The sequence below is a fragment of the Streptomyces sp. NPDC006610 genome (assembly GCF_040611575.1).
Classification (GTDB): domain Bacteria; phylum Actinomycetota; class Actinomycetes; order Streptomycetales; family Streptomycetaceae; genus Streptomyces.
In genome coordinates, this window is sequence record NZ_JBEXOP010000002.1 from 213,519 (window position 1) to 268,614 (window position 55,096).

General features: G+C 72.7%; 52 protein-coding genes, 7 tRNA genes and 1 pseudogene (1 of these 60 running past the window's edge). 42 read left to right on the forward strand and 18 right to left on the reverse strand.

All coding sequences use genetic code 11. The features are described from left to right. Positions 1-169: 169 nt before the first annotated feature. The gene (locus ABZY13_RS02715) at positions 170-778 is read right to left on the reverse strand and encodes a hypothetical protein (protein WP_356627039.1); all 609 of its coding nucleotides are present in this window, start codon (positions 776-778) and stop codon (positions 170-172) included. A gap of 151 nt (positions 779-929) precedes the next feature. Between ABZY13_RS02715 and argC the strand changes: the two genes are divergently transcribed. From argC to ABZY13_RS02740, 5 genes are read left to right on the forward strand one after another with little or no spacing between them, the layout of a single operon-like run. Next, positions 930-1,958, forward strand: a complete 1,029-nt coding sequence (argC, locus tag ABZY13_RS02720) for an N-acetyl-gamma-glutamyl-phosphate reductase (RefSeq protein ID WP_356627040.1) — start codon at positions 930-932, stop codon at positions 1,956-1,958. Then, the gene (gene argJ / locus ABZY13_RS02725; protein WP_356627041.1) at positions 1,955-3,106 is read left to right on the forward strand and encodes a bifunctional glutamate N-acetyltransferase/amino-acid acetyltransferase ArgJ; all 1,152 of its coding nucleotides are present in this window, start codon (positions 1,955-1,957) and stop codon (positions 3,104-3,106) included. Before argC ends, argJ begins: the two co-directional genes overlap by 4 nt. Then, the gene (gene argB, locus ABZY13_RS02730) at positions 3,103-4,011 is read left to right on the forward strand and encodes an acetylglutamate kinase (RefSeq protein ID WP_356627042.1); all 909 of its coding nucleotides are present in this window, start codon (positions 3,103-3,105) and stop codon (positions 4,009-4,011) included. The genes argJ and argB overlap by 4 nt, the downstream gene beginning before the upstream one ends. After that, on the forward strand, positions 4,008-5,207 hold the full coding sequence (locus tag ABZY13_RS02735) for an acetylornithine transaminase (protein ID WP_356627043.1): 1,200 nt from the start codon (positions 4,008-4,010) through the stop codon (positions 5,205-5,207). Before argB ends, ABZY13_RS02735 begins: the two co-directional genes overlap by 4 nt. Before the next feature lie 7 nt (positions 5,208-5,214). Further along, positions 5,215-5,760, forward strand: coding sequence for an arginine repressor (locus ABZY13_RS02740; RefSeq protein WP_356627044.1), 546 nt, complete (start codon positions 5,215-5,217; stop codon positions 5,758-5,760). On the opposite strand, the pseudogene ABZY13_RS02745 reads toward ABZY13_RS02740, so the two are convergent. Next, a pseudogene (locus tag ABZY13_RS02745) lies at positions 5,757-6,080 on the reverse strand (integrase core domain-containing protein); the annotation flags it as partial. The gene ABZY13_RS02740 and the pseudogene ABZY13_RS02745 overlap by 4 nt on opposite strands. Positions 6,081-6,240: 160 nt before the next feature. Further along, positions 6,241-6,864: a pyridoxamine 5'-phosphate oxidase family protein gene (locus ABZY13_RS02750; RefSeq protein WP_356627045.1), complete on the reverse strand. Its 624-nt coding sequence runs from the start codon at positions 6,862-6,864 to the stop codon at positions 6,241-6,243. Between the two features lie 127 nt (positions 6,865-6,991). Here ABZY13_RS02750 and ABZY13_RS02755 point away from each other — a divergent pair, with 127 nt between their 5' ends. The 5 genes from ABZY13_RS02755 to ABZY13_RS02775 all read left to right on the forward strand — a co-directional run bounded on the left by ABZY13_RS02755 (position 6,992) and on the right by ABZY13_RS02775 (position 13,196). Continuing rightward, entirely contained in the window at positions 6,992-8,185 is a 1,194-nt protein-coding gene (locus ABZY13_RS02755; RefSeq protein WP_356627046.1) for an argininosuccinate synthase, read from the forward strand. A 100-nt stretch (positions 8,186-8,285) separates the two neighbouring features. Continuing rightward, positions 8,286-9,713, forward strand: coding sequence for an argininosuccinate lyase (gene argH / locus ABZY13_RS02760; RefSeq protein WP_356627047.1), 1,428 nt, complete (start codon positions 8,286-8,288; stop codon positions 9,711-9,713). A gap of 326 nt (positions 9,714-10,039) precedes the next feature. After that, positions 10,040-11,011: an aldo/keto reductase gene (locus ABZY13_RS02765; protein ID WP_356627048.1), complete on the forward strand. Its 972-nt coding sequence runs from the start codon at positions 10,040-10,042 to the stop codon at positions 11,009-11,011. An 83-nt stretch (positions 11,012-11,094) separates the two neighbouring features. Then, positions 11,095-11,646, forward strand: coding sequence for a helix-turn-helix domain-containing protein (locus ABZY13_RS02770; RefSeq protein WP_356627049.1), 552 nt, complete (start codon positions 11,095-11,097; stop codon positions 11,644-11,646). Then, positions 11,643-13,196: an MFS transporter gene (locus ABZY13_RS02775; protein ID WP_356627051.1), complete on the forward strand. Its 1,554-nt coding sequence runs from the start codon at positions 11,643-11,645 to the stop codon at positions 13,194-13,196. The genes ABZY13_RS02770 and ABZY13_RS02775 overlap by 4 nt, the downstream gene beginning before the upstream one ends. A gap of 44 nt (positions 13,197-13,240) precedes the next feature. Here the strand turns inward: ABZY13_RS02775 and ABZY13_RS02780 are convergent, their stop codons facing one another. Continuing rightward, a complete protein-coding gene (locus tag ABZY13_RS02780; RefSeq protein ID WP_356627052.1) occupies positions 13,241-13,912 on the reverse strand; it encodes a lysophospholipid acyltransferase family protein in 672 nt (223 codons plus the stop codon). A 380-nt stretch (positions 13,913-14,292) separates the two neighbouring features. Between ABZY13_RS02780 and ABZY13_RS02785 the strand changes: the two genes are divergently transcribed. The 3 genes from ABZY13_RS02785 to ABZY13_RS02795 all read left to right on the forward strand — a co-directional run bounded on the left by ABZY13_RS02785 (position 14,293) and on the right by ABZY13_RS02795 (position 16,590). Further along, the gene (locus ABZY13_RS02785) at positions 14,293-15,468 is read left to right on the forward strand and encodes a glycerophosphodiester phosphodiesterase (RefSeq protein ID WP_356627053.1); all 1,176 of its coding nucleotides are present in this window, start codon (positions 14,293-14,295) and stop codon (positions 15,466-15,468) included. A 73-nt stretch (positions 15,469-15,541) separates the two neighbouring features. Further along, positions 15,542-16,048: a sigma-70 family RNA polymerase sigma factor gene (locus tag ABZY13_RS02790; RefSeq protein WP_356627054.1), complete on the forward strand. Its 507-nt coding sequence runs from the start codon at positions 15,542-15,544 to the stop codon at positions 16,046-16,048. Positions 16,049-16,092: 44 nt separating this feature from the next. Further along, on the forward strand, positions 16,093-16,590 hold the full coding sequence (locus ABZY13_RS02795; protein WP_356627055.1) for a GNAT family N-acetyltransferase: 498 nt from the start codon (positions 16,093-16,095) through the stop codon (positions 16,588-16,590). A gap of 30 nt (positions 16,591-16,620) precedes the next feature. On the opposite strand, the gene ABZY13_RS02800 is transcribed toward ABZY13_RS02795, so the two are convergent. Next, on the reverse strand, positions 16,621-17,037 hold the full coding sequence (locus ABZY13_RS02800) for a hypothetical protein (RefSeq protein WP_356627056.1): 417 nt from the start codon (positions 17,035-17,037) through the stop codon (positions 16,621-16,623). A 1-nt stretch (position 17,038) separates the two neighbouring features. Then, positions 17,039-17,398: a hypothetical protein gene (locus ABZY13_RS02805; RefSeq protein WP_356627057.1), complete on the reverse strand. Its 360-nt coding sequence runs from the start codon at positions 17,396-17,398 to the stop codon at positions 17,039-17,041. Between the two features lie 593 nt (positions 17,399-17,991). Here ABZY13_RS02805 and ABZY13_RS02810 point away from each other — a divergent pair. The 8 genes from ABZY13_RS02810 (at position 17,992) to ABZY13_RS02845 (ending at position 29,022) form a co-directional block, all read left to right on the forward strand. Next, positions 17,992-19,047, forward strand: a complete 1,056-nt coding sequence (locus tag ABZY13_RS02810) for an ATP-binding cassette domain-containing protein (RefSeq protein ID WP_356627058.1) — start codon at positions 17,992-17,994, stop codon at positions 19,045-19,047. Next, the gene (locus ABZY13_RS02815; protein WP_356627059.1) at positions 19,044-19,781 is read left to right on the forward strand and encodes a methionine ABC transporter permease; all 738 of its coding nucleotides are present in this window, start codon (positions 19,044-19,046) and stop codon (positions 19,779-19,781) included. Before ABZY13_RS02810 ends, ABZY13_RS02815 begins: the two co-directional genes overlap by 4 nt. A gap of 69 nt (positions 19,782-19,850) precedes the next feature. Continuing rightward, entirely contained in the window at positions 19,851-20,678 is an 828-nt protein-coding gene (locus tag ABZY13_RS02820) for a MetQ/NlpA family ABC transporter substrate-binding protein (protein ID WP_356627060.1), read from the forward strand. A gap of 160 nt (positions 20,679-20,838) precedes the next feature. Beyond that, complete coding sequence (locus ABZY13_RS02825; RefSeq protein WP_356627061.1) at positions 20,839-21,477, forward strand: GNAT family N-acetyltransferase; 639 nt, start codon at positions 20,839-20,841, stop codon at positions 21,475-21,477. 115 nt (positions 21,478-21,592) lie between these two features. Continuing rightward, complete coding sequence (gene cbiE / locus ABZY13_RS02830; RefSeq protein ID WP_356627062.1) at positions 21,593-22,801, forward strand: precorrin-6y C5,15-methyltransferase (decarboxylating) subunit CbiE; 1,209 nt, start codon at positions 21,593-21,595, stop codon at positions 22,799-22,801. 346 nt (positions 22,802-23,147) lie between these two features. Next, entirely contained in the window at positions 23,148-26,780 is a 3,633-nt protein-coding gene (gene cobT / locus ABZY13_RS02835) for a nicotinate-nucleotide--dimethylbenzimidazole phosphoribosyltransferase (RefSeq protein WP_356627063.1), read from the forward strand. Positions 26,781-26,927: 147 nt separating this feature from the next. Then, positions 26,928-28,157 carry a uroporphyrinogen-III C-methyltransferase gene (cobA, locus tag ABZY13_RS02840; protein WP_356627064.1) on the forward strand — a complete coding sequence of 410 codons (1,230 nt, stop codon included), beginning with the start codon at positions 26,928-26,930 and terminating at the stop codon, positions 28,155-28,157. 46 nt (positions 28,158-28,203) lie between these two features. Next, positions 28,204-29,022, forward strand: a complete 819-nt coding sequence (locus ABZY13_RS02845; RefSeq protein WP_356627065.1) for an RNA methyltransferase — start codon at positions 28,204-28,206, stop codon at positions 29,020-29,022. 138 nt (positions 29,023-29,160) lie between these two features. On the opposite strand, the gene ABZY13_RS02850 is transcribed toward ABZY13_RS02845, so the two are convergent. Further along, the gene (locus tag ABZY13_RS02850; protein WP_356627066.1) at positions 29,161-30,912 is read right to left on the reverse strand and encodes a protein kinase; all 1,752 of its coding nucleotides are present in this window, start codon (positions 30,910-30,912) and stop codon (positions 29,161-29,163) included. A gap of 202 nt (positions 30,913-31,114) precedes the next feature. On the opposite strand from ABZY13_RS02850, the gene ABZY13_RS02855 reads away from it, so the two are divergent. The 4 genes from ABZY13_RS02855 (at position 31,115) to ABZY13_RS02870 (ending at position 33,363) form a co-directional block, all read left to right on the forward strand. Then, entirely contained in the window at positions 31,115-31,390 is a 276-nt protein-coding gene (locus ABZY13_RS02855; RefSeq protein ID WP_356627067.1) for a hypothetical protein, read from the forward strand. Between the two features lie 198 nt (positions 31,391-31,588). After that, positions 31,589-31,795, forward strand: coding sequence for a hypothetical protein (locus ABZY13_RS02860; RefSeq protein WP_356627068.1), 207 nt, complete (start codon positions 31,589-31,591; stop codon positions 31,793-31,795). 239 nt (positions 31,796-32,034) lie between these two features. Beyond that, complete coding sequence (locus tag ABZY13_RS02865) at positions 32,035-32,970, forward strand: aminoglycoside phosphotransferase family protein (RefSeq protein ID WP_356627069.1); 936 nt, start codon at positions 32,035-32,037, stop codon at positions 32,968-32,970. An 81-nt stretch (positions 32,971-33,051) separates the two neighbouring features. Next, positions 33,052-33,363 (forward strand): zf-TFIIB domain-containing protein, encoded by a 312-nt coding sequence (locus tag ABZY13_RS02870; protein ID WP_356627070.1) that lies wholly within the window; start codon positions 33,052-33,054, stop codon positions 33,361-33,363. An 88-nt stretch (positions 33,364-33,451) separates the two neighbouring features. On the opposite strand, the gene ABZY13_RS02875 is transcribed toward ABZY13_RS02870, so the two are convergent. The 5 genes from ABZY13_RS02875 to ABZY13_RS02895 all read right to left on the reverse strand — a co-directional run bounded on the left by ABZY13_RS02875 (position 33,452) and on the right by ABZY13_RS02895 (position 33,910). After that, positions 33,452-33,523: transfer RNA gene (locus tag ABZY13_RS02875), tRNA-Val, on the reverse strand. A gap of 34 nt (positions 33,524-33,557) precedes the next feature. After that, positions 33,558-33,629: transfer RNA gene (locus tag ABZY13_RS02880), tRNA-Val, on the reverse strand. A gap of 25 nt (positions 33,630-33,654) precedes the next feature. After that, positions 33,655-33,726, reverse strand: a tRNA-Val gene (locus tag ABZY13_RS02885). 1 nt (position 33,727) lies between these two features. Continuing rightward, a tRNA-Cys gene (locus ABZY13_RS02890) sits at positions 33,728-33,801 on the reverse strand. 36 nt (positions 33,802-33,837) lie between these two features. Then, positions 33,838-33,910 (reverse strand) — tRNA-Gly (locus ABZY13_RS02895). 200 nt (positions 33,911-34,110) lie between these two features. Between ABZY13_RS02895 and ABZY13_RS02900 the strand changes: the two genes are divergently transcribed. The 3 genes from ABZY13_RS02900 to ABZY13_RS02910 all read left to right on the forward strand — a co-directional run bounded on the left by ABZY13_RS02900 (position 34,111) and on the right by ABZY13_RS02910 (position 37,108). Continuing rightward, the gene (locus ABZY13_RS02900; protein ID WP_356627071.1) at positions 34,111-35,163 is read left to right on the forward strand and encodes a chorismate-binding protein; all 1,053 of its coding nucleotides are present in this window, start codon (positions 34,111-34,113) and stop codon (positions 35,161-35,163) included. After that, positions 35,160-35,981, forward strand: a complete 822-nt coding sequence (locus ABZY13_RS02905) for an aminodeoxychorismate lyase (protein ID WP_356627072.1) — start codon at positions 35,160-35,162, stop codon at positions 35,979-35,981. The genes ABZY13_RS02900 and ABZY13_RS02905 overlap by 4 nt, the downstream gene beginning before the upstream one ends. Positions 35,982-36,283: 302 nt before the next feature. Then, positions 36,284-37,108 carry a GNAT family N-acetyltransferase gene (locus tag ABZY13_RS02910; RefSeq protein WP_356627073.1) on the forward strand — a complete coding sequence of 275 codons (825 nt, stop codon included), beginning with the start codon at positions 36,284-36,286 and terminating at the stop codon, positions 37,106-37,108. 127 nt (positions 37,109-37,235) lie between these two features. On the opposite strand, the gene ABZY13_RS02915 is transcribed toward ABZY13_RS02910, so the two are convergent. Further along, entirely contained in the window at positions 37,236-37,760 is a 525-nt protein-coding gene (locus ABZY13_RS02915) for a DsbA family protein (RefSeq protein WP_356627074.1), read from the reverse strand. Between the two features lie 225 nt (positions 37,761-37,985). Here ABZY13_RS02915 and ABZY13_RS02920 point away from each other — a divergent pair, with 225 nt between their 5' ends. Further along, a complete protein-coding gene (locus tag ABZY13_RS02920) occupies positions 37,986-38,435 on the forward strand; it encodes a hypothetical protein (RefSeq protein ID WP_356627075.1) in 450 nt (149 codons plus the stop codon). A gap of 299 nt (positions 38,436-38,734) precedes the next feature. On the opposite strand, the gene ABZY13_RS02925 is transcribed toward ABZY13_RS02920, so the two are convergent. Next, a complete protein-coding gene (locus ABZY13_RS02925; protein ID WP_356627076.1) occupies positions 38,735-39,142 on the reverse strand; it encodes an HGxxPAAW family protein in 408 nt (135 codons plus the stop codon). 155 nt (positions 39,143-39,297) lie between these two features. Here ABZY13_RS02925 and ABZY13_RS02930 point away from each other — a divergent pair, with 155 nt between their 5' ends. From ABZY13_RS02930 to ABZY13_RS02940, 3 genes are all read left to right on the forward strand, one after another. Continuing rightward, on the forward strand, positions 39,298-39,753 hold the full coding sequence (locus ABZY13_RS02930) for a MarR family transcriptional regulator (RefSeq protein ID WP_356627135.1): 456 nt from the start codon (positions 39,298-39,300) through the stop codon (positions 39,751-39,753). 238 nt (positions 39,754-39,991) lie between these two features. Continuing rightward, on the forward strand, positions 39,992-40,270 hold the full coding sequence (locus ABZY13_RS02935; RefSeq protein WP_356627077.1) for a GlsB/YeaQ/YmgE family stress response membrane protein: 279 nt from the start codon (positions 39,992-39,994) through the stop codon (positions 40,268-40,270). Positions 40,271-40,777: 507 nt separating this feature from the next. Continuing rightward, entirely contained in the window at positions 40,778-40,930 is a 153-nt protein-coding gene (locus ABZY13_RS02940) for a hypothetical protein (protein WP_356627078.1), read from the forward strand. A 47-nt stretch (positions 40,931-40,977) separates the two neighbouring features. Here the strand turns inward: ABZY13_RS02940 and ABZY13_RS02945 are convergent, their stop codons facing one another. Both ABZY13_RS02945 and ABZY13_RS02950 read right to left on the reverse strand, forming a co-directional pair. Beyond that, entirely contained in the window at positions 40,978-41,538 is a 561-nt protein-coding gene (locus tag ABZY13_RS02945; protein WP_356627079.1) for a CGNR zinc finger domain-containing protein, read from the reverse strand. Positions 41,539-41,851: 313 nt separating this feature from the next. Further along, positions 41,852-42,265, reverse strand: coding sequence for an SsgA family sporulation/cell division regulator (locus ABZY13_RS02950; protein ID WP_004002642.1), 414 nt, complete (start codon positions 42,263-42,265; stop codon positions 41,852-41,854). Positions 42,266-42,456: 191 nt separating this feature from the next. Here ABZY13_RS02950 and ABZY13_RS02955 point away from each other — a divergent pair, with 191 nt between their 5' ends. From ABZY13_RS02955 to ABZY13_RS02985, 7 genes are all read left to right on the forward strand, one after another. Continuing rightward, on the forward strand, positions 42,457-42,909 hold the full coding sequence (locus ABZY13_RS02955; RefSeq protein WP_356627080.1) for a TIGR02611 family protein: 453 nt from the start codon (positions 42,457-42,459) through the stop codon (positions 42,907-42,909). A 57-nt stretch (positions 42,910-42,966) separates the two neighbouring features. Next, positions 42,967-43,038 (forward strand) — tRNA-Val (locus ABZY13_RS02960). 883 nt (positions 43,039-43,921) lie between these two features. Further along, positions 43,922-45,211, forward strand: coding sequence for an extracellular solute-binding protein (locus ABZY13_RS02965; RefSeq protein WP_356627081.1), 1,290 nt, complete (start codon positions 43,922-43,924; stop codon positions 45,209-45,211). Next, positions 45,211-46,212 carry a sugar ABC transporter permease gene (locus ABZY13_RS02970; RefSeq protein ID WP_356627082.1) on the forward strand — a complete coding sequence of 334 codons (1,002 nt, stop codon included), beginning with the start codon at positions 45,211-45,213 and terminating at the stop codon, positions 46,210-46,212. The genes ABZY13_RS02965 and ABZY13_RS02970 overlap by 1 nt, the downstream gene beginning before the upstream one ends. Then, entirely contained in the window at positions 46,209-47,102 is an 894-nt protein-coding gene (locus ABZY13_RS02975; RefSeq protein ID WP_356627083.1) for a carbohydrate ABC transporter permease, read from the forward strand. The genes ABZY13_RS02970 and ABZY13_RS02975 overlap by 4 nt, the downstream gene beginning before the upstream one ends. Before the next feature lie 12 nt (positions 47,103-47,114). Further along, complete coding sequence (locus ABZY13_RS02980; protein WP_356627084.1) at positions 47,115-47,705, forward strand: hypothetical protein; 591 nt, start codon at positions 47,115-47,117, stop codon at positions 47,703-47,705. 121 nt (positions 47,706-47,826) lie between these two features. After that, positions 47,827-50,562 carry a Tat pathway signal sequence domain protein gene (locus tag ABZY13_RS02985; protein WP_356627085.1) on the forward strand — a complete coding sequence of 912 codons (2,736 nt, stop codon included), beginning with the start codon at positions 47,827-47,829 and terminating at the stop codon, positions 50,560-50,562. A 4-nt stretch (positions 50,563-50,566) separates the two neighbouring features. On the opposite strand, the gene ABZY13_RS02990 is transcribed toward ABZY13_RS02985, so the two are convergent. Further along, a complete protein-coding gene (locus ABZY13_RS02990) occupies positions 50,567-52,948 on the reverse strand; it encodes a hypothetical protein (RefSeq protein WP_356627086.1) in 2,382 nt (793 codons plus the stop codon). A 96-nt stretch (positions 52,949-53,044) separates the two neighbouring features. Between ABZY13_RS02990 and ABZY13_RS02995 the strand changes: the two genes are divergently transcribed. Both ABZY13_RS02995 and ABZY13_RS03000 read left to right on the forward strand, forming a co-directional pair. Then, entirely contained in the window at positions 53,045-53,491 is a 447-nt protein-coding gene (locus tag ABZY13_RS02995) for an SRPBCC family protein (RefSeq protein ID WP_356627087.1), read from the forward strand. 39 nt (positions 53,492-53,530) lie between these two features. Beyond that, positions 53,531-53,602 (forward strand) — tRNA-Val (locus tag ABZY13_RS03000). 85 nt (positions 53,603-53,687) lie between these two features. Here the strand turns inward: ABZY13_RS03000 and ABZY13_RS03005 are convergent. Next, entirely contained in the window at positions 53,688-54,413 is a 726-nt protein-coding gene (locus ABZY13_RS03005; RefSeq protein WP_356627088.1) for a 3'-5' exonuclease, read from the reverse strand. A 179-nt stretch (positions 54,414-54,592) separates the two neighbouring features. On the opposite strand from ABZY13_RS03005, the gene ABZY13_RS03010 reads away from it, so the two are divergent. Next, positions 54,593-55,096, forward strand: partial view of a DUF4365 domain-containing protein gene (locus ABZY13_RS03010; RefSeq protein WP_356627089.1) — the 5' portion only. The gene runs 63 nt beyond the window's last position; the window shows 504 of its 567 coding nt (coding positions 1-504); its start codon is at positions 54,593-54,595; its stop codon lies off the right edge, out of view.

Below are 55,096 nucleotides of genomic sequence, written 5' to 3' on the forward strand. Positions count from 1 at the left end.
CGCCCGGTATCACTACCCCCTCCCCGGCCACCTGTCTCCGTGCCGGGGGGTGGGGGGGGGGGGGGGGGGGGGGGGGGGGCGCCCCGCGGGGGGGGGGGGGCGCCCCCCCCACGACGATCCCGGTTCAGCCGCCGGCGCGCCCGGTCCGGCTGCCGGCCCGCCCGGCCGCCTACGCCGGGGCGGCCGGTCCGGCGAAGGGCGGCAGCTCCCTGAAGCGCGGGTCGAGCGCGACCGTCGGCGTGAGGCGGCGCAGGGCCGCACGCACGAGGGTGAGGGGATGGCGGGGGAACCGCGCGTCCCACTCCTCGTCGTCGGCGACGTGGCTCGGCAGCCCGCCGAGTTGCTCGCCGCCCGTGTACGGATGGGGCCGGAAGTACGCGTCCGGCCCGACCTGCGCCATCACCACGGCCTCACGTATCCCGGTGGTGGCGCCCTCGGCGGCCTGCACCTTCAGCACGGTGCTGCAGCCGGCCTTCGGCACGGTCCACGACCCGAGGAACGCCTGCCCGGGCCGGCTGCCCAGCGGCACCTTGATCAGCTGCCGGACGGCCGGCACGCCGTCCACGGTCCCGAACCCGGCCTCGACGAGCCCGCCCCCCGCCCGCGCGGCCCCGTGCGCCAGCCCGGCGCGCAGCCGCTCCGGCTCGTCCAGCGGCGCGGGCAGATCCGGCACCAGGGAGAAGTAGTGCACCGACAGCACGAGCCCCGTGTCGTCGGTCCACACACCGGGCTCCCGTTCGGTGAAGCCGGTCAGATCAAGGCTGTTGACGGGAGTCATGGCGATCATCATGCCGGGCCCGGACCCGCGCCGGAGCGGCGGTCGCAGGTCCGGGGACGGCGTCGTGCGAACCTGCCTGCATACCCATCCCCCCTCATTGCATAAACGTGCAGCTCCACGTATAGTCATGCCGTCCAGGAGGAGGGTTTCCATGACGGTACGTGCGGCGGTGGCCGGGGCGAGCGGGTATGCGGGCGGAGAGCTGCTCCGGCTGCTCCTGGCCCACCCCGGGATCGAGATCGGCGCCCTGACCGGCCACTCCAACGCCGGGCAGCGGCTCGGTGCGCTGCAGCCGCATCTGCTGCCGCTGGCCCACCGGGTCCTCCAGGAGACCACGGCCGAGGCGCTCGCCGGGCACGACGTGGTCTTCCTCGCCCTGCCCCACGGGCAGTCCGCCGCCGTCGCCGCGCAGCTCGGGCCCGACGTCCTCGTGGTCGACATGGGCGCCGACTTCCGGCTGAGGGACGCCGCCGACTGGGAGGCGTTCTACGGCTCCCCGCACGCCGGGACCTGGCCCTACGGCCTGCCCGAGCTGCCGGGCGCCCGTGCCGCGCTGGAGGGGTCCAAGCGCGTCGCGGTCCCCGGCTGCTACCCGACGGCCGTCTCCCTCGCCCTGTTCCCGGCCTACGCGGCGGGGCTGGCCGCGCCCGAGGCCGTGATCGTCGCCGCGTCCGGCACGTCCGGCGCGGGCAAGGCGCCCAAGCCGCACCTGCTCGGCAGCGAGGTCATGGGCTCCATGTCGCCGTACGGCGTCGGCGGCGGCCACCGGCACACCCCCGAGATGATCCAGAACCTCAGCGCGGCGGCCGGCGAGCGGGTCGCCGTCTCCTTCACCCCGACCCTCGCACCGATGCCCCGCGGCATCCTCGCCACCTGCAGCGCCCCGGCCCGGGACGGCGTCACCGCCGAGCAGGTGCGCGCCGCCTACGAGAAGGCCTTCGCCGACGAGCCCTTCGTCCATCTGCTCCCCGAGGGGCAGTGGCCCGCCACGGCGTCCGTCTGCGGTTCGAACGCCGTTCAGGTGCAGGTCGCGTACGACGCCGCCGTGCACCGCATCATCGCGATCAGCGCCATCGACAACCTGACCAAGGGCACCGCCGGCGGCGCCGTGCAGAGCATGAACATCGCCCTCGGGCTCCCCGAGGAACTGGGACTTTCCACGATCGGAGTCGCACCGTGAGCGTCACGGCAGCCAACGGATTCACGGCGGCGGGCATCGCCGCCGGGATCAAGGAGAACGGCAGTCCGGACCTGGCCCTCGTGGTCAACACCGGGCCGCGCCGCGCCGCCGCGGGAGTCTTCACCTCCAACCGCGTCAAGGCCGCGCCCGTTCTCTGGTCCGAGCAGGTGCTCAAGAGCGGCGAGCTGACCGCCGTCGTCCTCAACTCCGGCGGCGCCAACGCCTGCACCGGCCCCCAGGGCTTCCAGGACACCCACGCCACCGCCGAGAAGGCCGCCGACGTCCTCGGCATCGGCGCCGGCGAGGTCGCCGTCTGCTCCACCGGCCTCATCGGCGTGCTGCTCCCCATGGACAAGCTGCTGCCCGGCGTCGAGACGGCCGCGGCCCAGCTGTCCGAGCACGGCGGCGAGAAGGCCGCCATCGCCATCAAGACCACCGACACCGTCCACAAGACGTCCGTGGCGACCAGGGACGGCTGGACCGTCGGCGGCATGGCCAAGGGCGCCGGGATGCTCGCGCCGGGCCTCGCCACCATGCTGGTCGTCCTCACCACCGACGCCGACCTCGACAGCGCGACCCTGGACGAGGCCCTGCGCGCCGCCACCCGGGTCACCTTCGACCGCGTCGACTCCGACGGCTGCATGTCCACCAACGACACGGTGCTCCTGCTCGCCTCCGGCGCCTCCGGGATCAGCCCCGAGTTCGCCGAGTTCGCCGAGGCCGTGCGGACCGTCTGCGACGACCTCGGCCAGCAGCTGATCCGGGACGCCGAGGGCGCGAGCAAGGACATCAAGGTCGAGGTGATCAACGCCGCGACCGAGGACGACGCCGTCGAGGTGGGCCGCTCCATCGCCCGCAACAACCTCCTCAAGTGCGCCATCCACGGCGAGGACCCCAACTGGGGCCGGGTCCTGTCCGCCATCGGCACCACCCGCGCCGCCTTCGAGCCCGACCGGCTCAACGTCGCCATCAACGGCGTCTGGGTGTGCAAGAACGGCGGCGTCGGCGAGGACCGCGAGAACGTCGACATGCGCTACCGCGAGGTGCACATCGTCGCCGACCTCGCCGCCGGCGAGGAGACCGCCGTCATCTGGACCAACGACCTCACCGCCGACTACGTCCACGAGAACAGCGCGTACAGCTCATGAGCCGGACCAGGAAGCACACCGCCCTGCCCAAGGCCCGGATCCTCATCGAGGCCCTGCCCTGGCTGACCCGCCACCACGGCAAGACCGTCGTCATCAAGTTCGGCGGCAACGCCATGATCGACGACGAGCTGAAGGCCGCCTTCGCCCAGGACGTCGTCTTCCTGCGGCACGCCGGCCTCAAGCCCGTCGTCGTCCACGGCGGCGGCCCGCAGATCAGCGCCGCCCTCGACCGGCACGGCATCGTCAGCGAGTTCAAGGCCGGCCTGCGCGTCACCACCGAGGACGCCATGGACGTCGTACGGATGGTGCTCGCCGGGCAGGTGCAGCGCGAGCTGGTCGGGCTGCTCAACCAGCACGGGCCGCTCGCCGTCGGCCTCACCGGCGAGGACGCGCACACCATGACCGCCACCAAGCACCAGCCCCGGATCGACGGCGAACTCGTCGACATCGGCCGCGTCGGCGAGATCACCCGCATCGACACCGGCGCCGTCGAGGCGCTGCTCGCCGACGGCAGGATCCCCGTCGTGTCGTCCATCGCCCGCTCCGAGGACGACGGACACGTCTACAACGTCAACGCGGACACGGCGGCGGCGGCGCTGGCCGCGGCCCTCGGCGCCGAGACCCTCATGGTCCTCACGGACGTCGAGGGCCTCTACGAGGACTGGCCCCACAGCGACGAGGTGATCAGCCGCCTGACCGCCTCCCAGCTGGAGAAGCTCCTGCCGGAGCTGTCCTCCGGCATGGTCCCGAAGATGGAGGGCTGCCTGCACGCCGTGCGCAACGGCGTCGGCAACGCCCGCGTCATCGACGGCCGGGTGCAGCACTCGATCCTGCTGGAGATCTTCACCGACGAGGGCATCGGCACCATGGTCGTGCCCGACGAGCACGAGAGGGACGCCCCATGACGGGCAACCAGGAGCTGACCCTGCGGTGGCAGGGCGCGCTCATGAACAACTACGGCACCCCGCGGCTGCCCCTGGTGCGTGGCGAGGGCACGAAGGTCTGGGACGCCGAGGGCAAGGCGTACCTCGACTTCGTCGGCGGCATCGCCACCAACGCCCTCGGCCACGCCCACCCGGCCGTCGTCGAGGCGGTCACCTCCCAGATCTCGTCCCTCGGCCACATCTCCAACTTCTTCATGGCCGAGCCCACCGTCGCCCTCGCCGAGCGGCTGCTCCAGCTGTTCGGCCGCGAGGGCAGGGTGTTCTTCTGCAACTCCGGCGCCGAGGCCAACGAGGCCGCCTTCAAGATCGGCCGGCTGACCGGGCGCACCCACATGGTCGCCACCCACGGCGGCTTCCACGGCCGGACCATGGGCGCCCTCGCGCTCACCGGGCAGCCCGCCAAGCAGGACCCGTTCCTGCCCCTGCCCGGCGACGTCACGCACGTCCCCTACGGCGACGCGCAGGCCCTGGCCGCCGCGGTCACCGACGAGACCGCCCTGGTGATCATCGAGCCGGTGCAGGGCGAGAACGGCGTCGTCGTCCCGCCGCCCGGTTATCTCAAGGCGGCCCGCGCCATCACCGCGGCCACCGGCGCGCTGCTGGTGCTGGACGAGGTGCAGACCGGCATCGGCCGCACCGGCCACTGGTTCGAGTACCAGGCCCACGACGGCGTGCTCCCCGACGTCGTCACGCTCGCCAAGCAGCTCGGCGGCGGACTGCCGCTCGGCGCGACGGTCGCCTTCGGCCGCGCGGCCGACCTGCTCAAGCCCGGCCACCACGGCACCACCTTCGGCGGCAACCCCGTCGCCTGCGCCGCCGGCCTCGCCGTCGTCGACACCATCGCGAACGACGGGTTGCTGGAGAACGTCAAGCGGCAGAGCGGGACGTTGCGGGACGGAATCGAGTCCCTGGGACACCCGCTGGTCCGTCACGTCCGGGGCGCGGGGCTCCTCCTGGGTATCGTGCTCACCGAGCCGCTCGCGCCCCAGGTGCAACAGGCGGCTCAGGACGCCGGTTTCCTGGTGAACGCGCCCGCTCCCGATGTCGTACGGCTCATGCCGCCGCTGAACCTCGGCGACGACGAGGCGGAGTCGTTCCTCCGGGCGCTGCCCGGCGTCCTCGACGCGGTGCACGGGGACGGACGATCCGGAGAATGAGACGACGATGAGTCAGGCGCAGGGACACGAGCCCGCGGACGCGGCCGGGCCGGCGGTGCCGCAGACCCGCACCGCACGCCACCGCCGGATCGTGGACATCCTCAACCGGCAGCCGGTGCGCTCGCAGAGCCAGCTGGCGAAGCTGCTCGCCGACGACGGGCTGACCGTCACCCAGGCGACGCTCTCCCGGGACCTCGACGAGCTGAACGCGGTCAAGATCCGCAACACCGACGGCGACCTCATCTACGCGGTGCCGAGCGAGGGGGGCTTCCGCACGCCGCGGGCCCCGCTCGGGGAGTCCGCCAAGGAGGAGCGGATGCGGCGGCTCTCGCAGGAGCTGCTCATCTCGGCGGAGGCGTCCGCGAACCTGGTGGTCCTGCGGACCCCTCCGGGGGCGGCCCAGTTCCTGGCCTCGGCCATCGACCAGGCCGAACTGCACGACATCCTGGGCACGATCGCCGGGGACGACACGCTGCTGCTGATCAGCAGGCACCCGACGGGCGGTCAGGCGCTGGCGGACCATCTCCTGCGGCTGGCGCAGAACGGGCACTAGGTGTATTGACCCGAAGCGCTGTTCACACGGCCGATCGGTGGCTGGCCGCCGAGTGCGGTGTGGCAGCGGTGGTGGTTGTAGGTGTGCAGAAAGTCTGCCAGGGCCGCGGTCCGCTCGTCGTTGCTCATGTAGGGCTTAAGGTAGGCCCGTTCGTCGAGCAGGGTGCGGTTGAAGCGTTCGACTTCACCGTTGGTCTGCGGCCGGTAGGCGCGGGTGACCTTGCCGGCCGCGCCGAGGTCGGCAAGCGCCTGCTGCCAGGCGAAGCCTTTGCGGTAGGGCCAGGCGTTGTCGGTCAGGACCCGCTCGATACGGCCGATGCCGAGCCGGGGCGCGACGGCGGTGATCAGCTGCCGTCCGCCGCCGGTGTCGGCCATGCGGTGGGGCAGCGGGACGCCGTCGGCGGGGGTGAGGCCGACGGGGCAGGCGGACGCGAGGACGCATGCGGCGGGGCCCGCCGGGCGAGGGGGCCTGCCTCCGACGCTAGTGAGCGGGCTGCGTGCCGCCAGTGCCGGCGGTCCGTCCGGGGGTGGGCGGCAGCGGCAGGGGCAGGCCCGGGAGCCCGTCCAGACTCGTGGCGATGTGCTCCTTGCCGGCGAAGTACGCGTCCAGCGAGGCGTCGTCCTCGCGCTCGAACCGCTGCCGGTGCAGTGGGCGTTCCGCCTCGTACGACATGAGGGGCACCGCGAACCCGCAGGTGTCGCGGATCAGCTCGGCCCGCACGACGACGATCGCGCGCAGCCCGTGCGGGGTCGGATCGACGTCGGGGAAGTGGGCGAGCAGCTCCGTGAAGCGCGGGTCGTCGCGGAACACGGGCTCGCCCCGGCCGTGCACCCGGACGATGTCGGGCGGCCCCTGGAAGGCGCACCACATCAGGGTGATCCGCCCGTTCTCGCGCAGGTGGGCGACGGTCTCGGCGTTGGAGCCGGCGAAGTCGAGGTAGGCGACGGTCAGGTCGTCGAGCACCGCGAAGGAGCCCTTGACCCCCTTGGGGGAGAGGTTGACCGTGCCGTCGGCGGCGAGCGGGGCGGTGGCGGTGAAGAAGAGCGGCTGCTTCTCGATGAACGTACGGAGGCGGCCGTCGATGCGTTCATGTGTTTTTCCCATGGGCGTGATTATCCCGGAAGTTCGTTCGCCTAGCTAAGAAGTTTCCCGGTGTCCGCCGGAGATTGACGAACCATGCAGCCTCCTGCATACTCATGCATGTCAGCGAATGCACTGTGAGGAGAATCCCGTGACCGAGCGCGTCGTACTCGCCTACTCGGGCGGTCTGGACACCTCCGTCGCCATCGGCTGGATCGCCGAGGAGACGGGCGCCGAGGTCATCGCCGTTGCGGTCGACGTCGGCCAGGGCGGCGAGGACCTGGACGTCATCCGCAAGCGCGCGCTCGCCTGCGGTGCCGTCGAGGCCGAGGTCGCGGACGCCAAGGACGAGTTCGCCGAGGAGTACTGCCTCCCGGCGATCAAGGCCAACGCCCTCTACATGGACCGCTACCCGCTGGTCTCCGCCCTCTCGCGGCCCACGATCGTCAAGCACCTCGTCGCCGCCGCCAAGAAGCACGGCGCCGACACCGTCGCCCACGGCTGCACCGGCAAGGGCAACGACCAGGTCCGCTTCGAAGCCGGCATCGTCGCCCTCGCCCCCGACCTCAAGTGCATCGCCCCGGTCCGCGACTACGCGATGACCCGCGACAAGGCGATCGCGTTCTGCGAGGAGAAGCAGCTCCCGATCGCCACCACCAAGAAGTCCCCGTACTCCATCGACCAGAACGTCTTCGGACGCGCCGTCGAGACGGGCTTCCTGGAGGACATCTGGAACGCGCCGATCGAGGACATCTACGAGTACACCTCCAACCCGGCCGTCCCGCGCGAGGCCGACGAGGTGATCATCACCTTCAAGGAGGGCGTGCCGGTCGCCGTCGACGGCAAGCCCGTCACCGTCCTCCAGGCCATCCAGCAGCTCAACGAGCGCGCCGGCGCCCAGGGCATCGGCCGGATCGACATGGTCGAGGACCGTCTGGTCGGCATCAAGTCCCGCGAGGTCTACGAGGCGCCGGGCGCGATCGCCCTGATCACCGCCCACCAGGAGCTGGAGAACGTCACGGTCGAGCGCGAACTCGCCCGCTACAAGCGGCAGGTCGAGCAGCGCTGGGGCGAACTGGTCTACGACGGCCAGTGGTTCTCCCCGCTCAAGCGCGCCCTGGACGGCTTCATCAACGAGGCCAACCAGCACGTCTCCGGCGACGTCCGGATGACCCTGCACGGCGGCCGCGCGGTCGTCACCGGCCGGCGCTCGGAGTCGTCCCTGTACGACTTCAACCTCGCCACCTACGACACCGGCGACACCTTCGACCAGGCCGCGGCCAAGGGCTTCATCGACATCTACAGCCTGTCGTCGAAGATCGCCGCCCGGCGGGACCTGGCGTAACGACCGGAACCACCTCGCAACGCACTAACCTGACAGCCGCCTCTCCGCTCACCGTCAGCGGGGAGGCGGTCGCACATCGTCATCTTCGAGGAGCATCCAAGTGAGCAGCAGCAGCGGTGACGTACGGCTCTGGGGCGGCCGCTTCGCCGACGGTCCCGCCGAGGCCCTGGCGAAGCTGTCCGCGTCCGTCCACTTCGACTGGCGGCTCGCGCCCTACGACATCGCCGGCTCCCGCGCCCACGCGCGCGTGCTGCACCGGGCGGGACTGCTCACGCAGGACGAGCTGACCCGGATGATCGACGGGCTCGACCGGCTGGAGGCGGACGTCGCCGACGGCTCCTTCGTCGGCACCATCGCCGACGAGGACGTCCACACCGCCCTGGAGCGCGGGCTGCTGGAGCGGCTCGGCCCCGACCTCGGCGGCAAGCTCCGCGCCGGCCGGTCCCGCAACGACCAGGTCGCCACCCTCTTCCGGATGTACCTGCGCGACCACGCCCGCGTCATCGGCGGACTGATCGCCGACCTCCAGGACGCCCTGATCGGCCTCGCCGAGGCCCACCCCGACGTCGCGATGCCCGGCCGCACCCACCTCCAGCACGCCCAGCCGGTCCTGTTCGCCCACCATGTCCTCGCGCACGTCCAGGCGCTGTCGCGGGACGCCGAGCGGCTGCGCCAGTGGGACGAGCGCACCGCCGTCTCGCCGTACGGCTCCGGCGCACTGGCCGGGTCCTCCCTCGGCCTCGACCCGGAGGCGGTGGCGAAGGACCTCGGCTTCGAGCACGGCAGCTCCGCCAACTCCATCGACGGCACCGCCTCCCGCGACTTCGTCGCGGAGTTCGCCTTCATCACCGCGATGATCGGCGTCAACGTCTCGCGGATCGCCGAGGAGATCATCATCTGGAACACGAAGGAGTTCTCCTTCGTCACCCTGCACGACGCCTTCTCCACCGGCTCCTCGATCATGCCGCAGAAGAAGAACCCGGACATCGCGGAGCTGGCGCGCGGCAAGTCCGGCCGGCTGATCGGCAACCTCACCGGCCTGATGGCGACCCTCAAGGCCCTCCCGCTCGCGTACAACCGCGACCTCCAGGAGGACAAGGAGCCCGTCTTCGACTCCATCGACCAGCTGGAGGTCCTGCTGCCGGCCTTCACCGGCATGATGGCCACCCTCACCGTGCACCGCGAGCGCATGGAGGAGCTGGCCCCGGCCGGCTTCTCGCTCGCCACCGACATCGCCGAGTGGCTGGTCAGGCAGGGCGTGCCGTTCCGGGTCGCGCACGAGGTCGCCGGCGAGTGCGTCAAGACGGCGGAGGCCGAGGGCAAGGAGCTGGACGAGCTGACGGACGAGCAGTTCGCGAAGATCTCCGCCCACCTCACCCCCGAGGTGCGCGGCGTGCTCAACGTCCCGGGTGCCCTGGCCTCCCGCGACGGCCGCGGCGGCACGGCGCCCAGCGCGGTCGCCGTCCAGCTCGCCGAGGTCAAGGCGGACGTGGCGGCGCAGCACGCGTGGGCGGACGCCAAGAAGTAGGAGGACGTGGCCGGGCATGGCCGGGGCGGCACCGGTCATGGCCGGGAGGCTGCCGGGCATGACCGGGACGTGGCCGGTCGCGGGCGGGCTGTGACCGGTGGCGGGCCGCACGGGGCCGGTCGCGACCGGCATGTGACCGGTCCCCGGCGGGGTGGGTGGCCGCCCGCCGCCGGGACGGGGCACCGGCCCCGGGCCGGGTCGTGGCCGGCCACGACCCGCAGGCCCCGGGAAGTAGCCGCCGGCATCGCGGGTTAGGTTGGTCGCAGGCCCCACGGGAGCGGACCGAACGGAGCCGACCGAACGGAGCCGACCGAACGGAGCCCGCGATGCCCTTCGCCCGTCTCGCCGCCGCGACGACGCCGACCTGCCACATCGGCCTGGGCCTCGCCGCGGTCGGCCGCCCCGGCTACATCAACCTCGGCCGCGACGCCGACCTCGGAGCCGACCGCAGCGTCGAGGCCCTGCGCGTCCGCACGCACCAGCTCCTCGACGCCGCCTACGCGCAGGGCGTCCGCTACTTCGACGCGGCCCGCTCCTACGGCCGCTCCGAGGAGTTCCTCGCCGGCTGGTTGGAGGCCCGTCCGGACGTGGACGACGTCGTCATCGGCAGCAAATGGGGCTACACCTACACGGCCGACTGGTCCACGGACGCCGAGCGGCACGAGGTCAAGGACCACGGCCTCGCCACCTACGAGCGCCAGCGCGCCGAGACCGACGCCCTGCTCGGCGACCGGCTCGACCTCTACCAGATCCACTCGGTGACCCCGGACAGCCCGGCCCTGACCGACCGGGAACTCCACGCCAGGCTGGCCGACGCCGCCGCGCGGGGCGTCGGCGTCGGCTTCTCCACCAGCGGCCCCCGCCAGGCCGACGCCATCCGTGCCGCGCTCGCCGTGACGGTCGGCGGCGAGCCCCTCTTCCGTACCGTCCAGTCCACCTACAACGCCCTGGAGACCTCGGCCGCGCCCGCCCTCGCCGAGGCGCACGACGCGGGGCTGACGGTGATCGTCAAGGAGGGGATGGCCAACGGCCGCCTCGCCGGGCCGCACGCCCCGGGCGTCCTGCGGGCCGTGGCGCAGGAGACGGACCTGGGGTGCGACGCGGTCGCCCTGGCCCTGATCCTGCGGCAGCCGTGGGCCGGGGTCGTCCTCTCCGGAGCCGCGACCGTCGAACAGCTCGCCTCCAACCTCCACGCCGCGGTGGTGGACCTCGACGAGGACCGGCTGACCCGCCTGGCGCGGCTGGCCGAGGAGCCGGAGACGTACTGGGAACGGCGCGCCCGGCTGCGCTGGCACTGAACAACGCCTTCGCAACCCCCGGCGCACGAGACGTTCACGCCCGCGGTGAGACATGTATGTCTCACATGGGCTAGAGTCGTGTCATGGCTGTCGACCGTGACCATGTGCTGCGCAGTGCCGCGGCCCTGCTGACCCGCAAATCCACGGCGACCATGGACGAGGTCGCCAGGGCCGCCGGGATCAGCCGGGCCACGCTGCACCGCCAGTTCGCCGGGCGGGACGCCCTCGTACGGGCCCTGGAGTCGCTCGGCATCGCCGAGTGCGAGGCCGCCCTGGACGCGGCCCGCCTCGACGAGGGCCCCGCGGCCGACGCCGTACGGCGCCTGGTGGCCGCCGTCGAGCCCGCCGCCGGCCTGCTCGCCTTCCTCTACACGGAGAACCAGCTGTTCGAGGGCGAGGAGCAGCACCCGGGCTGGAGCCGGCTCGACGACCGGGTCTCCGCGCTGTTCCGGCGCGGACAGCTGAGCGGCGCGTTCCGAATCGACCTGACCCCCGCCTGGCTCACCGAGGCGCTGTTCGGCCTGCTGGCCTCCGGCGTCTGGATGGTGCAGAGCGGCAAGGGCGCCCCCAAGGACTTCCCGCACATGGTCGTCGAGTTGCTGCTCGGCGGCGCGATCAGGAGAGAGGAACCATGACCAGCACCCTGCGGCCGGCGGACCCGACGGAGGCGGTGGGGCGTCCGGGCCGCTGGCTCGCGCTGTCCGTGCTGGTGCTCGCCGTGCTGCTGGTGGCCGTGGACGCGACCGTCCTCGGCCTCGCGAGCCCGTACATCGGCGAGGATCTCGAACCGTCCGGCAGTCAGCTGCTGTGGATCGGCGACGTCTACTCCTTCGTGATCGCCGGTCTGCTCGTGTCCATGGGCAGTCTGGGCGACCGCGTCGGCCGCAAGCGGGTCCTGCTCGTCGGGGCGGCGGCGTTCGGCGCGGTCTCCGTGCTCAACGCGTACGCCGCCTCGCCGGAGATGCTGATCGTGGCCCGGGCCCTGCTCGGGGTCGCGGGCGCCACGCTGATGCCGGCCACGCTCGCGCTGATCCGCAACCTCTTCCACGACCCGCGCGAACGCAGCCTCGCCATCGGCGTCTGGGGCGCCACGGCGTCCGCGGGCACGGCGATCGGGCCCATCGTGGGGGGCTTCCTGCTGGAGCACTTCTGGTGGGGTTCGGTGTTCCTGATCAACCTGCCCGTGATGGCCGTCCTGGTCGTCGTCGGCGCCAGGCTGCTGCCCGAGTCGAAGAGCGACCGGCCGGGACCGTGGGACCTGCCGAGCGTGCTGCTGTCGCTGGCCGGGATGATCGCGGTGGTCTACGCGGTCAAGGAGACCGCAGCGCACGGCCCGGGCGCGGACGCGCTGGGAGTCGCCGCCCTGGGCGCAGCCGCGCTGTACGGCTTCGTCCGCCGGCAGCTGACCCTGCCGGCCCCGCTCCTGGACATACGGCTGTTCCGGCACCGGGGCTTCAGCGCGGCCGTGCTGGCCGACCTGCTGACGATCCTGGGCCTGTCGGGCCTGGTGTTCTTCCTCTCGCAGTACCTGCAACTCGTGCAGGGGCGGGGGCCGTTCGAGGCGGGGCTGGCCGAACTGCCCGCGGCGGTCGGCGCGGTGGCGGCCGGTCTGGTAGCGGGTGCGGCGGCCCGGCGGTTCTCGGTGCGGGCGGTGGTGGCCGGCGGACTCGCCGCGGTGGGTCTGGCGCTGGCCTCGCTGGCCTTCCTCGGCCAGTCCACGGGGTACCCGCTGCTCGGGGGCGCTCTGCTGGTGGTGGGGGTCGGCGCGGGGTTCTCGTTCACCGTGACCGCCGACGTGATCCTCGGGTCGGTGCCCAAGGAGCAGGCGGGCGCGGCGTCCGCGGTGTCCGAGACGGCGTACGAACTCGGCGCGGCCCTGGGCATCGCCGTCCTCGGCTCCATCGTGACGGGCGTCTACCGGGACTTCACCGGCCCGGCCGGCGTCCCGGACGCCGCCCGCGAGTCACTGGCCGGCGCGGTGGAGACGGCCGCGACCCTGCCCGCCCCCGCATCCGAGGCGCTGCTCGACGCGGCCCGCCGGTCCTTCGTCGACGGCCTCACCCTGGCGGCGACGACGGGGGCGGTGGTCCTGCTGACGGCGGCGGCGGTGGCGTGGGTCCTGCTGAAGGGGACGCGGCTGGAGAGCGGGGCCGCGCGGGGGGCGAAGCAGCATCCCCAGAGCTGAACGGGCCGGCGCCCCGGTCGGTCGCCGGCCCGCCCGTCCCTCGGCTAAGCCGCCTTCGCCTTCGTGGCGTACATGTCGACGTACTCCTGCCCCGACAGCCGCATGACCTCGGTCATCACCGAGTCGGTCACCGCGCGCAGCACATAGCGGTCACGGTCCATGCCCTCGTAGCGGGAGAACTCCAGCGGCTCGCCGAAGCGGACCGTGACCCGGCTCGGCCGGGGCATCCCCGCGCCGCCCGGCTGGATCTTGTCCGTGCCGATCATCGCGAACGGCACCACCGGCGCCCCCGTCATCAGGGTCAGCCGGGCGATGCCCGTGCGGCCGCGGTACAGGCGGCCGTCGGGGGAGCGGGTGCCCTCGGGGTAGATGCCGAAGACCCGGCCCTCCTCCAGGATGCGCCGGCCGGTCATCAGCGCCGCGACCCCGCCCTTGCCGCCGTCCCGGTCCACCGGGATCATGCCGACGCCCGTGAAGAACCACGCCATCAGCCGGCCCTTGAGGCCCTTGCCGGTCACGTACTCGTCCTTGCCGATGAAGAACACCTGGCGGTCGCAGACCAGCGGCAGGATCATCGAGTCGATGAAGGTGAGATGATTACCGGCCAGAATCACCGGCCCGTCGCCGGGAATGCGCTCCGCGCCCTCCACCCGGGGGCGGAACATCAGGCGCATGATCGGTCCGAGCACTGCCTTGATGAGCGCGAAGCGGGACAACGGGCCCTCCGGTGGGAAGCAGTATGAGTCTGTGCAGGTGAGGACGATACTCGCGGCCCTGGAGTTGCGCACATCGGGGACACCGGTTTCACCGAGGTCTTACGCGGTGTTGACGCACGCCGACCTGCGGTGCGGCTCCGGCGCCCGTCCGTGACCCGGCCGCCACGCCCTGCGGGAACTGTCGTGCACGCTCCGGTTACCCTGCCCGCCCGCCGCCATGCTCCCGCGCGGACCGCCGCGTCGCGCTTGGCTCGAATGCGCCCCTGACACGACATCCGTCGTCACCCACGCGTTCGAACCGAGGCCTCCCTGGCGTCACGTCCACCCCCCTACCATCGGCGCGCACCACACGGGACGACGTCACGGCAGGGAGGCCGCAGATGGGAACGCAGGAGTCCAACGAGCAGGCGCAGGAGAAGGCGCCCGGCACCGGGCGGCGGGCGCTCCTCGGGGCGGCCGTGCTCGGCGCGGGCGGAGCCGTTCTCGGCCTGTCCGGCACCGCCAGGGCCGACGGGCGCGACCCCGGCCGCGGTGTGAAGGGCCTGCCCGTGCCGACGATCATCGGCCACCGCGGCGCCAGCGGCTACCGCCCCGAGCACACCCTCGGCGCCTACCAGCTCGCCCTCGACATGGGCGCCGACATCGTCGAGGCCGGCGACCTGGTGCCCACCAAGGACGGCCACATCGTCTGCCGCCACGAACCGGAGATCGGCGGCACCACCGACGTCGCCGACCACCCCGAGTTCGCGAGCCGCAAGACCACCAAGGTCCTCGACGGCGTCCCCGTCACCGGCTGGTTCACCGAGGACTTCACCCTCGCCGAGCTGAAGACCCTGCGCGCCACCGAGCGCATCCCGGCCAACCGCCCGAACAACACCCTCTACAACGGCGTGTGGGAGATCCCCACCTTCGAAGAGGTCCTCCAGTGGCAGGAGGAGCAGACCCGCAAGCGCGGCAAGCAGGTCTGGATCTACCCCGAGCTGAAGCACCCCACCTACTTCCGCAAGCTCGGCCTCGGCCTGGAGGAGCGGGTCGCCAAGCTGCTGCGCAAGTACGGCCGCAACAGGTGGAACTCGCCGGTCATCCTGCAGTCCTTCGAGCCCACCAGCATCCAGCGCCTCAACAAGCTGGTCGACAACCCGCTCGTGGTGCTGCTCTCCGGCGCCTCCACCCGCCCCTGGGACTTCGTCGAGACCGGTGACCCGCGCACCGTCGCCGACCTGGTCAAGCCGGCCGGCCTGCGCGAGATCGCCTCCTACGCGCAGGGCATCGGCCCGACCCTCGACCTGGTCATCCCCAAGGACGCGAACGGCAGGCTGACCAGGCCCACCACCCTCGTCGCCGACGCGCACAAGGTCGGCCTGGTCCTGCACCCCTGGACCCTGCGCAACGAGAACCCCTTCCTGCCCGCCGACTTCCGCAAGGGCGCCGAGGCCGACGCCTACGGCGACGTGTTCGGCGCCTACAGGGCGTACTTCGCCACCGGCATCGACGGCGTCTTCACCGACCACCCCGACACCGGCCTGCTCGCCCGCGAGGCGTTCGTCAACGGCTGAGCCTGCGCGCCTCGTTCGACGTAACACCGGCCGCCCGGGCAACCCCTGCCCGGGCGGCCGCGTCGTGTCGCACATGACGCACGAGCTGCTCGCCGCCCTGCGGCCGCTCCTCGCCGCCGAGGCCTCGGCCGAGGCGCCCGCCGCCGGGGCCGAGCCGGCCGACCTGGAACAGGCGGTCTGGCTCCGCCTGCTGGAACTGCTCGCCGCCGGTGCGGCGCCGCGCGACCCGGCGCGCTGGCTGCGGCGCGCCGTCCGCGCGGAGGCCCGCCGCACCCGCCGTACCACGCGGATCGAACGGCCGTACGGTCGTGAGCCCTGCGGCAGCGGCGACCGCACCCCCGAACACCTCGCCCTCGCCGCCGCCCGCCGCCGCGCCCTGCGCGACGCGGTGCGCCGCCTGCCCGGCCGCTGCCCCGCCCTGCTGGAGGCCCTGCTCGCACCGGAGGACCCCACATACCGGGAGATCGCGGCGGAGTTGGGTATCTCACAGGGCAGTCTTGGGCCGGAACGCTCCCGATGTCTGGGATGTCTGCGTCGATTGCTCACGGCGGAGGTTGCGACGCGGAGAGCGCGGGGATAGGAGTGGGGGACAACAAGCAACAGGTGAGCGGGAGGCGTGCACACATGGGCATGAGCGTGGTCATCTCCGAGGCGGCCGAGCAGGACGCCGAGCAGATCTTCAAGCTGCAGTACCTGTGCTTCCAGAGCGAGGCCGCGCTGTACGGCAACTACCGCATCGACCCTCTGGTCCAGACCCTCGACTCCGTGCGCCGCCAGGTCGCCGAGGACTGCGTGTTCGTGGCCCGGCTCGGCGACGAGGTGGTCGGCTCGGTGCGCGGCGAGGTCGCCGAGGACGGCGCCGCCGACATCGGCCGCCTGTGCGTGCACCCCCGCCTCCAGGGCCACGGCATCGGCGCCCGCCTCCTGCAGGCCGCCGAGCTGGCCCTCGCCGAGCAGCGCGGCGTCACGCGGTTCCGGCTGCACACCGGCCACCGCAGCGAGGGCAACCTCCGTCTGTACCGCAAGGCGGGCTACCGGATGGTGGGCACCTCCCAGGGCACGGACGGCGTACCCATGATCGTCCTGGAGAAGGCCGCCGAGGCCTACGCCCGGACGGCCTGAGCGGCCCGAGCGCGGGCGCCCCCGGCCGTCTCAGCCGCGGGGCGCCTTCCGCAGCCAGTACAGGGCGGTCAGCGGCAGCAGCACCGGGATGAACAGGTAGCCCATCCCGAACTCGGACCACACGGTCGCGTCGGGAAAGGCCGAGGGGTCGGCCATCGTCCAGGCCCCGACGACCAGGACCCCCGCGAGCTCGGCGCCGCAGCACACCAGGGCCGCCTTGCGGGCGGTCTCCCCGCCGCGCACCAGCGAGTACGTGATGAAGCCGTAGACCAGCCCGGCCAGCGCCGAGAGCGTGTACGCGAGCGGCGCCCGGTCGAACTCGGTCGCGATCTGGTACGCGGACCGCGACACCGCGCCGACGACCATCACGCCGTACAGCCACACCAGCAGCACGCCCGGCCCCCGGACCAGCCGCGTCCGGCCCGGCCCGTCCTGCGTCGCGGCCACCTCAGCCTCCCCAGATGTCATAGAGCCGCACCTCCAGCACCGCGAGCACCACACCGCCGGCCGCGACCGTCACCGAGCCCCACTTCGTGCGCTCGGCCAGCGACATGAACCCCGCCGCCGGAACACAGGCGAACGCCCCCAGCAGATACGACACGAAGATCGTCGTGCCCTGCGCCGGCTCCTCGCCCCGCGCCACCAGCACGATGCCGGTCACCAGCTGCACCAGCGCCAGCACCGACACCACGGCCATCCCGATGAAGTGCCAGTCCTTCGTCGGCTGGTCCCGATGGGCGGCCCAGCCGCACCATGCGGCCAGCAGCAGCGCGGCGACACCGGTCACCAGCGTGAGGGCATCAAACATGCCGCGACCCTATTACGGGACGGGCGGTCCGACGTGGCCGACCCCCGTCCGCCGCCCGCTGCCCCGGTCGCCGTGGCGTTGGCCACAGCCCGCCCGGCCCGCGGTCCTCCGGCGGGGCCCCGAGGACCGGCCCGCGTGCCCTTTCGCGCTGGTCGGAGCCGGGGTCGTACGGATCGGCGGGTGGGGGCGGGACCCGTCCACGCGTGTCCGCTATTCGGACTATGGATGGCGGACCGGCACCGTTCGTCTGGTTTACTGATCGCATGACCACCACGAGCTGCCGCATCCCTGCGACCGAGGCGACCCCGACGCCCGGTGCTCGTTGTCTGTGTCGAATGTGCGCCTGCTAGAGGGCCCCCGCACCACCCCGCACCTCGCGCCCCGAAGCGAGACGCCGTGGCACGTCCACCGGCCCCCAGCCGTGTGCGAGCGAGCCGCCCCCACCACCAGGACGGCGTGACGGGAACCCGCAGCGCGCACCAGTTCTCACTCCGGCCCATCGCCACCGCGAGAGCCGTGCCGCGTTTCCGACCGAATGCACCCGTGCCCGGGCACACCCACGCCCGCGCACTCGACAGTGACGGAAATCCCCAGTGATCACCACATCGGGCTTGACGAAGATCTATCGGGCCGACGGCTCACGCGGCCGTGAGGTCGTCGCCCTCGACGGCGTCGACCTGCACGTCCGCGAAGGCGAGGTGTACGGCGTCATCGGACAGTCCGGCGCCGGCAAGTCCTCGCTCATCCGCTGCGTCAACCTCCTGGAGCGCCCCACCTCGGGCACGGTCACCGTCGACGGACAGGACCTCACCGCGCTCGCCGGACGCGGACCGCGCGCGGGCAAGGAACTGCGCCGGGCCCGCAGCCGCATCGGCATGGTCTTCCAGCACTTCAACCTGCTGTCCACCCGGACCGTCCAGGACAACGTCGAACTCCCGCTGGAAATCCTCGGGATGTCGGGCAAGGAGCGCTCCCGCAAGGCGTTCGAACTCCTCGACCTCGTCGGTCTCGCCGACAAGGCCAAGGCCTACCCCGCCCAGCTCTCCGGCGGTCAGAAGCAGCGCGTCGGCATCGCCCGCGCCCTCGCCGGCGACCCCAAGGTGCTGCTCTCCGACGAGGCCACCAGCGCGCTCGACCCCGAGACCACCCGCTCGATCCTGACGCTGCTGCGCGACCTCAACCGCCGGCTGGGCCTCACCGTCCTGCTCATCACGCACGAGATGGACGTCGTCAAGAGCGTCTGCGACTCCGCCGCCCTGATGGAGCGCGGCCGCATCGTCGAGTCCGGCACGGTCGGCGAACTGCTCGCCACCCCGGGCTCCCGGCTCGCCGCCGCCCTCTTCCCCGTCGGCGGCGAGGCATCCGCCGACGACCGCACCGTCCTGGACGTCACTTTCCACGGCGAGAGCGCCACCCAGCCGGTCGTCTCCCAGCTGGCCCGCACCTACAACATCGACATATCGATCCTGGGCGCCGCCATCGACACCGTCGGCGGCCTCCAGATCGGCCGGATGCGCATCGAACTGCCCGGCCGCTACGAGGACAACGTCGTGCCCATCGGCTTTCTGCGCGAGCAGGGCCTCCAGATCGACGTCGTGAACACCACGGACGGCACCCCGTCCGCACTGCTGAAGGAAGGCGCCCGGTGACCTGGTCACAGATGCAGCCCCTGCTGGCGCAGGCGTGTACCGAGACGCTGATCATGGTCGGCTGGTCCACCGCCATCGCCGTGGTCCTCGGACTGCCCATCGGCATCCTGCTGGTCCTCACGGACCGGGGCGGCCTGCTGCAGAACACCGTGCTGAACAAGGTCATCGGCCAGGTCGTGAACATCGGGCGGTCGATGCCGTTCATCATCCTGATGGTCGCGCTGATGAGCTTCACCCGCTGGATCACCGGCACCACCATCGGCAGCGAGGCGGCCGTCGTGCCGCTGGCCATCGGCGGCATCCCGTTCTTCGCCCGGCTGGTCGAGACGGCCGTGCGCGAGGTGGACCACGGGCTGGTCGAGGCCGTCCAGGCGATGGGCGGCAGCACCTGGACCATCGTCCGCAAGGTCCTGGTCCCCGAGGCGCTGCCCTCGCTGATCGCCTCCACCACGACCACGGTCATCGCCCTCATCGGCTACTCCGCCATGGCCGGCACCGTCGGCGGCGGCGGCCTCGGCGACCTCGCCGTCCGCTACGGCTACCAGCGCTTCGAGACCGGCCTGATGTGGATCACCGTGGCGCTGCTCGCCGTCGCCATCTCGGTGATCCAGTTCGCCGGCGACTACGCCGCCCGCTCCCTGCACCGCCGTGGCGCCCGCTCCGGACCCGCCCCGCGCCTGCGCCTGCTCAAGGCGGAGGAGCCGGCCGCGGCGGACGTCGCCAAGGTCTCCTGACCCGCCGCCCCCAGAACTCCCCGTCCACCCACGACGGGGTCGCACCACCCACAAGGAAAGGCACTTTTCGTGCGTAACACCGCCAAGATCACCACCGCCGTCCTCGCCGCCGGAGCCCTCACCCTCGGGCTCACCGCCTGCGGCTCGGACGAGGACGCCGCCTCCGACGCCTCCGCCCCCCTGGTCGTCGCCGCCACCCCCGTCCCGCACGCCGAGGTCCTCACCTACGTCAAGGACCACCTCGCCGAGAAGGCGGGCCTCGACCTCGAGGTCAAGGAGTTCACCGACTACGTCACGCCGAACACGGCGACCGAGGACGGCTCGGTGGGCGCCAACTACTTCCAGACCGAGCCCTACCTCGAGGACTTCAACAAGAAGAACGGCACCCACCTGGTGTCCGTCGCCTCCGTCCACCTGGAACCGCTCGGCCTGTACTCCGAGAAGACCGACAAGGCCGACGGCCTGAAGAACGGCGCCACCATCGCCGTCCCCAACGACACCGTCACCGAGGCGCGCGCCCTGCAGCTGCTCGCCGCCAACGGCCTGATCACCCTCAAGGACGGCGTCGGCACCTCCGCCACCGTCGCCGACATCACCGAGAACCCCAAGAACCTCAAGTTCAAGGAGCTGGAGGCGGCCCAGACCCCGCGCTCCCTCGCCGACGTCGACGCCGCGGTGATCAACGGCAACTACGCCCTGGAGGCCGACCTCAAGCCCGCCGAGGACGCCCTCGTCCTGGAGTCCCCGGAGAACAACCCGAACGTCAACCTCCTCGTCGTCAAGGAGGGCAACGAGGACGACCCGCGCGTGAGGAAGCTCGCGGAGCTGCTCACCTCCGACGAGGTCAGGAAGTTCATCGAGGAGAACTACGACGGCTCCGTGATCCCCTCCTTCTGATCACCGCCCCGCCGTCCCCGCGACACCCGGACCGCACCACGGACCCGCGCCCCGATCCCGGAGCCGACCCCGTGGTGCGGTCCCGCGCCTTCATGCTGCATGCTGGGCAGTTCAGCAGACCTGACGGTCCGAAGGTTTTCGAAGGTTACGGAGCGACGTCATGACGAGCACCTTCCCCAACATCTCCATCAGCACGGAGCGGTTGGTGCTGCGTCCCCTCGACGAGGACGACGTCCCCGCCCTCGCCGAGATGATGAACGACGAACAGGTCGTCGCCTGGACCGACGTCCCCCACCCCTGCACCGAGGACACCGCCCGCGCCTGGATCACCGAGCAGGCCCCCGCCGAGCGCACCTCCGGCCGCGGCTTCGACCTCGCCGTGACCGAGTTCCTCACCCAGCGCCTCGTCGGCGTCGTCCGGCTGCGCCACACCGACTGGCACGTCCGCTCCACCGAGCTGTCGTACATCGTGGCCCCCTGGGCGCGCGGCGAGGGCTACGCCTCCGAGGCCGCGCTGGCCATCGCCCAATGGCTGCTCGGCGACCAGAAGTTCGAACGCATCGAGCTGCGCACCGCCGCCGACAACACCGCCGCCCAGCAGGTCGCCCAGAAGATCGGCTGCATCAGCGAGGGCGTCCTGCGCGGCGCCTGCATAGCGCGCACCCGCACCGACCAGGGCGCCTGGAGCGAGGCGCGCACCGACTACATCGTCTGGAGCCTGCTGCCCGAGGACATCGAGGGCGCGGGCGAGCGACTGGCCGACGCCGGCGGTTTCACCTCCTACGCCGACTGGAACTGATGCCGGGGGCGGCACCGCCCCGGCACACCCCGGCCGCACCGGGTAGTCTCACCAAGCCCGCCCGACCGCGGGCAGCCCCACACGAGCTGCGCAATCCCCCAGGAGACTGACGACGATGGCCGACCGGGTCACGGTGATCGGCTGGGACGGCTCTCCGCTGACCACTGCGGCACGCGCCGCCCTCGGCGCCGCCACCCTGGTCGCCGGCGCCGCCCACCACCTCGCGCTCCCCGAGATCCCGCCCGCCGCCGAACGCGTCCGCCTCGGCAGCGTCGCCCTCGCCGCCCGCCGCATCGCCGCCCACCGCGGCACGGCCGTGGTCCTCGCCGACGGCGACCCCGGCTTCTTCGGCGTCGTCCGCACCCTGCGCGCACCCGAGTTCGGCCTCGAGGTGGAGGTCGTCCCCGCCGTTTCCTCCGTCGCCGCCGCCTTCGCCCGCGCCGGAATGCCCTGGGACGACGCCCAAGTGGTCGTCGCCCACAGCCGCACCCTGCGACGCGCGGTGAATGTGTGCCGCGCCCACACCAAGGTCGCCGTCCTCACCTCGCCCGGCGCCGGCCCCGCCGAACTCGGCCTCCTCCTCGATGGGGTCCACCGCACCTTCGTCATCTGCGAGGAAGTCGGCACCGACCACGAACAGGTCACCGTCGTCACCTCCGACAAGGCCGCCGACCACACCTGGCGCGACCCCAACGTCGTCATCGTCATCGGCGGCCCGTCCGGCCCGCCCGGACCCCCCGAGGGAGGCGGCTGGATCGCCGGACGCGACCCGGGTGCGGGGCCGCGCGGCTGGACCCTGCCCGCCGCCACGTACGAGGGGGAGCAGGGCGAGGGCGAACGCGAGCCGCTGCGCGCGGCCCAGCTCGCCCGGCTCGGACCGCGCGTCGGCGACCTCGTGTGGGACATCGGCTGCGGCAGCGGCGCCTTCGCCGTGGAGGCCGCCCGGGCCGGCGCCGCCGTCATCGCCGTCGACCGCGACCCGGCCGCCTGCGCCCGCACCGCGGCCACCGCCCGCCGTCTCGGCGTCCAGCTCCAGGTCGTCCACGGCACCGCCCCGCACGCCCTGGAGAACCTCCCCGAACCGGACGTCGTCCGCGTCGGCGGTGGGGGAGAGGCCGTGGTCTCCGCGGTCGCCGACCGCCGCCCCCAGCGGATCGTCGCCCACGCCGGCACCCGCGACACCGCCGAACACATCGGCCGGACCCTCAACGAGCACGGCTACGACGTGACCTGCGCGCTGCTCCAGTCCGTCGAACTCGACACGCGCGCCTGGACGGAGACGGAGCGCAGCGTCGCGTTCCTGCTCAGCGCGGCGTCCCAGTGATCGGGTTGTCGTACCGCGCGCGGTAGGCTGGCCGATCGTTGTACCGCACTCGGACACCGGGCAGTTCGTCGTTCAATGTCCCTGCATCCCTGCCCGGTTCGGACGGTGTGCGGTACGGCGCAACCGGAGGGCGCGCAACGTGGCGCAGTCCACAGCGGCCAGTCGCGGATCGAGCTGACGTGACGGGGGAACGACCGGGACAATGCCACCGAATGGCTTTGTCGCCTTTTCCGGGCGGTCGTTCGTGCCGCTGGGCACGCACGCTCGTTCTTCACTGTGGGGCGGTCGGTGCGCCGTTCCGGGTGAGCTGGTCGTAGAAGCATCAACCGATGGGCGAGGGGTACGCATGACCGACACCGGCCAGGTCCCGGGCGAGGGGCTGCCGGAGAACGCAGGCATGGTGGAGCAGCCGGGCGTCCCCGCGCACGGCGCGTACACCTACCTCTCCGAGACACCCGCCGAGGACGAAGACCTGCTGCTGCCGGGCGCCCAGGGCGCCTGGGGCAACGAAGTGGCCCCGCCGGCGCCCGAGCCGGTCGTCGAAGCCGTCCACGAGCCGGGCGCCCACGAGACGTCCGGCCGCGACAGCGGCTCGGTCGACCTCAGCGGCGTACGCCTGCCGGGTCCCACGTACGCGCAGGCCCCGCCGACCACCGCCACGCCGACGCCGCGCCGCCCGCTGCACCTCGGCCCGCCCATTCCGGACGCCTCCGCGAGCCCGGTCCGCTCCCTCGCCGACCGCGGCCCCGCCGGCGCGCCGGTACGGCAGCCCGCGCCGTCCGGCCCCGAGTACCTCGACGGGCCCCGGCTGCACGAGACGGTCCCGCAGGGCGCCGTGCCGTGGAGCGCCCAGGGCCCGGTGGCCGCCGGGGCGACTCCTGCGGAAACGGTTGCTCCGCAGCAGGCGCAGGGCCGCCCGCAGACCGAGCCGGTTGACCCGGCGCAGGCCCGGCCCGTGGACCCGGCCCAGGCCGCACTGGCCCGCCTCACGACCGAGGCCGGCGCGGTGCCGCCCGCGGAGTCCCCGGCGGGCGCCGGGGAGTCGCCGCAGGGTCCGGCGCAGGCGGACGCTGCTCACGGGGCGGACGCGGTGCCGGCGGCCGATGGGGGTCCGGCGACGGACGCCGTGCCGGTGGCGCAGGCGGCTCCGGTGGCGGACGCGGTGCCGGGCGGCGAGGCCGCCGACGCCGGGGTGGCCGCGGAGGCCGCGCCCGCGCAGGCAGGGGAGGCCCCGGACACTCCGGACGCTTCCGATGTGCCGGGTGCGGAGCAGGCGGCCGAGGCCGTCGTCCCGGTCCCGGAGGCTCCGGTCGCGGGCGGGCCCGAGGGTGCGCAGGTACCGCAGGCGGTGCCTTCGGAGGCCCTGCAGCAGGGGGTTCTCCCCGAGCAGCCAGTCGTCCCCGAGCAGGCGGTCCTCCCCGAGCAGGCGGTCCTCCCCGAGCAGGCGGTCCTCCCCGAGCAGGCAGTCGTCCCCGAGCAGGGGCCGGTACCCGAGCAGACGCAGCCCGCCGAGGCAGCCGTCGTCGAGCCCGTCGAGTCCGTCGAGGCGGCCGTCGTCGAGCCCGTCGAGCCGGTCGTGGTCCCCGCCCCCGAGCCGCAGCACGCCACCGACGTGCCCGCGCCCGCGCCCTCGCAGGCCGAGCCCGTCGGGATGGCCGCCGTGCAGGAGCCGGTGCGGCAGCCCGCCGACACCGCCGTGCCCGAGGGCGCCGTCGTCGCCCCGGCCGAGGCGGAGCAGCCCGCGCCCGCAACCCCCGAGGCACAGGACGCGACGGCTGCGCCGGCGCCGCCCCACGCCGACCCTTCCGTCCCGGTCGAGGCCGAGCCGGCCCCCGTCGTCGCCGAGGCCCCCGCGCCCGAGCCGCAGCCCGCGCCCCCCGCGGACCAGCCGGCCCTGCCCCTGGAGCCGCAGCCGGAACAGCCCCTGGGCGAGTTCGTCCCCGTCGACGGCACCGTGCCGACCACCCCGCACCTGGCGCCCACCCCGCCCCACCCCATCGTCCTGCCCACGCAGGAGCAGCCGGAGCCGACGGCCCCCGAAGCCGTCCCCACGGTCCCGGCGCCCCGAGAGGCCGACCCCGAGCCCGCCCCCGTCCAGCAGACGGAACCCCTGGCCGCCCAGGCCCCCGAACAGCCCGCGGACCAGGCGGTCGACCAGGCCGCCGCCCCCGCCGCCCTCGTCGCCGCCACGACTGCGGGCCAGGAGGACGACCCGGCCGCGGCGAAGCCGCCCCGGCAGGCCACCGGCCCGGCCGCGCCCGGCTACGACGACGCCGAGCGCGAGGCCGTGCTGAAGGTCATGCGCGAGCGCCGCGACATCCGCAACGGCTTCCGCAGCGACCCCATCCCGCACGAGGTGCTGCTCCGCGTCCTGGAGGCCGCGCACACCGCCCCGTCCGTGGGCCACTCGCAGCCCTGGGACTTCGTCGTCATCCGCTCCGCCGAGACCCGCCGGGCCATGCACGAACTGGCCATGCGCCAGCGCGACGCCTACGCCCAGTCGCTGCCCAAGGGCCGGGCGAAGCAGTTCAAGGCACTGAAGATCGAGGCCATCCTCGACACCCCGGTCAACATCGTGGTCACCGCCGACCCCACCCGCGGAGGCCGGCACACCCTCGGCCGGCACACCCAGCCGCAGATGGCCCCGTACTCCTCCGCGCTCGCCGTGGAGAACCTCTGGCTCGCCGCCCGCGCCGAGGGCCTCGGCGTCGGTTGGGTCAGCTTCTTCGACGAGCGCGAGATGGTCCGAGCCCTCGGCCTGCCCGAACACCTGGAGGTCGTCGCCTACCTGTGCGTCGGGTACGTCGACGAGTTCCCGGAGGAGCCCGAGCTGATGCAGGCGGGCTGGTCCAAGCGCCGCCCGCTGTCCTGGGTCGTGCACGAGGAGACGTACGGCCGCCGCGCCCTGCCCGGCGAGGAGCCGCACGACCTGCTCGGCGAGACCGTCGCCCAGATCCGCCCGCTGGACGCCAAGGCGCTCGGCGAGGCCTGGGAGCGGCAGAAGCGGATGACCAAGCCGGCCGGCGCGCTCGGCATGCTGGAGATCATCTCCGCCCAGCTGTCCGGGCTGTCCCGTCAGTGCCCGCCGCCCATCCCGGAGCCCGCGGCCGTCGCGATCTTCGCCGGCGACCACGGCGTGCACGCCCAGGGCGTCACCCCCTGGCCGCAGGAGGTCACCGCCCAGATGGTGGCCAACTTCCTCGGCGGGGGAGCCGTCTGCAACGCCTTCGCGAACCAGGTCGGCGCCGAGGTGTGCATCGTCGACGTCGGCGTGGCGGGCGACCTCCCCTCCACCCCGGGCCTGCTGCCCCGCAAGGTCCGCCCCGGCACCTCCGACATGACCACCGGCCCCGCGATGAGCCGCGAGGAGGCCAAGCAGGCCATCGAGGTCGGCATCGAGACCGCCCGCGACCTGGTGGCGGCCGGGAACAAGGCGCTGCTCACCGGCGAGATGGGCATCGCCAACACCACCGCCTCCGCGGCCCTGATCTCGGTGTTCACCGGCGCCGACCCGGCCGAGGTCACGGGCCGGGGCACCGGCATCAACGACGAGACGCTGGCCCGCAAGACCGAGGTCGTGCGCCGCGCCCTCGAACTGCACCGGCCCGACCCGGCCGACCCCATCGGCGTGCTCGCCGCGGTCGGCGGCCTGGAGCACGCCGCCATGGTCGGCCTCCTCCTCGGCGGCGCCTCCCTGCGCACGCCGGTGATCCTCGACGGCGTCAGCGCCGGCGCCGCCGCCCTGGTCGCCCGCGCCATCGCGCCCGAGGTCCTCGCCGCCTGCATCGCGGGCCACCGCAGCGCCGAGCCCGGCCATGTGGCGGCGCTGAACAAGCTGGGCCTGCGCCCGCTGGTCGACCTCGACCTGCGCCTCGGCGAAGGCACCGGCGCGCTGCTCGCCCTGCCGCTGGTGCAGAGCACGGCACGCGCGATGCACGAGGTGGCGACGTTCGACTCCGCGGGCGTCACCGAGAAGTAGCACCGGGGCCGGGGCGGGCGGCTGCGCCGTCGTCGCCGGCCACCCCGCCCCGGCCGTAGGCTGAACCGAGCCGTAAACTCCCACGTCAGGGCTGCTCCAGAGCCGTAGCGCCCACCGCATCGCCGCCTGTACGAGGAGCCGTCCCTCATGGCCGAACACCCCGCCTACCCCGTAGGCCTCCGCCTCACCGGCCGCAGGGTCGTCGTCCTCGGCGGCGGTCAGGTCGCCCAGCGCCGCCTGCCCGCCCTCATCGCGGCCGGCGCGGACGTCCTCCTCGTCTCTCCGCGGGCCACCCCCTCCGTCGAGGCCATGGCGGACGCGGGCGAGATCACCTGGGAGCGGCGCCCGTACGCGCAGGGCGACCTCGCGGACGCCTGGTACGCCCTGATCGCCACCAGCGACCCGGAGGCCAACGCCCGCGCCTCCGCCGAGGCCGAGTCGCACCGCGTGTGGTGCGTGCGCTCCGACGACGCCGACGCGGCGACGGCCTGGACCCCGGCCACCGGCACCAGCGAGGGCGTCACGGTCGCCGTGCTCACCGCCGGCGCCCGTGGCCGCGACCCCCGGCACACCGCCGCCATCCGCGACGCGGTCGTCGAGGGCCTGCGCGACGGCACCCTCGTCGCCCCTCACCACCGCACCCGCACCCCGGGCGTCGCCCTCGTCGGCGGCGGCCCCGGCGACCCCGACCTGATCACCGTCCGCGGCCGGCGCCTGCTCGCCGAGGCCGACGTCGTCATCGCCGACCGTCTCGGCCCCCGCGACCTCCTCGCCGAGCTGCCGCCGCACGTCGAGGTGATCGACGCGGCGAAGATCCCGTACGGCCGCTTCATGGCCCAGGAGGCCATCAACAACGCCCTGATCGAACACGCCAAGCAGGGCAGGTCCGTCGTACGTCTCAAGGGCGGCGACCCCTACGTCTTCGGCCGGGGCATGGAAGAGCTGCAGGCCCTCGCCGAGGCGGGCATCCCCTGCACGGTGGTGCCGGGCATCTCCAGCTCGATCTCGGTTCCGGGCGCGGCCGGCATCCCGGTCACGCACCGCGGCGTCGCCCACGAGTTCACCGTCGTCAGCGGCCATGTCGCCCCCGACGACGAGCGGTCCCTGGTCGACTGGCCGTCCCTGGCGAAACTCACCGGCACGCTGGTGATCCTCATGGGCGTCGACAAGATCGGACGGATCGCCGAGACCCTCGTCGCGCACGGCAAGTCGCCCGACACCCCCGTCGCCCTCGTCCAGGAGGGCACGACCGCCGCCCAGCGACGCGTCGACGCGACCCTCGCCACCGTCGGCGAAACGGTCCGCTCGCAGGACGTGAAACCGCCCGCGGTCATCGTGATCGGCGAGGTCGTCGCCGTCGGCCCGCGCCCCGAGTGACCCCGTTTCCCGCACCGCCCCACCCAGGACAAGGCAGCATCACCCCGTGGCCGAACTCATCACCGTCGACGACCCCGGCGACCCGCGTCTGCACGACTACACGGGCCTGACCGACGTCGACCTGCGCCGCCGCCGCGAACCCGCCGAGGGCCTGTTCATCGCCGAGGGCGAGAAGGTGATCCGGCGGGCGCGGGAGGCCGGGTACGCCATGCGGTCGATGCTGCTGTCCGCGAAGTGGGTCGACGTCATGCGGGACGTCATCGAGGAGTCCCCGGCCCCGGTCTACGTGGTCGAACCGGGCCTGGCCGAGCAGGTCACCGGCTACCACGTGCACCGCGGCGCGCTCGCCTCCATGCAGCGCAAGCCGCTGCCCACGGCCGGGGACCTGCTGCGGACCGCGCGCCGGGTCGTGATCATGGAGTCGGTCAACGACCACACCAACATCGGCGCGATCTTCCGCTCCGCCGCCGCCCTCGGCATGGACGCCGTCCTGCTCTCCCCGGACTGCGCCGACCCGCTCTACCGCCGCAGCGTGAAGGTGTCGATGGGCGCGGTCTTCTCGGTGCCGTACGCCCGTCTGGACCCCTGGCCGGGAAGCCTGGAGACGGTCCGGGAGGCCGGTTTCACGGTGCTCGCCCTCACCCCCGACGAGACGGCGAAGACCCTGGACGAGACTGCCCCGCACCGTATGGACCGCGTCGCCCTGATGCTGGGCGCCGAGGGCGACGGCCTCACCCGCCGCGCCCTCACCGCAGCCGACACCCGGGTCCGCATCCCGATGTCCCACGGCGTGGACTCCCTCAACGTGGGCGCGGCGGCTGCGGTGGCCTTCTACGCGGTGACCGCGGGGCGTCCTCGGCCGTAGCGGTGCGGCGGTCCAGCGGGCCGACCGGCAGGTCCGGCCGCCGAGTCCGCAGGCTGCCACCCTCACGAGCAGCCGCTGCCGCGGCCTGGCCACCGGGCAGGGGTCGCCTTTGACGCGACTACGGGCGGACGGTCGTCCTCAGCCGTGGCGCGGGCCCGGCGGTACGGCGCCGTCGGCCTGTGGCGGTTCGTCCGACTGCACGACCTGCCGGGACGGGACGCCGAACCCGCGGGCCGGGCCCTGGCAGGCCTGCACGACCGCGATGCCGAGCGCCACGAGCAGCGTCACCACCACGAACACGAACAGCCGCTGTCGCAGCAGCCGAGGATTGGCGGGCCGCAGGAGACTCCCGGTGGACCGGGCAGCGGGACGCCCGGAGGCGCCGCGCGGCCGGTTCCCACCGCCGGAGCGCGTCGTGCCGCGTCCGGCCGGTGTGTTCCTCGCCGCCGACGAGGAGCCGCCACGGGTCCGCGACGACCCCGCGCCGCCACCACGCGCGGCCGACCCGCCGCCCCGCGGTGCGAAGCCCTCACCGCGGGGCCCGGACGCGCCCCCGCGCGGGGCATGAGCCTCACCGCGGCCGGAACCGGCGCCCCCCGACGGGTGGCCGTCACCGCGCGGAGCGTGTCCGTCGCCGCGAGGTGGGAGCCCTTCTCCCCGTGGCCCGGACCCGGAAGCACCGCGTGACGCGGGAAGACCTTCGCCCCGGGTCGAGAACCCGTCACCCCGCGGCGCGAACCCGTCTCCCCGGGGCGAGAAGCCCTCCCCCCTGGGCGGCAGCGCTTCGCCCCGCGCCCCCGAGCCGCCGCCCCGGGACGGGAAACCGTCCCCCCGCGCGGGCGTGCCGCCACCCCGCGCGGGACCGGCCCCGCGGGACGGCGCGCCCCCACGCGCCGGGGCGGGACCGCGCGCCGCGGATCCGCCGCGCGGCGCCGGCGTCGCACCGGGCGGGCCCTGCTGGCCGGGCGGCCGGCGCAGCGGACGGTCGGGATAGGTGTCGGCGAGCCGCCCGGTGGGCCGGTCCGCCTCGCCGTTGCGGGGCGCGGGCGGCCGGCCGTCCAGCAGCCCCTGCGCCTCGCGCGCGGCGATCTCCTTCAGCCGCAGCGACAGATCGAGCGTGCTGGGCCGCTCCTCGGGATCCTTCGCCAGGCAGGCCCGCACCAGCGGGGCCAGCGCGTCCGGCACACCCTGCAGGTGCGGCTCCTCGTGCACCACCCGGTACAGCATCACCTCCGAGCTGCCGTGCCCGAAGGGCGAGTCGCCGGTCGAGGCGTAGGCGAGCGTGGCGCCCAGCGAGAAGACGTCCGTCGCCGGCGTGACCGCCGCGCCGCGCACCTGCTCGGGGGCGAGGAAGCCGGGCGAGCCGACCGCCGTGCCGACGTGGGTGAGCGTGGAGGCGCCGGTCGCCCAGGCGATGCCGAAGTCGATGATCCGGGGGCCCTTGGGGGAGAGCAGGATGTTCGACGGCTTCAGGTCCCGGTGCACCACCCCCGCCTCGTGCACCGCCACCAGCCCCTCGGACAGGGCCGCTCCGACGGCGGCGACGTCGGCGGCGGCCAGCGGACCCTCGTCGGCGACCTTGTCGTGCAGCGAGGGGCCGGGCACGTACTGCGTGGCGAACCACGGCCGCTCGGCGTCGAGATCCGCCGCCACCAGCCGCGCCGTGCAACCGCCCCGGATCCGCCGCGCGGCGGACACCTCGCGCGCGAAGCGCGACCGGAACTCCTGATCCTCCGCCAGATCCGGCCGGATCACCTTCAGGGCGACCCGCTGACCCTTCTTGTCGGAACCCAGATAGACAACGCCCATCCCGCCCGCGCCGAGCCGTCTGTGCAGCCGGAACGAGCCGACGACGCGCGGGTCCTCGCGCCTCAGGCGCATCATCGCCATGTTCATCCCCGCTGCCCGATCCGTGTGACGTGCCACAGCTTACGTTTCCCCGACCGCCTTCGCGCAGGAGCCGCGCCCTCTCGACCCGGTCGATTGTCAGTGCCGGGTGGGAGACTTGAAGAGTGGTCAAGGAGCGCGCGGGCAGGGCGGCTTGACGGCCCGCGTGACCCCAACCACTCGACGCCGAAGGGGGATTGAACCCGTGAAGGGTGACCGTGTGGAGATCGTCGTGGACGCGGGCGACACGACGCGCACCTACGAGGTGACAGCGAGCAGAGCGGGCCGCCGGGTGGAGACGGCGATCCGCAGAGGGGTCGTCGAAGTGAGCGAAGTCACGCGAAACGGCACAGCGGTGCGCACCGCCCGCTTCATGGCGAACCGGGTGCTCGCCCTGGTCGAGCAGCCGGTGCCGCGGGAGGACAGTTCGGAAAGGTCCGGACACAGCGGGCGACCCCTCCGGGAAGACCCCGAGACGTAGGAGCGCGTCTCCACCCAGGGGAGTACGCACGACGCGGCGGCTCATCCTCGGGGAGGCCCGCCAATCGGTACGAGGGCATGACGTCCGGTGGTCCCACGCCGCCTAGATTTGAGGTCAAGCGGCGGGTGCAGCACTCGTCCCCCGAGGTCAGACGCCCGCCGCTGCCAACGACAACTGAGCGAGGTCAGGAGAGGGACCATGGCCCACACGGCACCGCGGACGCTGATCCGCACGGGGCGCAAGGCGTACGGCGCCGCGTTCCGCCCGAGCCGCACGGGCCGTCGCCACCCTGTGGTGGCCACGATCATGGCCCTTCCCCTGGCGGTCCTGCTCCTCGTCGTCTTCGACGGCTGGGAGACAGTGACCACACAGGCGTCGTCCGTGGGCGTGATGCTGGGGCGCTGAGCGGCGACCCCAGGCCCGGAAGAGCGGTCCGGGCGGGGACATCCACCCATAACCCCGTGGGGACGGGGGTGCGGCGGACGGCAGAATGCCGGCGCAGCTGGGGAGCTGCGCCGGCATTGCTCTGCCCTTTTCCCGCCCCTGCCCGCATCCTTCGCAGGGTCCTCGCAGCGGCGCCCCCGAGTCGGACCACCGTCCCCGGGCCGTACCCTCTCCGGGTGCCCAGTCCCGAGGGAGACCGCGTGACCACCCCGCTGCTCGCCGAGCTGACCGCCCGCGCCGGCGACCTGGCCCACCCGCGCACCGGCCGCTGCGTCTGCGGCACCGTCGTCACTCTCGCCGACCGCCCCGGCGCCACCGTCGTCCGCCACGCGGCCACCGTCGCCAAGGCCCACGACCCGGCCACCGACCCCGCCGCGCTCGCCCTCCGCCTCGCAACGGCCGCCCGGCTCCCGGACGTACTGCTGCCGCCGTTGACGCCGGCGCCGGTCACCGTGCGGGGGCGGCTCGTCACGTTCTGGCCGTACGGCGCGCCCGTGGACCCCGACGACCCCGACGCGGCCCCCTGGGAAGCGGCCGCCGTTCTCCTCGCCCGGCTGCACCGCACTCCGCCGCCGGTGCCGCTGCCCGCGATGCGCGGACCGGTCAAGGCCGCCCGCGCGGTCGCGCTCCTGCGCGCGGCAGACCCGCACCCCGGGGCCGCGGCCGTCCTGGCCGCCTGGGACGGTCTTCCCGCCTGGGCTCGCGCCGAGGCCCCCGCACCGGACCCGGACACCCTCTGCCACGGCGATCTGCACCTCGGCCAGCTCGTCCGGCGGCCCGCCGGCACCGGCCCCTGGCTGCTCATCGACGTCGACGACCTCGGCATGGGCCCTGCCGCCTGGGACCTGGCCCGCCCGGCCGCCTGGTTCGCCTGCGGCCTCCTGCCGCCCGGGCAGTGGGCCCGTTTCCTCGCCGCCTATCGCGCGGCCGGCGGCCCCGCCGTTCCCGCGGACGGCGATCCCTGGCCCGCTCTCGACGTCCCGGCCCGTGCGCTGACCGTGCAGACCGCCGCCCGGTCCCTGGCGAAGGCGGTGGCCGCCGGCCGCCCGCTGGACGAGGTGGAGGAGTCGTTCGTGGACGCCTGCGCGCGCATGGCCGGCCTCCCCGCCCGCTCGCACACGAACTTCGCGAAGTAGGGTGCAACCGACCGCGGCCGGACAGTGTCTTGTTCTGGCGATACGCGAAGCAGGACCGACCGGCGAGGAGTTGAGCCGACCATGCAGTGTCCGAAGTGCCACGCACTGATGCAGACCTACAACCGCAACGGCGTTCAGATCGAGCAGTGCAGCAACTGCCGGGGGATCTTCCTGGACTACGGCGAGCTGGAGGCCCTCACCCGCCTCGAGTCCCAGTGGTCGCAGCCGGTGCCGCCGCCCCCGGGCGCGACCCAGCCCTACCAGCAGGTCCCGCCCCCCGCGCCGGCGGCGCCCGCCTGGGGCGCTCCGCACGGCGGTCACCACGGCGGTCATCACGGTCACCACGGGCAGCACGGCCACAAGGGCTTCGGGCGGATGCTCTTCTCGTCCTGACAACGCACCGCGCGTGAACGACCCACGCGTGACCCGCGCACGACGACGGAACCCCCGGCCGTACGGGACGGCCGGGGGTTCCGGTGCGTGGACGATACTGGGATTGAACCAGTGACCTCTTCCGTGTCAGGGAAGCGCTCTCCCGCTGAGCTAATCGTCCTCGGGGCCACGATCGGCGGATCATGGGCACTGCGTGCGCGATACTGGGATTGAACCAGTGACCTCTTCCGTGTCAGGGAAGCGCTCTCCCGCTGAGCTAATCGCGCGGGTACGGATCTCCAGGAGATCCAGTGGACGATACTGGGATTGAACCAGTGACCTCTTCCGTGTCAGGGAAGCGCTCTCCCGCTGAGCTAATCGTCCTTGGAGGTGGAGACGGGATTTGAACCCGTGTAGACGGCTTTGCAGGCCGTTGCCTCGCCTCTCGGCCACTCCACCAGGAGTGCGGGGACCGGGAGTCCCCTGCTTCCTTCGAGCGGACGACGAGGCTCGAACTCGCGACCTCAACCTTGGCAAGGTTGCGCTCTACCAACTGAGCTACGTCCGCCTGTCGTTTCGGCCCGCTCTCGCGGCCCGGCGACGAGTTGAACTCTAGCGGATTCCGGGGCCAGGACAAAAACGCGTTTGCGCAGCGTGCTGCGGTGCGCCTGCGCCTGGACGGCCCGCCGACGGCCGTACGACGTGGTCAGGGCGGCCGAGAGGTCACCGCGGGGCCACCCGGCGGACACCCGCCCTAGACTCGACCGTGTGCTCGACCTCGCTCCACTGGCCCGTTTCGGCGACCGCGTCGCCACCGGTCTGCTCGACGTCACCGGCGACCCGGAGGCCCTGGAATCCACCGGCTTCTGGGCCGTCGTCGCCGACTTCGAGGGCCGTCTGACCTGCGCGCGCTTCGCCCACGTTCGTGAGGAGCCGGTGCCCGCGCCCGTGCCGGGCGACTGGCGGGGACCGGCACCCGGCGACTGGACGTCGTCGCTCGACCGCGCCGCGTACACGGCGGGCGTGCGCCGCGTCCGCGAGCACATCGCGGCCGGCGAGGTATACCAGGCGAACCTCTGCCGCGTCCTGTCCGCCCCCGCACCGCCCGGCGCCGATGTCGACGCCCTCACCGCGCTGCTCGCGCGCGGCAACCCGGCGCCGTACGCAGGAACGATTCGGCTGCCGGACCACGGCGTAGAGACGGCCACGGCCTCGCCCGAGCTGTTCCTGCGCCGCGACGGACGGATCGTGGAGTCCGGGCCGATCAAAGGGACCGGGCGCACCGAGACGGACCTCCTGGAGAAGGACTACGCCGAGAACGTGATGATCGTGGACCTGGTCCGCAACGACCTCGGGCAGGTGTGTGCGACCGGGACCGTGACCGTGCCAGACCTGTGCGCGGTCGAGAAGCACCCCGGTCTCGTCCACCTCGTCTCCACCGTCCGCGGCGAACTGCGCCCCGGCGCCGGCTGGCCGGAGCTGCTGGCGGCGGCCTTCCCGCCCGGCTCGGTCACCGGCGCCCCCAAGTCCAGCGCCCTGCGGATCATCCGGTCCCTGGAGACCGCACCCCGAGGCCCCTACTGCGGCGGCATCGGCTGGGTCGACGCCGACCGGGGCACCGGCGAGCTGGCGGTGGGCATCCGCACCTTCTGGCTCGACCGGGAGGCGGGGATGCTGCGGTTCGGCACCGGCGCGGGCATCACCTGGGGCTCGAACCCCGAGGGGGAGTGGCGGGAGACGGAGCTGAAAGCCGCCCGGCTGCTCAAGGTAGCGTCGGGAGCGTACGAAGTGAGTGGAAGCGGAGAGGGACTGCCCACGTGAAGATCTGGCTCGACGGCGGGCTCCGGGACAGCGAGGCCGCCCGCGTCTCCGTCCTCGACCACGGGCTGACCGTGGGCGACGGCGTCTTCGAGACGGTGAAGGCGGCCGACGGGAAGCCGTTCGCGCTGACCCGCCATCTCGACCGGCTGGCCCGCTCCGCGCGCGGCCTCGGCCTGCCCGAACCCGACCGCGACGAGGTCCGCCGCGCCTGCGCCGCCGTACTGGAGGCCAATCCCGTGCCGCTCGGCCGTCTGCGCATCACCTACACCGGTGGCCTCGGCCCGCTCGGCTCCGACCGCGGCGCGCACGGCCCGACCCTGGTCGTCGCACTGGACGGGACTCGCCGCCGCCCCGACTCCACCGCCGTGATCACGGTCCCGTGGACCCGCAACGAGCGGGGCGCGCTCACCGGGCTGAAGACCACCTCGTACGCCGAGAACGTCGTCGCGCTGGCCCGGGCGACCCGGCAGGGGGCCACCGAGGCGCTGTTCGGCAACACCGCCGGACGGCTCTGCGAGGGCACCGGGTCGAACGTCTTCGTCGTCCTCGACGGCGAGATCCACACCCCGCCGCTCGCCTCGGGCTGCCTCGCCGGCGTCACCCGCGCGCTCACCATCGAGTGGACCGGCGCCAAGGAGACCGATCTGCCGCTGGACGTGCTGGCGCGCGCCGACGAGATCTTCCTCACCTCGACCCTGCGCGACGTCCAGGCCGTCCACCGCGTCGACGACCGCGAACTGCCGGACGCCCCCGGCCCGGTGACCGCCAAGGCCATGCGCGTCTTCGAGGAGCGGTCGGGGCACGACCTGGATCCCTGATCCGCCGGGAGGCGGGGGTTCCCCGTTTTCCGTCTGCCGGCTTTCGCCGCCGGTCGGTCGCGCTGATGCGGCGCCGGTCGGGCTTACCCGGGTCGGTCCGTGGGCGGGCCTCCCGGTTCGGTTCGTCCGGCTTCCCGTCCGTTCCGTGGTCCGGTTTCCTGATCCAGTCCGCCCGGCTTCCCGGTACGGTCCGCGATCCGGTTTCCCGGTCGGGTGTCCCGCTCCGGCTTCCCGGTCCACCGCGTGGTCCGGTTTTCCGATTCGGGCCGATCACCGGTCGTACGGCGGGTAGAACACCGGTGATGACCACCACCCTGCGGCCGACCGAGCCGCTTCAGCGCGCGGCCGACGGGACGCTCTCGCGCCACTTCCAGGTGTGCGTGAACAGCCGCCCCGTCGGCGCGATACGCCTCGGCACCTCACCCGCCCTCGGCGAGTCGGTGGCCCGCATCCTGGATCTGCGCGTGGACGAGCCGGACCGCCGCCGCGGCCGGGCCACGGTGGCCGCGCTCGCCGCCGAGGAGGTGGCCCGCGGCTGGGGCTGCCGGCAGATCGAGGCGGCTGTGCCCGCCACGGCGGAGGCGGCACTGCGGCTGGCCACGGCACTCGGTTACGTCCCGCGCAACCGCGGCATGGAGAAGCGCCTCGGCGACACCCCGCCCGCACTCCCCGAGGGCAGCCGCGGGAGGCCCATGACGGAGGCCGAGTTCGCCGCGTGGCGGGAGCACGAGACGGAGCGTTACGCGCGCACCTGGATCGAGCGCGGCGTCCCCGAGGCGGCGGCCCGTGCCAAGGCGCACGACGATCACGAGCGGCTGCTCCCGCACGGCCTGGCCACCGAACACACCCTCTTCAGCGTCCTGGAGCAGGACGGAACGCGGGTCGGTGTCCTGTGGGTGACGCTCCAGGAGGACGACGCGCGCGTCCACGACGTCGAAACCGACGCGGCGCACCGGGGCCGCGGTCACGGCCGGTCCCTGATGCTCCTGGCCGAGCGGCAGGCGATCGCGGCGGGCCGTCGCGTCCTCAGCCTCAACGTCTTCGCGGGAAACACGCCGGCCGAGCGCCTCTACACGTCGCTGGGCTACGAGCCGGTCGTCCACATCCTGCACAAGCCTCTGCTGTAGCCACTGCTGCGGCGCCCTTTGCTGCAGCCGCTGGGGGAGCCGCCGGAGGAAGCGGGCGGGGCATCCCTGCCGCGGGTGCGGAATCACGCCGGGGCGTGCGGGGCATCCGCCTGCCGCGGGTGCGGAATCACGCCGGGGCGAGCAGCCGGTCCACGATCTCCTCGACGCGCTCCCGCAGCCCTTCCTGGCTCTTGCCGCCGTCGAGCCGCTCCCCGCCGACGACGTACGTCGGGGTGCCGGTCACGCCGATCGCCTTGCCCTCGGCCTGGTCCGCGTCCACGATCAGGATGTGCCGCCCGTCGATCAGAGCGGTGTCGAACTCCTCCGCGTCGAGACCGAGTTCCCGGGCGACCTCGACCAGGAAGGGTTCGCCCTTGCGGTCCAGCTCCTCGACCCGCCCCAGCACCGCCTCGACGTACGCCCACCCCCGCCCCTGCTCCAGGGCCTCCTCGGCGGCCTGGGCGGCGGCGAAGGCGTGCCGGTGCTTCTCCAGCGGGAAGTGCCGCAGCCGCAGCTCCAGCCGGTCACCGTAACGGGCGCGCAGGGCACTCAGATCGTCCAGCGCGCTGCGGCAGTCGGGGCACTGGAGCTCGCACCAGACGTCGAGGACGACGGGCGTGGGGCGGTCGGCGGCGGGGGAGGAGTCGTTCATGCCGCCCAGTCTCCCAGTCACGGCCCGACCGGCCCAATCCGGGACGGGCGCGACCCCGGCCCGCCCTCGGGGGCAGGGGGGTGGCCGGCGCCCGGGAGGAGCCGACCCGGAGATGTCCCTGATGTCCGGCCGCAGGCATGGCCCGCGGCCCGGCCCGGGGTGCACGATGGAACACGACGGACGGGGCGTCGCGCCCTGCCCGACCGAGCCCGCCTGGAGGACCGGATGCTTGCCGAGACCGTCTGTTCCGCCGTGGCCGCGGCAGGCCTGGGCATCGCCGCGGTGACGGCGTTCCGCAGGCGCTTCCTGACGGCCACCCGCATAGCCGCCTACTCCCTGGTCCCGCTCGGCCTGGTCATGATCGGCGTGGTCGAGTGGGCCGCCGACACCGCGTTCAGCCCCGTGGCCTGGGCGGGCGTCGGCGTGCTGGGCGCCGCCTGGCTGCTGTTCGCCTCGACGCGAGTGGTGGAGCGGCGGCGCGGCGGCAGCCGCAAGGAGCGCAAAGTTGCCGCGGCACAGCGCGACGCGGTGGCTCCCGGGGCCTCGGCCCCCTCGCTGGGCGCCGGCGCCCGACCGGCCGGCCGGGCCCAGGCATCCCCGCGGGCGGGAGGCCGTGCCGACGCCGGGGACGACTTCAGCGACATCGAGGCCATTTTGAAGAAGCACGGCATATGACCGTGCGGCGACCCGTGGGTCCATGCGGCCGTCCATGAGGGGACAGGGCCGACGTCGATCCGCGTCGCCCCGGATCGGCCTTCTTGTGATCCACGTCCGCGACCACGCGCGGGTGGTGCCAAGGCCGTCCCGAGCGGGCCGACCAGGTCTGCTGGACCGGCCCCGCCGACGCCATCAATCGTGCAGGGCCGGACGGAGTCGCGTCCGGCCCTGCTTTCATGTGTCAGCCACCGCTGACAGCAGCGAGCGCGACCTGGCCAACGCTCCCGGCGGGGCCTCCCGCCCTCCTGCTCGCGAGTTCAGGGGGTTCGGGCGGGCGGGAGCGCCGCTGTGGGGTCGACCGCCGGGCCGACCGTCCACGGTTGGGCGGTTGCCGCGACGGTCAAGGGCTCGGCCGTGGTCGTCGCTCGCCGTCCAGCGATGCGGCAGCCGAAGCAGTCCGGGTGCCCGCGTCGGGCGGTGACGTCCCTGACCCGCCAGTCCCACTGATCGGCCGGACGGGGCCCGCTCGGCTTGCCCCAGCCGGCCAGGTGGAGCAGCCATGTGATCAGTGCGGCTGTGGCGAGGGTCGCTGCGCCGATGAGGATGGTGAGGGCGGAGACGGCGACAACGCCGAGGCCGCAGAGACTGAACCCGATCAGGGCGATGGCGGTTCCGGTCCAGCCGGCCACGGTGTGGCCCATGTCGCAGTCTCCGTGCGCGCTCATCGTCGGGCTCCTTGTGCAGTGGGATGCTGGGCGAAGGGTGGCACTGTTTCGCATGACGTTTTATCTCGCGAGCTAAATTACTTAGATGCTAAGGGGATGGTGTGGGGAAGGGCAAGGCGCATCCGGCGGCGACGGCCGAACAGGCTCTGTACGCGATGGACCGGATGATCGCGACGGCACAGTTCGGGCAGCAGGACATCGCGCGCCGTCTCGGCCTCAACGTCACAGACCTCACGTGTCTGGGCTTCCTCATCGAGGCCGCCGCAGCCGGCGAGCACCTCGTGGCTGGTGACCTCGCCGAGCGCGCCCGACTGACCACCGGTGCGGTCACCGGTGTGCTCAACCGTCTGGAAAAGGCCGGTTACATCCGCCGCCAAGCGGACGAGGCTGACCGTCGCCGGGTGCAAGTGGTCATGGAGAAGACCGCGCAGGAGCGCATCCTCAGGGTCTACGGGCCGCTGTACGAGCGCCTGTCCGTTCTCTTCGCGGACTACGGCCCGGACGAGATCGCCGTGCTGGCCGACTGGTTCACCCGAGCCAGGGACCTGCTTCAGGAGTCCTTGGAAGAGATCCGTCGCGAGGCGGCGGCCGACCCACCGGCCGGCCGGTGAGTCACCTGTCCACCCCGCCCGCCTCCGTCGGTCGACCGCGTGCTCGTCCCCGCGGACGAGCACGCCCTGCGTCCGGTGCCGGCACTTGCGGGGTCCGTGTACGGCGCTCGGCGGCGCGAGTCGCACGGCGGAGTCGGAACGCGGCCCGATGATCAATCGCGTCCGCAGTGTTTGCAACCGGCCTGACGGTGAAGACGGTGCACTAACACAGTCTTTACATCACCAGGAGGAGACGCACATGGGCATCATCGCTTGGATTCTGATCGGTCTGCTCGCGGGCTTCATCGCCAAGGCGCTGATGCCGGGCAAGGACCCCGGCGGCGTCATCATCACGATGCTCATCGGCATCGCGGGCGGCCTCCTCGGCGGCTGGCTCGGCAAGGTGATCTTCGGTGTCGACTCCATCGACGGCTTCTTCGACCTGTCCACCTGGATTGCCGCGATCGTGGGCTCCGTCCTCCTTCTCCTCGTCTACCGCATGGTCACCGGAAACCGTCATTCCCACCGTCACGCCTGACCCGAACTCGGCTCGCGCGGAACGGCTGCTCGTCACCCGACGAGCAGCCGTTCCGCGTTGATGGCGTCGACGGACAGGGTGTCGATCCGGCACACGGGGAATCGAGCGGGGGACCACCGTGCCGTCGCCGTTGAGGCGGTCTAAGCACCGGTCCTGCCGATGCGGTGAATCAAGGGCGTTGGGGATCACCCTGCCAGGACGTACCCTCCGGCCCTCCGCCTTCGGCCGCCCTGGCCCGGCGCCGCCCGCCCGCGGTCGCGCCCGATTCCCCGGCGACCTGGAGATCGATGACGTCCCGACCGTCTGATCACCGTTGGTGAGGTTTGCCCCGCTTTCGTGCTCGCAGAAATGGGCATTCCTGAGCGTTCGAAGACCCCTACCGGACCGTCCGAAGTTGTCGTCCGCCGTCAACAATCGCGCCGCCGATCACGGAATTCGGCGAACTCCCGCACATTTCTCGCGTGTTGATCACCCGGTCGCGGCTGCTTGCGGCATCATCGGCGCGAGATGCTGGACACGAAACAGAGCGAGACCGCGCCGCCGCAGGACGAGCCGCGTGGATGCCTCTTCGCCCTTTCCCAGCCACCGCTGATGATCTTCCTTGCGGTGATCGGGTGTCTGCTGCTCATGGCTGCGCTGCACGACCTGCTGCTGCTCTGAGCCGTACACGCGGTCCCCGGCGCCATCCGCCGGGCACCGCGTCGGCATCAGCCTGCCGCCTCCTTGCGGCGCGCCCGGTAGGCGGCCACGTGCAGACGATTGCCGCAGGTGCGGCTGTCGCAGTAGCGCCGGGAGCGGTTGCGGGAGAGGTCGACGAACGCGCGTCGGCAGTCCGGGGCCTCGCAGCGGCGCAGCCGCTCCCGCTCCCCGGTGACCACGAAGAACGCCAGCGCCATCCCGCAGTCGGCCGCCAGGTGGTCGGCGACGGAGGCGCCCGGTGCGAAGTAGTGCACATGCCAGTCGTAGCCGTCGTGGTCGGTGAGGCGCGGGGTGGTGCCGGCCGCGGCGATCAGCTCGTTGATCATCTGGGCCGCGGCCCGGGAGTCCGGGGCGGCGAAGATCCCGGCGAACCGGCTCCTGATCTTGCGCACCGCCGACAGGTCGAACTCGGAGAGCACTCCCACATCGCTGATCTGGTGCGTTCGTACGAATTCCGCGAGAGCCGCCACGTCCGGCAGCGCGTCCGGGGTCGTGTCGTCCTCCGGGGCGGTGTTCACCAGATCGACCACGGTGTCGAGGGCGCACCGGGTGTCGTGGGTGATCAGCACGTTTCGCTCCCTGGCCTGGGGGACGGGCGGGCGCCCGCCGATGCTGGCCGATGGTAGTGGCTCCCCCGGCGGGACCCATCGGATTCGGGCTCCGCCGCCGTCCCGCTGTGCTTGCCGGTAACAACGCGTGCCGGCCCCGGCACGGTTCCCGGCGGCCGGAGCGAAGGGCCGCCCGGAAGCGCACCGGCGCCGCCCTCGCGAGGGTTCGCGGTGGCGGCGCCGGTGTGTGCCGTATGAGGTTGTCCTGAAGCGGTTGTCCTCGCCCGAGCCGTCTCCCCGAGTGGACGGCGCCGGGCAGCTCCTCGGGGCTCTCCTAGCTTTCCGCCAGGATGTGCGAGAGCTCCTGGTCCAGGTCGAAGTGCCGGTGTTCCGTGCCGGGCGGCACGGCGGCGTCGGTTCGCTTCAGGAACGACTCCAGGGCCCGCGCCGGGGCCTCGAGGAGTGCCTCTCCCTCCGGGGAGCTCAGGGCGATGCACACGACGCCCTGACCATGACTGCGCGACGGCCAGACGCGGACGTCGCCGGTGCCGGTGGGACGGTGGAGCCCTTCGGCGAGGAGGTCGCGGGCGAACACCCACTCGACGGTTTCCTCGGCTCCGGTGTGGAAGGTGGCGTGCACGGCGTAGGGGTCGGCCGTGTCGTACCGCAGGCCTGCGGGGACAGGCAGGGAGGACTCGCTCGACACAACGAGGCGCAGGTGCAGCTCGCAGCTGACCGTGGTGTTCATAAGCGCCAGGGCCTTTCGCTCAGTGTGCGCTCGGGGATTCGCACGTCGGCGAAATCGACATGCCACCTACGGTGCCGTTGTAAACCCCTCTGAGTGTTTTGCGTGCCTTTACGTAACTCTTCCGGCGGAGAGCCCGTTCGCCGCATGCGCCCGTTCCGGTGAGCTGAGCGGCTCCGGTAGTGTCTGGCCGTATGAATACGGGGAGTCACCAGGCTGGCGAGGTTGCCTTGACGGCGAACGAGACGGGGACGGACGAGGTGCAGAGCGAGCGCGGGCTCGGGTCGCGGGCGCCCGAGTTCATCAAGTCGCGCCGACTGCTGCACATGAGCTGGCAGGTCGGCGTCTTCGTCGTCGGCCTCGCGGTCGTGGTCGCGGGCATCATCATGCTTCCGCTGCCGGGCCCGGGATGGGTGGTCATATTCGGCGGCATGGCGATCTGGGCGACGGAGTTCGTCTGGGCCCAGCTCGTGCTGCGCTGGACCAAGCGCAAGGTCACGGAGGCGGCCCAGCGCGCCCTCGACCCCAAGGTGCGGCGGCGCAACATCATCCTGACGACGATCGGCCTGGTGATCGTCGCCGCCCTGGCCGGCTTCTACTTGTGGAAGTTCGGTTTCGTGATGCCCTGGAAGATCAAGGACCAGTGACCGGCGACGGGCGCGCACACCCGACCCCTGACATGGGGTAATGTTCTTCCTGCGCCCGGGCGATTAGCTCAGTGGGAGAGCGCTTCGTTCACACCGAAGAGGTCACTGGTTCGAACCCAGTATCGCCCACCCGGACACCGGCCCATCCGCCTCGGCGGATGGGCCGCGGTCGTTTCTGCCTCCCCGCAGGTGGCGGGAGGCCGGTTGTCGTCGTCCGTGGTCGGGTGCTCCGGCCACTGTGGGCGAGTGGACGCCGGTCACCCAGTAGCCGCCTGTCGAAAACGCTGCCGGTGGTCCCGCGCGGACTTCCGGGCCGATGCCGGCCACAGCGACGATGTGCCCTGTGCCGCCCGTCTCGCGTCGCCTGTCGACGCTGTGCCGGTCGCCGCCGGCCGACGGAGCCGCGCAGGCCGCCGCCCTCCCCTGTCGCGGGTGCTCGGTCGGCCAGAACGGCCTGTGAAGCCGCGCACGCCGGGCCAATGTGCCGCGCCGCCCTCCGGACCGCCGCTGCACGGGCGCCGACCGTCTGCGCGCCCTCGACACGCCTGGCCTCGTTCCGCCGCCGCGGCGCAGCGCGCGTCCTGCACCTCGCCGCCGCGGGGCCGCCTCACCCGCCCATCTCACATCCTCGCCCCATGGGCTTCCGTCCCGTCACCACCTACGCTTTACCCCACTGCCGCCCCACCGCCCCGGCGAGCCGGCCTCTCCGTCCGACGTGCCCGCCCCACACCCCTCGCCCCCACCACACCCCACCCCACCCCGTCCAGCCGAGGCCCCACGTGTCCGTCCCCCCGACCCCCGTCCGACTGATCGATCATGAGCCCCTCACCTGCGCCTTCCGTCAGCTCACCACCCGCCCCCGCTCGCGGAGAGCGGCCGCCCGTCCGGTCACGGTCGCAAGAAATTCCTGTCCGAATCATTGACGCACCCCCAACCCCTTCGTACCTTGTGCCAGCAAGCGCTTACTTGAAACGATTCACGAAGCGGCGACGAAGCTGCGGGGAGGGGCCTGATGTCGGCAAGCCGAAATGTTGAGAGGCGTACGATCCTCAAGGTGGCCGGAGCCTCGGTGGCCTCACTCGGGCTGGCGGCGACCACCGGCTGCGGTGGCGACGGAGGAGCGTCCGCTGACGGCACGGTGACGATCCGTTACTCCTGGTGGGGTGCGGACGACCGGGCCCAGCGCATCAACAAGACGATCGAACTCTTCGAGAAGAAGTACCCGAAGATCAAGGTGAAGACCGACTTCCAGCCCTACGCGGACTTCTGGAAGAAGTTCAACACCCAGGCCGCCGGCGGCAACCCGCCGGACGTTTTCCAGAATGCGGTCGGATTCCTTCGCAAGTACGACGCCAAGAACGTGCTGCTGGACCTCAGCGAGCAGGTCGAGGCAGGAAATCTGTCCATGGACGGATTCCGCGCCGGTCTCGACAAGTTCGGCGAGATCGACGGCAAGCTCCTCGGTGTTCCGGTCGGTTCCAACTCCATGGCCATGGTCATCGACAAGCCCGTCTTCACCCGGGCCGGCGTCAAGCCGGAACAGGGCTGGACCTGGGACGACTACGACGCGGCGATGAAGAAGATACGCGACAGGACCGGCCGCGCCGGCGACAGCGGGATGTACGGCGTCATGTACCTGTACGACCTGTACCTGCGGCAGAACGGCAAGGCGTTCTTCACCGAGGAGGGACTCGGCTTCACCGAGGCCGACCTGACCGACTGGTGGACCAAGGCCGAGAAGGGCGTCAAGGAGGGCCTCTACGCCGACCCCAAGAAGGTCGCCCAGATCAAGCCCAAGTCGGCCGTTTCCGCGGAACTCGCGGGCTCGGAGTTCACCTGGGACAACTTCACCATCCGCTACACCTCCGAGGGCAAGAGCGAGTACGGCCTCGCCCCCATCCCCACCACGGACGGCAAGAAGACCGGCCAGTACCTCGGCTCCCTGATGCTGAGCGCGTCCAAGCGCACCCAGCACCCCAAGGAAGTCGCCCAGTTCATCAACTTCATGACCCACGACCCCGAGGTCGCGAAGATCATGGGCTACGACCGGGGCGTGCCGGCGACGGAGGCGCAGTTCGCCGCCTACCAGCCGACCGACGAGGTCAACAAGGCGATCGCCGAGTACGAGAAGTCCATCGAGGCGGCGGGCGTCCTGGAGCCCATCACCCCGCACCCGAACGGCGCCGACGTCTGTGAGGCCGCCTTCCTGCGCATCGCGGAGGAGATGGCCCTCGGCAAGCGGTCCGTGTCCGACGCCGTCAAGCAGTTCTTCAACGAGTCGAAGACGGCTCTCGCCGGCTGATGGGAACCACCGTGACACACGCCCCTGCGACGGAGGCCCCGACCAAGGGCGCCGAGCCGGAGCACGGTCCGGTGAACTCCCCGCGCCCCGCCGCCCTCAAGCGGCGGGGCCGCCGGGAGAACCTGGCCGGCTACCTCTTCATGTCCCCCTGGATCGCCGGTTTCCTGCTGCTGACGGCAGGGCCGATGATCGCCTCGCTCTACTTCGCGTTCACCGACTACAACCTGTTCGACGCCCCCAAGTGGATCGGCTTCGACAACTTCACCGAGATGTTCGGCGACCCCCGCTGGCGCCACTCGGTCCAGGTGACGCTCTGGTACGTCGCCGTCGGCACGCCGATCAAGCTGCTCGCCGCGCTCGGCGTGGCGCTGCTGCTGGCGCAGAAGCGGCGTGGCCAGGCCTTCTACCGGGCCGCCTTCTACGCCCCCTCGCTGATCGGCGCGAGCGTCTCCGTCGCCATCGTGTGGAAGGCGATCTTCTCGGACGACGCGGTGGTCGACCGCACCCAGCAGTTCTTCGGGATCGACGCCGGCGGCTGGACCGGCGACCCCGACCTGATCATCTACAGCCTCGTCGCGCTCACCGTCTGGCAGTTCGGCGCCCCGATGGTCATCTTCCTGGCCGGCCTGAAGCAGGTCCCGCGGGAACTGTACGAGGCGGCCGACGTGGACGGGGCCGGCAAGTTCCGGCAGTTCTGGAACATCACCCTGCCGATGATCTCCCCGGTCCTCTTCTTCAACGTCCTGCTGGAGACCATCCACTCCTTCCAGATCTTCAGCTCCGCCTACATCGTGGGCGGCGGCGCGGGCGGCAACGCCTGCGGCCCCGCGGACGGTTCGATGGTCTACACCTGCTACCTCTACGTCCAGGGCTTCGAGAACAGCCGGATGGGCCTGGCCTCCGCCATGGCGTGGATGCTGCTGATCGCGGTCGCCCTCGTGACCGCCGTGCTGTTCTGGTCCCAGAAGCGCTGGGTGCACTACGAGGAGGACGCCCGATGAGCGCTCCCGCCACCGACATCACTCCGGCCCGCACCGGCCGGGCCGCGGCCCTGCGCCGGAAGCTCCCCGGCTCGCTCGCCTGGCACCTCGGGGCGCTGGCCGTCCTCGTGGTCATCCTGTACCCCGTCGTCTGGGTCGTCGGCGGCTCGCTCAAGAAGAGCGAGGACATCGTCGGCAGCCTGGACCTCTTCCCGAGCGACCCGATCCTCACCAACTACGAACGGCTCACCGAGGGCATCGCGGACGTGGCGATCTCCACGTTCTTCGTGAACTCGCTGCTGCTGGCCGTCGGTTCGGTCGTCGGCATCCTGGTCTCCTGCTCGCTGACCGCCTACGCCTTCGCGAAGATCCGGTTCGCGGGACGCAACCTGATGTTCACGCTGATGATCGGCACGCTGCTGCTGCCGTATCACGTGTTGCTGATCCCGCAGTACGTGCTGTTCCGCAACATGGAAATGATCAACACGTACACGCCGCTGCTGCTCGGCAAGTACCTCGCCACGGAGGCGTTCTTCGTCTTCCTGATGGTGCAGTTCATGCGGAACCTGCCGAAGGAGCTGGACGAGGCCGCGCGGCTCGACGGCTGCGGGCACTTCAGGATCTACTGGTCGATCGTCCTCCCGCTGTCCCGGCCGGCCCTGATCACCAGCGCGATCTTCACGTTCATCAACTCGTGGAACGACTTCATGGGTCCGCTGATCTACCTCAACGAGCCCGACAAGTACACCGTCTCGCTGGGCCTGAAGATGTTCGTGGACCAGGAGGGCGTGGCCGACTACGGCGGCATGATCGCCATGTCGCTCGTGGCCCTGCTGCCGGTCCTGGCCTTCTTCCTGGCCTTCCAGCGGTACCTGATCGACGGCATGGCGACGTCCGGTCTGAAGGGCTGAGGTGAAACGGTCATGACCCAGGCCCGCGTCGAGGCCCGTACCGAGTCGAGGAGCTGGGGGAGGTTCGCCCTCTTCGCCGAGTGTCTGCTCACCGGGGTGTGGATCACGGTGGCCGCGCTGCCGCTGGTCACCTACCCGGCGGCGTTCGCCGCCGGGGCGCGGCACCTGCGCCGGCACATGGCTCACGAGGCCGGCGGGCTGCGCGAGTTCGCCGCCGACTTTCGGGCGGCGGTGCGCCGCGGCTGGCTGGCCGGCCTCGCCGGGTGGGTCGTCGCCGGCCTGGTGTACGCCGACGTGCAGGCCGTGCGGGCCGGGGTGCCGGGCGGTCCCCTCGTGGGGACCCTCGGGGTCCTCGCCCTGATCGGCGTGGCCGTCGCCGGACTGCGCGCGGCGGCTCTCTGGCAGCCCGGCGCCTCCTGGCGGGCGCTGCTCGCCGGCGCGGGCCGGCACACCGTCCTCGACCCGGCCGGATCCTTCCTGCTCGTCGGCGGGCTGGCCGTCGTGGTCTGTTCCGCCTGGTTCTCCGCACCGCTCGCCGTCCCCGTCCTCGGAGCCGTGGCCGCGGCTTCCGTCGCGGTCGAGGAGCGGTACCGGCAACGCTGACCGCGGTCCCCGCGGTTCTCCCCTCCGGTCCAGGCCGGCGCCCACGGGCGCCGCGCCTGTGTCTGTCATGCCCCTGACCATCCGCACGCACGGAACGCTTCCCGCACGGAAAGGAAAGGCCATGTCTCCCATCCCCCGCAGGTCGATTCTCAAGGCGGCCGCCGTGGCCGGCGCCGCCGCCCAGTTCAGCTGGGCCCTCGGCGCCAACGCCCAGGCGGCCCCCGCCGCCGCGCCCGCCGACGCCGACCCGGTCACCCTCGACTGGCTGGAGGACGGCGGCCTCGGCGCGGCCCCCGGCTCCACCGTCGGCGTCCCCTGGCCCAAGGGCGCCGTCGACGCCGACCAGACCTTCGCCCTCACGGACGAGAGCGGCGCCTCCGTCCCGGTGCAGACCTGGCCCCTCGCCCACTGGCCCGACGGCTCCCTCAAATGGACGGCCCACGCCGTCAGTTCCGGCCAGGGCAAGCTCACCGTCGCCCCCGGCGAGCCCGCCGCCCCGGAGAAGAAGGTCACCGTCGACCGCAGCGGCGGCACCATCGACATATCGACCGGCGTCATCACCGCCCGGATCGGCAGGAGCGGCTCCACCCTCGTCAAATCCGTCACCCGCGGCTCCACCGAGATCGCGAGGAACGGCCGGCTCGTGCTGCTGCGCCAGCCCGAGTACGAGGACGGCGACCAGGGCACCGTCAAGTGCGAGCGCTTCGACGGCGCCATCTCCGAGGCCGTCGTCGAGCAGGACGGCCCCGTCCGCGCGGTCGTCCGCATCGACGGCAAGCACCGCAAGGGCGACCGCGGCTGGCTGCCGTTCTCCGTCCGCCTCTACTTCTACGCCGGCGCCGACTCCTTCCGCATGGTGCACACCATCACCTACGACGGAACCCAGGAGGCCGGCAAGGCGAGCGGCGACTTCATCCGCGGCCTCGGCGTCCGCTTCAGCGTGCCGATGCGTGACGCCTCCTACGACCGCCACATCCGCATCGGCGGTGAGGGCACCGGCATGCTCCGCGAGGCCGTCAAGGGCATCACCGGCCTGCGCCGCGACCCCGGGGCGGCCGTCCAGACGGCGCAGTTCGAGGGCAGGAAGCTGCCCGACCCCGCCACCTGGGACCAGCGGGTCACCACCCGCCTCCAGTACATCCCCGAGTGGGGCGACTACACCCTCTCCCAGCTCTCCGCCGACGGCTTCGGCCTGCGCAAGCGCACCAAGAAGGGCTACGGCTGGATCCCCGCCGGCGGCGGCCGGCGCGCCTCCGGCTTCGGCTACGTCGGCGGCGTCAGCGGCGGCCTCTCCTTCGGACTGCGCGACTTCTGGGAGAAGTTCCCCGCCCAGCTCGACATCCGCGACGCCCACACCGACGAGGCCGAGGTCACCCTCTGGCTCTGGTCGCCCGAGGCGCAGCCCATGGACATGCGCTTCTACCACGACGGCATGGGCCAGGACACCTTCCCCGAGCAGCTCGAAGGCCTCAACATCACCTACGAGGACTACGAGCCCGGCTTCGGCACCCCCTATGGCATCGCCCGTACCTCCGAACTCCTCTTCTGGGCCAACGAGTCCACCCCCAGCGCCGAGACCCTCGCCGAACAGGTCAAGGCCGTCCGCGTGCTGCCCCAGCTCGCCGCCCCGCCCAAGCAGCTCGTCAAGGCCGGCGTCTTCGGCAAGGGCCTGTTCGCCGAGCCCGACCGCTCGACGCCCGCCAAGGCCAGGATCGAGGACCACCTCGACTTCCTCTTCACCTACTACAAGGACCAGGTGGAGATGCGCCGTTGGTACGGCTTCTGGGACTACGGCGACATCATGCACACCTACGACAACGCCCGGCACCAGTGGCGTTACGACGTCGGCGGCTACGCCTGGGACAACTCCGAACTCTCGCCGGACCTGTGGCTCTGGTACGCCTACCTGCGCTCCGGCCGCGCCGACGTCTTCCGCTTCGCCGAGGCGATGACCCGCCACACCGGCGAGGTCGACGTCTACCACCTCGGCCAGTGGGCCGGCCTCGGCACCCGGCACGGCGTCCAGCACTTCGCCGACAGCGCCAAGCAGCAGCGCATCGCCAACACCACCTACCGCCGCTACTACTACTTCCTCACCGGCGACGAACGCGTCGGCGACCTCATGCACGCCAACGTCGACTCCGACGAGACCTTCCTCGTCCTCGACCCCATCCGCAAGATCCGCACCGAGCCGTACACCCCCGACCGGCACGCCCTGTCGATCGGCTTCGGCACCGACTGGAGCGGTCTGGTCTCGGCGTGGCTCACCGAGTGGGAGCGCAAGGGCCCCAAGTGGGAGAAGGCCCGGGACCGCGTGCTGTCCACCATGGAGACCATCGCCGCCCAGCCCAACGGCTTCGTCCAGGGCACCGGGCTGTACGACCTGGACACCGGCAGGTTCGCCGTCGCCGCGCAGCCGCAGGTCAACGTCTCGCACCTGTCCGCCGTGTTCGGCCTGAACGAGCTGTGCGCCGAGCTGATCGACCTCGTCGACATGCCGAAGTTCAAGGAGGCGTACCTGGACTACTGCCGTTACTACAACGCCACCAAGGCCGAACAGGCCGCCCGTTACGGCAAGAACTTCGGCTCGATCATCCTCTTCCAGGGCCACTCGCGCCTCGACGCCTACGCCGCCGCCCAGACCGGCGACGACAAGCTCGCCCAGCGCGCCTGGCAGAAGTTCTACAACTCCGACGGCTACAAGGAGTCCTCGCCCTGGAAGACCGAGGAACTCAGCGGCCCGGTCAGCCTGGTCGCCGGCAGCGAGGCCACCTGGGTGTCCACCAACGACACCGCCCTGTACGGCCTCGCCGCCATCGAGAACCTCGCCCTCCTCGGCGACAGGATGCCCGCCTAGCCGGCTAGCCCATCCTCCCCAGCACCTCCCGCACCCGCCGGACGTCCCGGATCCGCCGCTCGTACGTCGCACCCAGCGCGAGCAGCAGCGCACCGGCGAGCGCGGGAGGCGCCCAGCGGGGGAGCGCCCCGGCCAACTGAACCAGGTACGGGGCGAGTTCGTGCAGCGCGGTCAGCGCCAGCGTCACGCCGCCGAGCACCAGCGGGGCCTGGAGGTGATGCCGGGCGCCGAGCAGGGTGACCAGCAGGGCGGCAGCGCCCAGCAGCAGCGGGCGCTGCCACTGCGGGTCGCCCCACACCGCGAGGAGGCTCGGCGCCAGCGCGGCGGCGATCCCCGGACCGTACGCCGTCCAGGACGACGCCGTGGCGTCCCGGCGCCTGCGCACCACGCCGACCAGCAGGGCCGGGACCGCCACCGGCAGCGTGTACGCCTCCGGGGTGGTCACCTCCCACGCGGCCAGCCGCACCCACGTGGCCAGGACGAAGAGCACCGCCGCCGCGTAACCGGCCTCCCGGCGCCCCGGACGGACCGCCGTGGCCGCGGTGATCACCCCGCACAGGCCCAGCACCAGCGCGAGGACCGGCCGGTCGGTCACCGCGAGCCCGAGCGCCGCCGCGCCCGCCGCCGCACCCGTCGCCTCCACCGGCACGGTCGCGGGGGAGTCGCCGAGGCGTGCGGCGAGCAGTGCCGCCACCGCCGGGACCGCCATCACCAGCAGCGCCGTGTGCGGCGCCGCCCAGCCCGCCGCCGCGCCCGCCGCACCGGCCAGCGCCGCACCGTACCCGAGCGCGACCGGGGCCGTGACCGGGACCGTCCGCGACCGCCACGCCGCCACCGCGAACAGCACGGTCAGCGCCGGCAGCACGGTCAGCGTGGCGCCCCGCGAGGCCAGGGCGAGCAGGGCGAGATGGACCGAGGCGACCAGCGAGAGCGCGACGGCCGTCTCCCGCCGGGGCAGCAGGAAGGCCGCCACCGCCATCGCACCGGCCGGCAACAGCCCCACCGCGTAGGGAAGTCCGAGCACCGCCGGCGCAGCGAGCGCCACGGCGCACGCCAGGGCCAGCGATCCGGTCATCGCCCGCGCACGCCATGCCGCGTCCCGCACCGCCAGGGCGAGCACGGCGGCGAGGGCCGCGAGGACCACCAGGGCCTGCCCCGCGAGCGGCGGCCACGCCAGACCCGGCGTCACCGCGGCACGGGCGTCCGCCGGCACCCCGGACCAGGGCCGCTCCAGCCAGGTGAGCGGACCCGCCAGCACGACGATCACCAGCGGCAGCGCCCACAACGCCGCCAGCCCCTGCACCAGCCCCGACGCCCAGAGCAGCCCGTGCCGCACCGGCCCGGGAAGCCGCGCCGCGCCCAGCGCCGCCAACAGAGCGACACCGCACGCCAGAAGAGCCGGGACGAGCCAGTCGCCCGGCACGAACACCCGCAGCACCCCGCCGAAGGCCACCACCAGCAGCAGACCGCCTGCTGTCGCATGCCCCAGCGCGGCGCCCGCCTTCGGCAGCCGCCACCCGGCGGTCAGGGCGGTCGCCGCCGCCAGCAGCACAAGCACCCCCGCGCCGCAGGCCGCCCCGAGGCCGCCCGCCGTCCCGGACAGCCAGCCCGCCTGCAGCACGCCCAGACCGCCCGCTCCGTACGCGCCGACCGCCGCGGTGATCCGCAGCGGCCGGACACCCGTACGCAGTGCGAGAGCCATGTCCAGCGCTGCCGTCACCAGCAGCGCCGCCGTCACCCAGTACGTCCCCGAAGTGGCCGCCACCGCCCCCAGCGGCAGCGTCAGCTGCGCCGCCGCCGACGCGCACGGCAGCGGAAGCCTCAGACCGGCCGCGCCCTTGGACGCGGAGCCGACAGGACGGCCGAGCACCCGCGCATACGCCGCCCACAGCCCCGCCAGCACCGCCGACGCCACCGCCGTGTACGCCGTACCGTCCGTCGCCGGCAGCGCGACCTCGTGCAGCGCGTAGGCGTCCAGCACGGTCAATGCCAGCCCGAGCCCCGCCACCGCCTCCGACGTCGACCGCAGCCCCCGCCGCAGCAGCGCCACCGGCGTGGCCAGCACCGCCACCGTGGCCGTGCCGAGCACCAGCGACCGCCCGGCGATCCCCAGCTCACCCCAGCCCACCAGCGTGAACGCGATCGCCGCGACGGTCAGCAGCACCCCGCCGAGCAGCAGCAGGACGTTCTGGACACCCGGCGCGGACGTCTCGGGGCGCGGCGGAGCGGGCACGGCAGGGGGCGCAGGCGGCAGCGGCACCGCCTGCTGGAGAGAGGCGAGCAGCCGGGCACGGCGGGCCAGCAACTGGGCCCGGCGGGCGTCCAGTCGCCACAGCTCGGCATCCAGGAGCCGCAGCTCCTCGGCCGGAGGCGGATTGTGCGTCATGCACCGGAGTGTGTCCCGCGTCACCCCCCGGGACATGAGCGCCGGTACTCAGGGACGTACTCAGATACCGCTCCGCCCCGCGGGCACACTCTCCCCATGGACTGGACGCACTACCGCTTCCGCAGCCTGTGGGCCCTGCCCGCGCCGCCCGCCGCCGTGTACGAGGCACTGGAACGCGTCGAGGACTACCCCCGGTGGTGGCGCCAGGTCCGCGAGGTCACCCGCCTCGACCCCGCCACCGGCGTCCTGCGCATCCGCTCCCTCCTGCCCTACGACCTCACCTTCACCGCCCGCGAGACCCGCCGCGACCCCGAGGCCGGCGTCCTGGAGATCGCGATGACCGGCGACCTCGACGGCTGGGCACGCTGGACGATCACCCCCGACGGCACCGGCGCCCTCGCCCGCTACGACCAGGTCGTCGACGTCCACAAGCCGCTGCTCAGACGCTTCGCCGTGCCCGGACGTCCGCTGTTCCGCGCCAACCACCGGCTCATGATGCGCTCCGGACACCGCGGACTGACCGCCCGCCTCGAAGCCGTTTGAAGGAAGCCCGCGGAGACCTGTATTGTTCAGTGCGTTCCCGGGCGATTAGCTCAGTGGGAGAGCGCTTCGTTCACACCGAAGAGGTCACTGGTTCGAACCCAGTATCGCCCACCGGGTAAGGCCGGTCCGCCGTGGCGGACCGGCTTTTTCATGCTCGCGTGCCCGCCGGCTCCCGTGTGCTCCTGCGGCTTTCGCCTCACGCCGCCGCCGGCAGATCCGGACGCAGCGGCCACGCCGGGTCCACCGCCTCCTGGCTGCCGCTGCGCGAGAACCACGCCTGCAGACCGCGCGCCTGCGCCGCGTGCCACACTGCCTGCCGGGTGTGCAGCTCGGCGGGCGACAGATGCTCCAGCCGCGACGCGTACCGCCGCCCCAGCGCCCGCACCACCTCCAGCGCCGCCACCGCGTCCGCGCCCGCGTCGTGCGCGCCGTCCAGCACCACCCCGTACTCCGCGCACAGATCCGTCAGCGTACGGCGGCCCTTGCGGTAGCGGTCCAGATGCTTGTCCAGCACCCGCGGATCCAGCACCAGCAGCGGCGCCGACTCGAACCAGCGCGCCAGCGACGAGGCCCGATGGCGGCGCAACTCCCGGTCCAGCAGCGTCAGATCGAAGGGCGCGTTCATCACCACCAGCGGGCGCCCCGCCCCGGCCTGCTCCGCCAGGCCCACGGCTATCTCCTGCATCACCGGCGCGGGCCAACGGCCGTGCCGCGCCACATGATCCTCCGTCAGCCCGTGCACCGCCGTCGCCGCGGCGGGCACCGGCACCCCCGGATTCACCAGCCAGCGCTGCGTCCGGGGCCGCATCCCCGGGGCCTCCTGAACGACGAGGGCGGCCGACACGATCCGGTCCCGCTCGACGTCCACGCCCGTCGTCTCCGTGTCGAAAGCCGCCAGTGGTCCCTCGTGCCAGTACGTCATACGCACCCAACTCCTCGTTCACCCACGGCAGCTGACGTTCCGTCTTCTGCCGGTTCGGTGATACCCGGGCTGTTTGCGCCGTACGCCGCGCGGAGACAACAGAAGTACGGGTCCTCGCAGTTCAGCGGCGTCCTTCGACCCGGCGCCCGCACCACCTCTTGCCTGGAAGGCTGCTCGTCATGGCGATAGCGCAGCCCGAGCGCGGCGGGCTGCTGCCCGAGCGCCCGGGCACCCATCGCGGATCCCTCGCCACCACCGCCTGCATGGAGACGCTGCAGGTGGGCTATCTGCACGCCGTCGCGGCCGCCGCCGGCTGCTCCCTCTCCCAGCCCTTCCCCGACAACGGCATCGACTGGCACGTCAGCCACAGCGCGCCCGGGCACACGATCGACGACGAGGTCACCATCAAGGTGCAGCTCAAGGCCACCTACCGGATCCCGCCCGACCCGCCCGGCCGGTTCTTCTCCTTCACGCTCGACAACGAGCACCTCGTGAAGCTCGCCCGCACGCCCGTCTCCGTGCACAAGATCCTGGTCGTCATGCTCGTCCCGCGCTCCCAGGACGACTGGCTCCGGGCCGGACACGACCGGCTCGACCTGCGGCACTGCTGCTACTGGATCAACCTCGCCGGACACCCGGTCACCGGGCGGCGCCGGACCAACGTGCGGATACCGACCACACGC

Bases quoted from the DNA above. Each gene is read 5' to 3' on its own strand.
- ABZY13_RS02715 (WP_356627039.1), bottom strand. From the start codon at position 778: ATGACTCCCGTCAACAGCCTTGATCTGACCGGCTTCACCGAACGGGAG.
- argC (WP_356627040.1), top strand. From the start codon at position 930: ATGACGGTACGTGCGGCGGTGGCCGGGGCGAGCGGGTATGCGGGCGGA.
- argB (WP_356627042.1), top strand. From the start codon at position 3,103: ATGAGCCGGACCAGGAAGCACACCGCCCTGCCCAAGGCCCGGATCCTC.
- ABZY13_RS02735 (WP_356627043.1), top strand. From the start codon at position 4,008: ATGACGGGCAACCAGGAGCTGACCCTGCGGTGGCAGGGCGCGCTCATG.
- ABZY13_RS02740 (WP_356627044.1), top strand. From the start codon at position 5,215: ATGAGTCAGGCGCAGGGACACGAGCCCGCGGACGCGGCCGGGCCGGCG.
- ABZY13_RS02750 (WP_356627045.1), bottom strand. From the start codon at position 6,864: ATGGGAAAAACACATGAACGCATCGACGGCCGCCTCCGTACGTTCATC.
- ABZY13_RS02765 (WP_356627048.1), top strand. From the start codon at position 10,040: ATGCCCTTCGCCCGTCTCGCCGCCGCGACGACGCCGACCTGCCACATC.
- ABZY13_RS02770 (WP_356627049.1), top strand. From the start codon at position 11,095: ATGGCTGTCGACCGTGACCATGTGCTGCGCAGTGCCGCGGCCCTGCTG.
- ABZY13_RS02775 (WP_356627051.1), top strand. From the start codon at position 11,643: ATGACCAGCACCCTGCGGCCGGCGGACCCGACGGAGGCGGTGGGGCGT.
- ABZY13_RS02785 (WP_356627053.1), top strand. From the start codon at position 14,293: ATGGGAACGCAGGAGTCCAACGAGCAGGCGCAGGAGAAGGCGCCCGGC.
- ABZY13_RS02790 (WP_356627054.1), top strand. From the start codon at position 15,542: ATGACGCACGAGCTGCTCGCCGCCCTGCGGCCGCTCCTCGCCGCCGAG.
- ABZY13_RS02795 (WP_356627055.1), top strand. From the start codon at position 16,093: ATGGGCATGAGCGTGGTCATCTCCGAGGCGGCCGAGCAGGACGCCGAG.
- ABZY13_RS02805 (WP_356627057.1), bottom strand. From the start codon at position 17,398: ATGTTTGATGCCCTCACGCTGGTGACCGGTGTCGCCGCGCTGCTGCTG.
- ABZY13_RS02825 (WP_356627061.1), top strand. From the start codon at position 20,839: ATGACGAGCACCTTCCCCAACATCTCCATCAGCACGGAGCGGTTGGTG.
- cbiE (WP_356627062.1), top strand. From the start codon at position 21,593: ATGGCCGACCGGGTCACGGTGATCGGCTGGGACGGCTCTCCGCTGACC.
- cobT (WP_356627063.1), top strand. From the start codon at position 23,148: ATGACCGACACCGGCCAGGTCCCGGGCGAGGGGCTGCCGGAGAACGCA.
- cobA (WP_356627064.1), top strand. From the start codon at position 26,928: ATGGCCGAACACCCCGCCTACCCCGTAGGCCTCCGCCTCACCGGCCGC.
- ABZY13_RS02850 (WP_356627066.1), bottom strand. From the start codon at position 30,912: ATGGCGATGATGCGCCTGAGGCGCGAGGACCCGCGCGTCGTCGGCTCG.
- ABZY13_RS02860 (WP_356627068.1), top strand. From the start codon at position 31,589: ATGGCCCACACGGCACCGCGGACGCTGATCCGCACGGGGCGCAAGGCG.
- ABZY13_RS02870 (WP_356627070.1), top strand. From the start codon at position 33,052: ATGCAGTGTCCGAAGTGCCACGCACTGATGCAGACCTACAACCGCAAC.
- ABZY13_RS02910 (WP_356627073.1), top strand. From the start codon at position 36,284: ATGACCACCACCCTGCGGCCGACCGAGCCGCTTCAGCGCGCGGCCGAC.
- ABZY13_RS02915 (WP_356627074.1), bottom strand. From the start codon at position 37,760: ATGAACGACTCCTCCCCCGCCGCCGACCGCCCCACGCCCGTCGTCCTC.
- ABZY13_RS02920 (WP_356627075.1), top strand. From the start codon at position 37,986: ATGCTTGCCGAGACCGTCTGTTCCGCCGTGGCCGCGGCAGGCCTGGGC.
- ABZY13_RS02925 (WP_356627076.1), bottom strand. From the start codon at position 39,142: ATGAGCGCGCACGGAGACTGCGACATGGGCCACACCGTGGCCGGCTGG.
- ABZY13_RS02930 (WP_356627135.1), top strand. From the start codon at position 39,298: ATGGACCGGATGATCGCGACGGCACAGTTCGGGCAGCAGGACATCGCG.
- ABZY13_RS02935 (WP_356627077.1), top strand. From the start codon at position 39,992: ATGGGCATCATCGCTTGGATTCTGATCGGTCTGCTCGCGGGCTTCATC.
- ABZY13_RS02940 (WP_356627078.1), top strand. From the start codon at position 40,778: ATGCTGGACACGAAACAGAGCGAGACCGCGCCGCCGCAGGACGAGCCG.
- ABZY13_RS02950 (WP_004002642.1), bottom strand. From the start codon at position 42,265: ATGAACACCACGGTCAGCTGCGAGCTGCACCTGCGCCTCGTTGTGTCG.
- ABZY13_RS02955 (WP_356627080.1), top strand. From the start codon at position 42,457: ATGAATACGGGGAGTCACCAGGCTGGCGAGGTTGCCTTGACGGCGAAC.
- ABZY13_RS02965 (WP_356627081.1), top strand. From the start codon at position 43,922: ATGTCGGCAAGCCGAAATGTTGAGAGGCGTACGATCCTCAAGGTGGCC.
- ABZY13_RS02970 (WP_356627082.1), top strand. From the start codon at position 45,211: ATGGGAACCACCGTGACACACGCCCCTGCGACGGAGGCCCCGACCAAG.
- ABZY13_RS02975 (WP_356627083.1), top strand. From the start codon at position 46,209: ATGAGCGCTCCCGCCACCGACATCACTCCGGCCCGCACCGGCCGGGCC.
- ABZY13_RS02980 (WP_356627084.1), top strand. From the start codon at position 47,115: ATGACCCAGGCCCGCGTCGAGGCCCGTACCGAGTCGAGGAGCTGGGGG.
- ABZY13_RS02985 (WP_356627085.1), top strand. From the start codon at position 47,827: ATGTCTCCCATCCCCCGCAGGTCGATTCTCAAGGCGGCCGCCGTGGCC.
- ABZY13_RS02990 (WP_356627086.1), bottom strand. From the start codon at position 52,948: ATGACGCACAATCCGCCTCCGGCCGAGGAGCTGCGGCTCCTGGATGCC.
- ABZY13_RS02995 (WP_356627087.1), top strand. From the start codon at position 53,045: ATGGACTGGACGCACTACCGCTTCCGCAGCCTGTGGGCCCTGCCCGCG.
- ABZY13_RS03005 (WP_356627088.1), bottom strand. From the start codon at position 54,413: ATGACGTACTGGCACGAGGGACCACTGGCGGCTTTCGACACGGAGACG.